The sequence below is a fragment of the Micromonospora sp. DT47 genome (assembly GCF_049844475.1).
GTDB lineage: Bacteria > Actinomycetota > Actinomycetes > Mycobacteriales > Micromonosporaceae > Micromonospora.
Window position 1 is genome coordinate 226,082 of the sequence record NZ_JBNCLC010000008.1, and the last position, 55,157, is coordinate 281,238.

Genomic DNA, 55,157 nt, shown 5'->3' on the forward strand with positions numbered 1-55,157 from the left:
GCGGGTCCGGCCGCTGCCCGCCCCCGCGCCGACCAGCCGCGGCGCCCAGCCGCCACCCGGCGGGCCGGCCTGGAACATCCGCATGATCGGCGCGGACCGGGTCTGGTCCGAGCTCGGGGTCACCGGCTCCGGGGTGGTGGTCGGCAGCTCGGACTCCGGGGTGGACGGTGCCCACCCGGCGCTCGCCGGCGGCTTCCGCGGCGGCGACGACTCCTGGTACGACCCGTGGGACGGCACCCGCGCCCCGACCGACCAGGGTGGACACGGCACCCACACGGTGGGCAGCGCGGTGGGCCGGGACGGCATCGGGGTGGCGCCCGGCGCCCGCTGGGTGGGCTGCGTCAACCTGGACCGCAACCTGGGCAGCCCGGCGCACTACCTGGACTGCCTGCAGTTCATGCTGGCCCCCTTCCCGGCCGGCGGGGACCCGTTCACGGACGGGCGGCCGGATCGGGCGCCGGACGTGCTGACCAACTCGTGGGGCTGCCCGCCGATCGAGGGCTGCGACCCGGCCGCGCTGCGACCAGCCACCGCCGCGCTGGACGCCGCCGGCATCCTGGTGGTCGCCGCCGCCGGCAACACCGGCCCGTACTGCGGCTCGATCGCCGACCCGCCGGGGCCGTACCCGGACGTGCTGACCGTCGGCGCGGTGGACCGCGGCAGGCTGGTCACCCGGTTCTCGAGCCGGGGTCCGGCTCCCGACGGGACCGCCAAGCCGGACCTGGTCGCCCCGGGCGCCGATGTGCTCTCCGCGATGCCCGGCGGCGGCTACGCCGTCCTGGACGGCACCTCGATGGCGACGCCGCAGGTGGCGGGCGTGGTGGCGCTGATGTGGTCGGCGAACCCGGCACTCGTCGGCGATCTGGAGCGCACCCGGCGGATCCTGCGGGAGACGGCGAAACCGGCCTCGACCAACTACCCCTCGTCCGCCCCGCAGGACACCTGCGGCGGGCACGGGAACGTCGACGGCGCCGGCATCGTCGACGCGTACGGGGCGGTGCGGGCGGCCCGGGGCTGATCGGGCCTTGCGCCGACCGGTGGTGGCTGATCTAGGGTCGGCGACCATGGAGGCCGACTTCACCCTCGCCGAACTGCCCGTCGACCGGGCCCCCGCCGCCGTCGCGCTCTGCCGGCGTGCGCTGGACCTGCCCGAGGACGCCGCCGAGGCGAACGCCCTCGTGGACACCCTCTGGACCAGGGCGGCGGCGGACCGGACGGTGGTCGCGTCCGGGGCGTACGCGGGCGACGAACTGGTCGGGGTGCTGATCGGCTCGCTCGCCGCCGGGGACCCGCGGCTCGGGCATGTGGACCTGATGGCGGTGGACCCGACCTGGCGGCGCCGCGGGGTCGGGCGGGCGCTGCTGGCCGACGCGGAGCGGCGGCTCGCCGGGCTCGGGGCGGCCGAGGTGCTGCTCGCCGGGAATCCGCCGTACTACGCCTGGCCCGGCATCGACGTCCGCTACACGCCGGCGGTCTGCGTCGCGCTGGCGCTCGGCTACCGGCAGGACCGTACCGCCTGGAACATGACCGCCGACCTGTCGTACGACGGATCGCCGGCGCTGCGCACGACGGAGCCGGCGGAGCGGCGGCTGGCCGGCCAGGGCGTGGTGGTACGCCGGGCCGAGCCGGCGGACCTGCCGGCGCTGGCCGCCTTCGCCCGGTCCACCTTCGGTGGCCTCTGGGACGCCGAGCTGGCCGGCTCGGTCGGCCGGGACGGCGCCGGTTGCCACCTGGCCGAGCGGGACGGCGAGCTGCTCGGCTTCGCCGCCTGGGGTTCGTCGCGGCCGAGCTGGTTCGGGCCGATGGGGACCGCCCCCGCGGCGGAGGGTTCCGGGATCGGCGGGGTGCTGCTGCGCCGCTGCCTGCGCGACCAGCGGGCGGCCGGGGTTGGCGCGGCGCAGATCGGCTGGGTGGGACCGGTGCCGTTCTACTCCGGCAGCGCCGGTGCGCGGATCGAGAGGGTTTTCTTCCTCTACCGGCGGACGCTCTGACGGCTGGCCGCCGGGAGACATCGACAACGGGGCGAAGGGGACATGGACCCGATTAACCCGGTTCGACCGCGTGACTGATCGACGCCCCCTACCGTTTCGGTAAGAGGAGGCGGCCATGACCACGGACGACGAGCAGACCGACGACGTTCAGCACGTCACCTGGACGCCGGCCGGCGACCGGCCCACCGCGGTGCCGTTCGACCGGCGGGACTACGGCGACGCCGAGCAGTTGGCGGAGATGACCGGGGTCGACGAACCGGAGGCCGACGAACCGGTGACGGTGGTCGACGAGCCGGTCCCCGTCCCCCCGCCGTACGACCGGGCCGAGAAGCGGCGCAACCAGCGCCCGCTGCCCCGATAGCGACGGAAAGGGGCGGACCGCTCGCGCGGCCCGCCCCTTCCGGTGTTGGAGCTGGACTCAGAAGTCCATGTCCCCGCCACCCGGACCACCCGGGGCGGCCGGGGCCTTCTCCGGCTTGTCCGCCACGACGACCTCGGTGGTGAGGAACAGCGCGGCGATCGACGCGGCGTTCTGCAGCGCCGAGCGGGTCACCTTGGCCGGGTCGATGATGCCCGCGGCCAGCAGGTCCACGTACTCGCCGTTGGCGGCGTTGAGGCCGTGACCCGCTTCGAGGTTGCGGACCTTCTCCACCACGACGCCGCCCTCGAGGCCGGCGTTGACGGCGATCTGCCGCAGCGGGGCGTCCAGCGCGACCTTGACGATGTTCGCACCGGTCGCCTCGTCGCCGACCAGGTCCAGCTTGTCGAACGCGGTCTTGCCGGCCTGCACCAGCGCGACGCCACCACCCGGGACGATGCCCTCCTCGACGGCGGCCTTCGCGTTGCGGACGGCGTCCTCGATGCGGTGCTTGCGCTCCTTCAGCTCGACCTCGGTGGCCGCGCCGACCTTGATCACCGCAACACCGCCGGCCAGCTTGGCCAGGCGCTCCTGCAGCTTCTCGCGGTCGTAGTCGGAGTCGCTCTTGTCGATCTCGGCCCGGATCTGGTTGACCCGGCCCTGGATCTGCTCGGCATCGCCGGCGCCGTCGACGATGGTGGTCTCGTCCTTGGTCACCACGACCTTGCGGGCGCGGCCCAGCATGTCGAGGTCGACGGCGTCCAGCTTGAGGCCGACCTCCTCGCTGATGACCTGGCCACCGGTGAGGATGGCGATGTCGGCCAGCATGGCCTTGCGACGGTCACCGAAGCCCGGCGCCTTGACGGCGACCGACTTGAAGGTGCCGCGGACCTTGTTGACCACCAGGGTGGCCAGGGCCTCGCCGTCGATGTCCTCGGCGATGATCAGCAGCGACTTGCCCGACTGCATGACCTTCTCAAGGATCGGGAGCAGGTCCTTGACCGACGAGATCTTGCTGTTGACGATCAGGAGGTAGGGGTCGTCGAAGACGGCCTCCATGCGCTCCGGGTCGGTCATGAAGTACGCGGAGACGTAGCCCTTGTCGAAGCGCATACCCTCGGTGAGCTCGAGCTCCAGGCCGAAGGTGTTGCTCTCCTCGACGGTGATGACGCCTTCCTTGCCGACCTTGTCCATCGCCTCGGCGATGATCTCGCCGACGGTGCTGTCACCGGCGGAGATGGAGGCGGTGGAGGCGATCTGCTCCTTGGTCTCGACGTCCTTGGCGAGCTTGGACAGCTCCTCCGAGACGCTGGCCACGGCGGCCTCGATGCCCCGCTTCAGGGCCATCGGGTTGGCGCCGGCGGCCACGTTGCGCAGGCCCTCACGGACCAGGGCCTGGGCCAGGACGGTCGCCGTCGTCGTGCCGTCACCGGCGACGTCGTCGGTCTTCTTGGCGACCTCCTTGACCAGCTCAGCGCCGATCTTCTCGTACGGGTCCTCGAGCTCGATCTCCTTGGCGATGCTCACACCATCGTTGGTGATGGTGGGGGCACCCCACTTCTTCTCGAGCACGACGTTGCGGCCCTTGGGGCCGAGGGTCACCTTCACGGCGTCGGCGAGCTGGTTCATGCCCCGCTCGAGGCCGCGGCGCGCCTCTTCGTCGAACGCGATCATCTTGGCCATACGGCGTTGTCCTCCTGGACACTCACGGGCCACCCGAGTGTGTGTCCCGGATGGGCCGCCTGGTGTACGCACCTTGGGACGTCGCCACCTGGCGACGACGACGTCCTTCGGCCGGGCCGGATAGCCCGCGACGACCGGCCATGTGGCCCCACCGGCGTCTCCAACGCCGGCGCGACCGTGGCCCCACCGTCCCGACCATTGGCACTCAGCGTATGCGAGTGCCAATGACCTGTTTAGCACTCTCCCCTGCCGAGTGCAAGCACGCCGGGGTCGGTCAGCCGAGTTCCGCCGCCAGTCGCGCGGCGTTCACCGGGGCCTCGTGGGCGCGCTGCTCGGCGTACGTCACCACCAGCCCCACCAACTGCGCCAGGTAGACCGGGACGACCACCAGCGCGCTCAGCACGATCACCAGGACCGCGCCCACGGCCGTGCCCGGCGACGCGAGCGGGTCGGTGCCGAACGGCAGCGTGCCGAATCCCTCCAGCATCCCGCCGATCACGCTGCCGACGATCACCGCCGCCGCCACCAGCGCCACCCGGCCGAGCACCAGGCCGAGCCGGTCGTGGAAGAAGCGGAAGGAGCGGCCGATCGGGTTCTGCCGTTCGAACAGGTAGACCGGGCCGGCCAGGGCGAGCGCGAAGGCGAGGTAGACGCCGGGCAGCAGGCAGAAGCAGAACCCGACCGTGACGATCGCGGTGATCAGCAGGCTCCAGCCCCAGAGCCCGAGGGCGCGACGCAGGCCGTAGCGGAGGGCTCCGCCCAGGTCGGCCGGCTCACCGGCGGCCTGCCGGGCGACCACCCAGGTGCCGGCCGCCCAGCCCAGGCTCTGCGCGAAGCCGAGGAGGAGGCTGGCGACCAGCACCGCGCTCCCGTACGCGGCGAACTCCGCCAGGTAGCCGTCGGGCAGCGAGCCGTCCGCGGGCAGCGTCTCCTCCGACGGCCCGAGCCCGAGGGAGAGCAGCGAGACCACCGCGGCGGGCACCGCCTGGGTGAGCAGCATCAGCGGCAGCAGGATCCGCCAGCCGCGGCGCAGCGCACCCAGGCAGCGCGAGGTCCAGCCGTTGACCCCGGCGTACGGCGGGTTGACCAGGGGATCGTCCGGGTCCAGACCGCCGCCGGCCGGCCAGCCGTAGGGCTGGTAGCCCGGCGGGAATCCGGCGTACGGGCCGGCGCCGGGCGGGAAGCCGCCGGTGGGCGGGAAGGCCCAACCCTGCGGCTGCCCGGCGGCCGGATCGTCCGGGTACGGCCGCCCGGGCCACGGCTGCCCCGGCATCGGCTGTCCGGGCCACGGCTGTCCGGGCATGGGCTGCCCGGGCACGGGCTGGCCGGGCCACGGCGCGGCCCAGTGGCCGGGCGACGGTTGGCCGGACCACGGCGCGTCGGGCGGGCCCTGGGTCGCCGGGCCACCGGGCTGCCCCGGTGCGGGCGGGACTGCCGGCGGGACCGGCTCGGACGGCGGCGCGAGCGGCGCGGTCGGCGCGGTCGGCGCGGTCGGCTCGGACGACGGCGCGGTCGGCTCGGACGACGGCGCGGTCGGGTCGGGCGACGGCGCGGTCGGGTCGGGTGGCGGTGCGGACGCCTCCGGCCCGGTCGGACCATCCGGCGACCCGGCCGGACCCCCGGCCTGCGGCTCGGGCGGACCGGACGGGGACTGGTCGGACATGAAGCCTCCTCAGCGACGACGCCTGGAACGGCTCATGATCTTCCCTGGTGCCGCCGGGCGGCGCTGCCCTTGGGGGTGCCCCGGTACGTCGGGAACGGGGCGCGGATCAGGCGATGACGCGGACCCGCTCGGCCTGCGGCCCCTTCTGGCCCTGGGCGATCTCGAACTCCACCCGCTGCCCGTCGTCCAGCGCCTTGTAGCCGTCCATCTCGATGGCGGAGAAGTGGACGAAGACGTCCTCGCCGCCGTCGACGGCGATGAAGCCGTAACCCTTTTCGGCGTTGAACCACTTCACGGTGCCCTGTGCCACGGTGCACTTCCTCACTCTGCGCGGCGTTCCACAACCCCGGTGGTCGGCGGGGCCCGGCACCGGGAGACCACCGTTCCGGCGATCGGCGACGGTCGCTGAATCGGTGACCGAAATCGCACGCTACACGAGGCGTGACGACGGCGCACGACCACAAATCGGCATATTCCGGCGCTCCGTGCGGCACCTCGGCCATCGTCCGTCGTCGTTGCGGTATGCATGCGGACATGACATCTGCCCCGGCCCCACCGGACGCCCGGACGGCCCCCGTCCGCCGGGTACGCCCGGCCGACGCCGCCCGGATGCGGGCGTTGCGGCTGGAGATGCTCGCGGACGCGCCGCTGGCCTTCCTGGAGACGGTCGCCCAGGCCGCCGCCCGCCCGCACGCGGACTACGCGGCCCGCATCGCCCAGGTCGCCGAGGGCTGCCGGACCGCCCAGTTCGTCGCCGACCCCGGCGGCCGGCTGGTCGGGCACGCCGGCGGCACGGCCGCCCCGGACGAGCCGGGGCTGACCGTGGTCTACGCCGTCTACGTGACCCCGTCCTGGCGCGGCAGCGGGCTGCTCGGCGCGCTGATCGACGGGGTGGCCGCCTGGTCGCACGAATGCGGCCGGCCGGAGCTGATGCTGGAGGTGGTGGTCGGCAACGACCGGGCCTGCCGCGCCTACCGCCGGCTGGGCTTCACCGACACCGGGGTACGGGTGCCGCACCCGACCGTCCCCGCGATGCGCGAACTCCAGATGCGCCGCACCGCCTGATTGATTTCACCACCGGATCGACCTGAGCCGCCCGGTCGCGGCGCACCCCGCCAGGGTTTCCGGGGCAGGCCGCCCCGCGGAGGGATCAAGCCTGACCGCCCGGAGCGGGGTGGTCTGCCCCGGAAACCCCAACAGCAACCTCAGACGTGCCTACGGCTCTGGACGATGCGGAACCGGTTCGCCACGTACGCGCCGTCGGTCAGCGCGGCGTTGGCGGCCGGGTTGGCGCCGCTGCCGTGGAAGTCCGAGAACGCGGCCGACTGGTTCACGAAGACCCCGCCGGTCAGGTTGCAGGACAGGTGCACACCGACCTCGACCGCGGCGGTCTCGGCCGCGTCCAGCACCGCCTCGTCGGCGGAGTAGACGGCGGCGGTCAGCGCGCCCTTCTCGCCGACCGTGGACCGCAGGATCTCCAGGCTGTGCGCGGTGGAGTCGGTCGCGATGGCGAACGAGATCGGCCCGAACCACTCCTTGCCGTAGGTGGCGGTGTCGTCCGCGGCCAGCTTCACGATGGTCGGCGTCCGCACCACCGCGCCGGGCAGCGACGGGTGCTCGACGGTACGCGACTCCAGCACCGCCTCGCCGACCTTGGTGACCTCGTCCAGGCGCTCCAGCACCCCGTCGTTGACGATCGCGCCGGTCAGCTCGACGCCGCGGGCCGGGTCGGCGGTGAGCTTGCCGATCGCGGTGGCGATCCCGCCGGCCACCTCGTCGAAGCTCTTGTGCCCCTGGTCGGTCTCGATGCCGTCCCGGGGGATTAGGATGTTCTGTGAGGTGGTGCACATCTGGCCGCTGTAGAGGGTCAGCGTGAAGCCGAGGTTGCGGCACATCCCGGCGAAGTCGTCGGTGGAGTCGACCACCACCGTGTTGATGCCGGCCTTCTCGGTGTAGACGGCGGCCTGCCGGGCGTTCGCCTCCAACCAGTCGCCGTACTCGGTCGAGCCGGTGAAGTCGACGATCTTGACGGCCGGGTGCAGGGCCAGGGTCGAGGCGACCTTCTCCCCCGACGCCTCGGGGGCGAGCAGCACCAGGTTGGGGTCGAAGCCGGCCTCGGCGAGCACCTCCCGGGCGTAACGCACGGTCACGGCGAGCGGCAGCACCGCACGCGGGTGCGGCTTCACGATCACCGGGTTGCCGGTGACCAGCGACGCGAAGAGTCCCGGGTACGAGTTCCAGGTCGGGAAGGTGTTGCAGCCGATCACCAGGGCCACGCCGCGCGGCACCACGTGGAACGTCTTGGTCATCCGCAGCGGGTCGCCCTTGCCGGCGGCCTTCTCCCAGCCGGCCGTCCCCGGGTGCCGGGTCATCTCCGCGTACGCGTAGGCGACCGCCTCCAGCGCGCGGTCCAGCGCGTGCGCGCCACCGGCCTGGAAGGCCATCACGAAGGCCTGGCCGCTGGTGAACTGCACCGCGTTGGCCAGCTCGAAGATGTGCTTGTGCAGCCGGTCGAGGATCTCCAGGCAGACCCCCACCCGGGCCTGCGGGCCGGCGTCACGCCAGGCCGGCAGCGCGACGGTCGCGGCGCCCACCAGCTGGTCGGCGGCGGCGTGCGGGTAGCGCACGTTCAGCTCCAGGCCGAACGGGCTGGTCTCGGTGGCGACCGTGTCGCCGTCGCCCGGCTGGTCGAGGGGGAAGTCGCCGTTCAGGTACGCCTCGAAGGCGGCCCTGCCGTCGGCGGCGGCGGTCTCGCCGTACACCCGGGGGCTGGGTGACTCGGGGTAGGCGGACCAGTACCCGCGCTCCGTGATCGCGGTCAGCGCACGGTTGAGGGTGTCGGCGTGCCTGTCGTACAGGGGATGCGGGGTCTCCGTCATGCCCGCCATCATGCCGCAGCCGCCGACCGGGCAGTAGGGGCCGCGGTCACCGGTGGCCCCGGCCCGCGGGCCGGGCCGGGACACATGGACGGGAACCCAGGGGGAATGCCCGGCCGGGAAGGGAAGGATCCCGTCGGGAGGTGGACCAGATGCCGTTCGTCCAGGTCATCGAGTACGAGTCGGACCAGCGTGACGAGCTGCGGGAGCTCAGCGAGCGGTGGGCGCGGGAGCGCCCGGACGACGGCCCGAGCCGGCTGGTCATGGCCGAGGACCGGGACCGGCCGGGCCATTTCGTCATGGTCGCCGAGTTCGACACCTACGAACAGGCGATGGCGCACAGCGGCCGGCCGGAGACGGGCGCGTACGCGGAGCGGATGCGGAAGCTGGCGAAGGGAGCGCCCCGTTACGTCAACCTGGAGGTCGCCCACCAGGAGACCTGACCCGGGGAGCGTCGGAGCCTCAGAGCGTCAGCTGCCACTCGGTCGAGGCGTCGACCGGCTGGAAGCCGAGCTGGTCGTTGATCCGGATCATGTGCGCGTTCGTCGCAGCGTTGTAGGTGTCGATCGCGCGCAGCCCCGGCTCGTGCGTCACGGCGTACCCCAGGTTTTCGATCTTGGCGAGCAGGCCGAGCCGGTGGCCCCGGTGGGCCGGGTCGACGATGGTGATCTGCTGCCACGCGTGCCAGTCGGCGCTCGGGCCGAGGCTCAGCATCGACCAGGCGACCAGCCGGCCGGACGCCTGGTGCAGTACCCCGAGGTGGTAGCGGCGGGTGCCCCGGACGTCGAGCGCCCGCTCGGTGGCCCGGATCCGCTCGGCGTCGACCTTCTCCTGCTCCCACTCCACGTCACCGATGGGCGAGTCGATCATCAGCCGGCCCTCCAGGTAGGCGACGTCGGCCACGTACTCCTCCGGGGTGGTCTGCCGCCAGCGGACCGTGCGGTAGCCGGCGGCCGCGCCCCGGGCGTCGGTCAGCAGGGCGTCCAGGGCGGTCCGGTCGAGCCGGGTGGTGTCGAGCCGGCGGCGTACCGCGGCCAGTGCGGGCTGGGCGCCGACCGCGGCGGCGAAGGCGTCCCCGGCGGCGTCCCGGGCCGGTCCACCGGGCAGGGCCGACACACTCGATCCCACCACCCGCTTACGCCCCTCGGCGCGCAGCAGCCGCAGGCCGTGCGCGTGCAGGGCCCGGCCGACGCCCCGCCGCCGGTACGCCGGGTGCACCGCCACGTCGGCGAGGGCGTTGTCGGTGTTGTCCAGCTGCGGCAGGTCGAGCTGGAGCCAGCCGGCCGGCACCCCGTCCAGCCGGGCCAGCGCCCAGCGCGTGGCCATGCCCGGCATCGGGTGCCGGATCAGCGCCTCGAAGCGGCGCCGGCAGTACGGCGGGAAGTCCGGCAGGTCCGCGTCGTTGGCCGCCGCGCCGATCCGGTACGCCTCGTCGATCGCGGCCTGGTCGGCGGCGTCGATCGGCGATATCGAGATGCCCATGCCGGCGAGCCTGCGCCCTGCACGACGAAGGGGCCAGCGGTTTTCCGCTGGCCCCTTCGGACGTTGGTCGGGAGGGTCGGCCGCACAACGCCTCCGGCGTTGGGTCGTAAGAACTTCAAAAGTCTCCGGCGGCACGCCCTCCCGCATGGAGCATCTTGCGTCGTCCGGTTCCTGCCGTCAAGTCTTTGTCGGCGGGTTTTCCACACTCACAGCGAAAAGCCAGTTACCCCACGAATCGGTCCGGTCCCCCGTCCGGGCGATCCACCCCTCTCCCACTCGGCCATCTGGCTAGGCGTCCGGCCACCGGTCCAAGATCCACGCCAGGTCGCCGGTGTGGCGGTGTCCGAGGCGCCCCGATACCGCCACACCGCCGGCACGGAGTCGACCCTGCCGCCCGGCGGCCCTGTCCGGGGTGGGGTGGGCGACCGTCAGGAGAGCAGGCCGGCGGCGCGGGCGGCGCGGAGGGAGGGCTTGATCCGGTGGGTGGGGCCGACCTGGCCGGCGACCGCGTCGATGGTCTTCAGGCCCTCGCCGGTGTTGAACACGACCGTCTCGGCGGCCGGATCCAGCCGGCCGGACGCGACCAGCTTGCGCAGCACCGCCACGGTCACCCCGCCGGCGGTCTCGGCGAAGACCCCGGTGGTACGCGCCAGCAGCCGGATGCCCTCGCGGATCTCGTCGTCGTCGACGTACTCCATCCAGCCGCCGGTGCGGCGCACCGCCTCCAGCGCGTAGAGGCCGGCGGCGGGGTCGCCGATGTTGAGCGACTTGGCGATGCCGGTCGGCTTGACCGGGGTGATGGTGTCGCGGTCGGCGTGCAGCGCGGTGGCGATCGGGTTGCAGCCGGCGGACTGCGCGCCGAAGACCTTCCACCCACCGGCCGGCGCCTCGACCAGCCCGATCTCGACCAGCTCGGAGAACGCCTTGTCGATCTTGGTGAGCAGCTCGCCGGACGCCATCGGGATGACCACCTGCGCGGGGATCCGCCAGCCGAGCTGCTCGGCCACCTCGTAGCCGAGGGTCTTGGAGCCCTCCGCGTAGTAGGGACGGACGTTGACGTTGACGAACGCGGTGTCCTCGAACTCGTCGGTCTCCACCAGCTCGCCGCAGAGCCGGTTCACGTCGTCGTACGAGCCGTCGATGGCGACCAGCTCGCCGCCGTAGACGGCTGTGGTGACCACCTTGCCCTGCTCCAGGTCGCCGGGGATGAAGACCACCGAGGGCGTCCCGGCCCGGGCCGCGTGCGCGGCCACCGAGTTGGCCAGGTTGCCGGTGGAGGCGCAGGCGAAGCGGGTGAAGCCGAGCGCCCGGGCGGCGGTCAGCGCCACCGAGACCACCCGGTCCTTGAACGAGTGGGTCGGGTTGGCGCTGTCGTCCTTGACCCAGAGCGGCGCGGTGATGCCCAGCTCGGCGGCGAGATGCGGGGCGGCGACCAGCGGGGTCAGCCCCGGGTCCAGGGTCACCCGGGTGGCCGGGTCCTGGCCGGCCGGGAGCAGCGCGGCGTACCGCCAGATGTTCTGCGGGCCGGCCTCGATCCGCTCGCGGGTCACCGCCGCGAGCGCGGCCGCGTCGTAGTCCACCTCGAGCGGGCCGAAACACTCGTAGCAGGCGTGCTGGGCGGCGAGCGGGTAGCGCGCGGAACAGGCGCGGCAGACCAGGGCGCGGGCGGGGCTGGCGGTGGTGTCGAGGCCGGCGGCGGGAAGCGTCGACGTCATGTCGAGGAGTCCTCTCATCTTTCCCCGCATCGCACCGTGCGGCGGGGACGGAATTGGCACCTGCCCCGTCGGTCGCTCTGCGGTGAGCGCACGGGGTGGTTGCCGGGGCGTCGTCGGGCCGTATCCCTCAGCCCCTCTGGATGAGGTATGCAGTTGTGCCGCCGAGTCTACGACCGCACCCACGCGTCGCCACCCGGGTTCCCATGGAGTGAACCCCGGGTCGGCGAGGCGGGAATCAGCGGGTGAGGACGGCGACCGGGTCGGAGACGACGAGCGGGCCGGCGGCGCGGGGGCGGGGGCGGGCATCCTTCGGTGGCACCTTGGCCGCTTCGGGGTCGCCAAGGATGGGCGGCTGTTCCGCAGCGAGCGCGGCAAGGTGATGACCGGGTCGATACTCCCCGACCGGGTCGACGTACTCCCCGGTCTGGAAGATAAGAGGCGGTAGCCACAGGACAACAAGGATCACGTGCCCGGTTTGTCCGTAATTCAGCATGGCGAGCAACGGCCCTTGATCACGTTGCGTTTCTTGCGAATTAGAAGGACGCTAGCCCCATGACAGCCGCCGCCCGTGTCATGGATGAGCAGACGATCCTGCCCGATGCCGCCAACAACGCGGAAGTCGTGGACCTGCTGAGGGTCCTACGCGACCGCGGTCAGCGTGCACCCGAGGCGCGAGCACGCCTGGTTAGCGCAGATGGCACCAGCTCCAAGCCGCTGCCCGACGGTCTCCACGACATCTTGGTAAAGGCGCTTGAAGCCTTGGCCAACGGTTACGCCGTCACCATCGCCCCCCAGCACACGACACTCACCACACAGCAGGCCGCAGACGTGCTTGGAGTGTCAAGGCCAACCCTCACCAAGCTTCTGGACGAGGGAAGGATTCCGCATGAGCGACCCAACAGCCACCGTCGAATCAAGCTTGCCGACCTGCTGAAGTACCAGCAGGAGCGGCGACAGGAGCGGCGGCAGTTGCTCCAACGCATGACGGCGGAAAGCCTTGAGATGGGGCTCTATGACGTTCCAGGTCCCGACCTTGAGGAAGACGACAACAGAACGTGAAGCCAACGCTTCCGTCGGCGATCCTTGGCACCTAGGCTCGCTTGGTGCCGTTCTCCGCCCTGCTCGACGCGAACGTCCTGGTTCCGAATGCGCTCCGCGACACTCTTTTGCGGGTCGCGGAGGCGGACTTCTACCGTCCGCTTTGGAGCCAGGATGTCCTCGCAGAGACGCGACGGACGATCTTGCGACTACGCCCGGACATCGACCCGGGCCGGCTCGACCTGATGTTCGTGAGCGTTGATGAACTACTCGAATGCCTCCACAAGACTGGGGCCCGTAGGTTCGTCGAACACATTCAGGGCCACCTGGCAGCGGCAAGGCATCATCAACGGTCCCCACAAGTGCCGACGCCTCGCCTAGCCAAGCCGTAGGCGCCCGTTGGGCAAGGTACGTCCGGCCCCTAACCGGCTCATCACTTTAGGCGGGTCAGGCGACTACCTCATCATCGACAGAGGGCTCATACATCTCTGACCGTTGGCGTCGCTCCGGCTTCACGAGCCTCGTCGGCGATAGCGCCTGCGGCTGACGAGTCGACGATGACCTTGAGCATCAACTGGACATAGCTCACTTTGCCCTCATCGACGACGTTGGCGAGGTCCCGCAGCAGCAGCCGAACAGCCTCGCGTCTGGCATCGTCAGTCAGGCTGCTCATCAGGCTGAACGTCAGTTCCTGCTCACCTGCCTCCGGGCCCGTGCTGTCGGTGCCCGTGGCAGTGCCGGACGTACCGCCGCTGGTCGCTCCCGCGCCGCTGCCCGCGGTGCCTCCAATGCCCGCGGTGCCTCCGCCTGGAGATCGCCCCGGCCGTGGGCCAGCCCGCTCAGCCCGTCGACCCGGACAGGTCGACCTGGGCAACACCGACCGGATCGGGGTCAGCGCCTGGAAGAAGGACCCCCGAGCGGCCCGGCACCGAGCACGCCCGCGTCGACCGGGTCGGCGGCGCTGCTATGACGTCACGTCCTTGCGCGTAAATCGCCAGAAGGCCAGCCCCCAGAAGAGCGTCGCGTAGCTCACCGCCGAGATCGCGCCCCGCACCACGTCGTCGGTCTGCACCGGCGTGGACAGCAGCCCGAGCCAGGCCGTGCTGTAGTGCGTCGGCAGGAAGTCGCGCAGCGCGCCGAGGGCGGTGATCTGGTCCAGGATGCTGGAGAGGATCCAGAGCAGCACCGCGCCGCCGACCGCGCCGAGCGCGGCGTCCGTGGTCACCGACAGCAGGAACGCCAGGCCGGCCACCGCCAGCAGTACGACCGCCAGGTAGCCGAGCACCGCCAGCAACCTCAGCAGGCCCTCCCCCGGCGCCAGTTCGGCGGCGACCTGGCTGCGCAACGGGTGCCAGCCGTACCGGAGGGTGCCAGCGAGCAGGGCGGTGCCGGCGAGCAGCAGCAGCGCCAGCGCCGAATAGGCCAGCGCGACCAGCAGCTTCACCGTCAGCAGCCGGGCGCGGGGCACCGGGATCGACAGCAGGTAACGCAGGCTCCCCCAGCTCGCCTCGCTGGCCACCGTGTCCCCGCAGAACAGCGCCACCACCACGACCAGCAGGAAGGACGCCGACACGAAGATCGAGAACAGGGTGAAGTTCAACCCGCCCGAGGTGGCCAGGTCGACCAGGCTGGCGAACTCGTTCCGCCCGTTCTCGTCGTCGCCGTCGGAGTTGAACTGGAACGCGACCAGGATGATCAGCGGCAGCAGCACCATGAAGCCGAGCGCCAACTGGGTGCGCCGCCGCGACGCCTGCCGCTGGAACTCGGCGGCGAACGGCATGGTCGCCGAGGGCCGGTAACCCGGCGCCGCGCCCACCGACGACGTGTCGACAGAAGAGCCAGCCATCAGCGGTCCCCGCTTCCCCGAGAGTTCTCGCCCACCAGGGCGAGGAACGCGTCCTCCAGGCGGCGCCGCGGCACCACCCGGTCCACCCCGATCCCGGCCCGGACCAGCTCGGCCACCACCTCGCTGCGCGCGGTGCCGTTGGTGTCCACCACCAGGTGACCGTCGTCGTCGGGCAACACCCGGACCCCGTCGAGGCCGTCCAGCACCGTCCGGGCGGCCGCCGGGTCGGTCACCTCGAAGAGCACGCTCGGCGACTCGCCGACGATCTCCTCGACCGGCCCGGACGCCACGATCCGGCCCTTGTTCACCACCACCGCGTGGGTGCAGGTCTGCTCCACCTCGGCCAGCAGGTGGCTGGAGACCAGCACCGCCCGGCCGTCGGTGGCGTACCGCTGGAGCACCCGGCGCATCTCGGCGATCTGCGGCGGGTCGAGCCCGTCGGTCGGCTCGTCCAGCACCAGCAGCTCCGGCAGGCCGAGCATCGCCTGCGCGATGGCGAGCCGCTGCCGCATGCCGTGGCTGTAGTTCTTCGTCCGCCGGTGCACCGACGCGCCCAGGCCGGCGATCTCCAGCGCCTCGTCGAAGTGCGCGTCCGCCCACGGCCGCCCGGTGGCCCGCCAGTACGCCTTGAGGTTGTCCAGGCCGGACAGATGCGGCAGGAAGCCCGGCCCCTCGACCAACGCGCCGATCCGGGAGAGCACCGGCGAGCCCGGCACCAGCCGGTGCCCGAACACGTAGATCTCCCCGGCGGTGGGCTGGGTGAGCCCCATCAGCACCCGCAGCGTGGTGGTCTTGCCGGCGCCGTTCGGGCCGAGCAGGCCGACCACTTGACCGGGGTGCACGTCGAAGTCCACGTTGGAGACCGCGACGAAGCCGTCCGCGTACTCCTTGCGCAGCTGGCGGACGGCCAGCGGGGTGCCCGCGTACCCCGGATGCACGGAGCTGTCCTGGCGGCGGTGCCGGCGCCGGACCACGGCGACGACCACGACGAGCCCGACCGCGATGGCCGCGAGCAGCCCGACCAGCACCCAGCGCCAGACCGTGGCGGTGGTGGGGATCGGCTCGGCGCCGACCGTCGGCAGGCTGACCGGACCGTCGCCCGCGGCCACCGTGTAGACGGCCGGCTCGGCCGGCGTGGTGTACGCCTGGTCGGAGGTGGCGACCACGACCCGCAGCCGGTGCCCGGCCTCGATCCGCCGGACGATCGCCGGCAGGGTGACCGTCACCGGCCGCGCCGCGCCGATCTCCCTGGTCAGGCCGGTGAGCCGGACCGGGGCGACCAGGCCGTCCGGGAGCGTCGCGGCGCCGTTCGGGTCGACGTCGTAGAGCTTGACGAAGAGCACCGCCTCGCCGGTCGGCGACGCGGCCCGGATGGAGAAGGTCGGCGCGCCGACCACGTCCACCGCGTCGGACAGCGGCGCCGACTCGAACCGGGCGTGCTGGCCCGGTACGTCGCCGGCCACCCCGTCGAGCAGCGAACCTAGCGCGCCGGCGAACGGCACCGAGGAGATCGCCGCCGGGTTGCCGTTCGGCGGGTTCGCGACCGGCTGCGCGGGCCCGGTCACCGCGACCTCGCGCCGGGAGTCACCGGCCACGCCCGGGTAGTCGGTGGTCCGGTATCCGGTGGCCACCAGGCCACGGTCCAGGGCGTCGAAACCGGCGATCCGGGAGAAGGTGAAGCCGTCGCCGGGCGCCTCGCCCTCGCCCTTGACGTAGTGGTCGAGCCACTGCGCGGTCAGGAACTTCACCCGGTCGGAGTCGCTGGTGGGCCCCGCGCCGCCGTCGTGGCCGCCGGTGAACCAGGCGACCCGCACCGGGGTCCCGGCGGCGGCGATCCCGCGCGCGTTGGCATCCGCCTCGGTCAGCGGGAAGAGGGTGTCCGCCTCGCCCTGCACCAGCAGGGTGGGGGCCTTGATCCGGTCGAGGACGCCGGCCGGAGAGGAGCGCTGCAGCAGGTCCACCGCCGCCTGGTCGGCCCGGCCGGTGGTGGCGATCCGCAGGTATGCGGCGCAGACGTCGGCGGCGAACCGGCCGCAGGACGGGTCGGCGGCGCCACCCGGGGCGCGCCCGGGACCGGTGCCGGGGCCCGAGCCGGGCTGCGGGCTGGGCGGGCCGGCCGACGCCGGGGCGCCCTCGGGCTGACCGGCGGTGGCGCCGGAGAGCCCGGCCGGGCCGGAGCCGGCGGTGCCGCCACCGCCGAAGAAGATGCCGGCCCAGCCCTTCTTGAACACGCCATCGGTGGCCGGGCGGCCGGTGCTCTCCGGGAGGAAGGCGCGGGACAGGTCGTTCCAGGTGATCATCGGGACGATCGCGTCGACCCGCGGGTCCTGCGCGGCCAGCAGCAGGGCCAGGCCGCCGCCGTACGAGCCGCCGACCACGCCGACCCGGGGGTCGCCAGCGGCGTCGGTACGGATCTCTGGGCGGGCGGCGAGCCGGTCCAGCAGCCGTTGCGCGTCCCGGATCTCGTAGTCGGGGTTGTCCAGATGGATCTCGCCCCCGCTGCGGCCGAAGCCGCGCGCCGTCCAGGTGAGCACGGCGTAGCCGCGGGCCACCAGGTCCTCGGCGTCGGCGCGGACCGAGTCCTTGGTACCGCCGAAGCCGTGTGCCAGCAGCACGGCGGGCACCTTGCGGTCGGCCGAGGCGTCCTCAGGCAGCCAGAGCGTGGTGTCCAGCTCCACCGGCTGGTCCCCGGCCGGCCCGGAGCGGACGGTGACCATGGCCGGCTCGGTCCGGTGGCCGGGCCGGTCCGGCCGGGCCGCCCAGACCGCGGCGGCGGCCACCAGCACGACGACCACCGACGCGACCACGACCCGGCGCCGGCTGGCCAGGACGCGCTTCACCCACGCGGCCGACAGCGGTGATCTCATGCGGGTCACGGTACGGCGCAGTTCCTGAGGGTTGGCTGAGATCCTCCGTACGTCCGTCCGGTTGGTCCGATCGGTGCACCGAACCGGTCGACCGCGCTCCGTCCAGACCAAAGCCGTCGGGATGACTTCGGATCACGTGAATTCCGACCCTCGTCCGAAATCACCTCCGATCCGATCATCACGTCGCACCGCGCGCCACGTTGCGTGGTTGCAGATCAACGGCACGTGACATCGCTCCGAGTGACGCGAAAATGACTGGCCAAACGCGACCTTGCCCGCACACCGGTCGGTTAGTTTCCGGTCCGGTGCACGGGACTCCATCGGCGACCCCCGACACCGACAATCCCCCGCCGTCGCCGGAGGAGACAAACCATGACAGTCCCCGCGCAGCGGGTCCGTCGACGGCCCTCCGCGCCGGGCCACGTGCTGCCCCTGCTGCTCGTCGCGGCACTGCTGGCACCGGTGGTGTTGCTCTTCACCCAGACCCACCGGCTCACCGACGAGGACCGGGACCTGGCGGTCCGCGAACGGCTCGGGGTGGAGTACCTGCGCGCCCTCGGCCCGGTGACCGAGGCACTGGTGGACGCCCAGTCCGCCGCCGTGGCCGGCCGCCCCGGCTCGCGCGAGACGCTGGACCGGGCGGTGGAGACCGCCGCCGGGGTGGACGCCCGGATCGGTGACGAGCTGCGCAGCCACGAGCGGTGGGCCGGGCTGCGCGCCAAGCTGGAGTCGCTGCCGGACCGGGCGCTGACCGACCCGGAGGCCGCGTTCGCCGCGTACGGGGAGGTCACCGACCTGCTGCTGGCCCTGCACCGCAAGGTACGGGAAAGCTCCGGGCTGATCCGTGACCCCGACCCCGACTCGTTCTTCCTTCAGGACGGCATCGGCAGGGACCTGCCGACCGCCATGGTGGCCGCCGGGCGGCTCGCCGACCTGACCTCGCTCGCCCCGCGCCGACCGGCCGCCGAGCGCCCCCGGACCGAGGCGCAACTGGCCGAGCTGCGGGTCTCCGCGCTCGGCGCGGCCACCGGCCTCGGCGCCGACCTGCTCGCGGCGGTGGACAGCACCGAGAGCACCGACCTCGGCACCAACGTGCTCACCCCGCTGGACACCTACCAGCGTTCCGTCGAGGCGCTGGCCGCGCTCTCCGCGCCGACCGGCCGCGCCGGGCAGACCGAGCCCGGGCAGGTCGCCGCCGCCCGGCTCAACGCCCAGGCCGCGGCCAAGCAGCTCCAGCCGGTCATCCTCGGCGAGCTCGACGTGCTGCTCAAGGAGCGGGTCGATTCCTACGACCGGGACCGCTGGTTGGCCATCGGCGCCGCCGCGGTCGCGGTGCTGCTGGTGCTGGTGCTGGCCGGGGTGCTGATCGCCGCCTTCCGGCGGGCGTACCGGCGGGCCGCCGAGGAGCGGCGCGCGCGGCGCGAGGACTCCGGCGCGCTGCCCGAGCCGAGCGGCTGGCAGCCGCCGGTCGAACGCGCCATCCCGGCCGACGACCGTCGGCTGCTCCAGCCCGTCGGGCCGGCCCAGGACGGATCCGAACGCTGGGGGCCGTTCGATGCTGCTCGGTAGGCTCCGGATCCGGGGCAAGCTGGCCCTGCTGGTGATCATCCCGCTGCTCAGCATGGTCGGGCTGGCCGTGCCGGTGGTGCTCGACCGGATCGCCGCCGCCCGGCAGGCCGGCGACATCGCCGACACCGTACGGCTCGCCAGCCGGATCGGCACCCTGGTCCAGGACCTCCAGCAGGAGCGCATCCTCTCGGTGGGCCTGCTGCTCGGCCGGGTGGAACGCAGCGAGCTGATCCAGAAGTCGGCCACCGTGGACGACCGGGTCGCCGACCTCCGCGCCGAGCTGGGCGGCGAGCTCCCGGCCCAGGTCTCCGCCGCGCTCGACGGGGTACGGAGGCTGGCCGACCTGCGCACCCTGGTGCTCGCCGGGGCGGCCACCCCGATCCAGATCATGGACGTCTACGGCCCGGTCGACATGGCGCTGATCGACTCGCTCCGGCTGAGCTTCCAGGTGGACACCGGCACCTCCGCCGGCCGGCAGGTGCTCGCGCTGGACGCCCTGCTGCGCACCGACGAGGGGCTGGGCGCCTGCGCCACCCTGATCGTGCTGGTCAAGGCGACCAAGGATCCGAAGGCGATCGCCGGCTACATCGCCTGCATGGCCGCCCTCCAGGTGGACAACCTGCGGTTCCGCAGCCTGATCACGGCCGAGCAGTACACCCTCGCGCAGCTCGACGACGCGGCGGTCGCCGCCCGGACCAGCCCGACGTTCCAGACCGACAGTGTCCGCGACCCGGTCGCCGCGATCGCCAACGTCCCACTGGACGCGCTCTTCCCGTCCGTCCGCTCGATGATCACCCTCGGCCAGTTCGTGGAGAAGAAGATCGTCGCGGACGTCATCGCCGAGACCCGGGACGACCAGCGGAAGGCGCTGACCGAGGCCTGGCTGGTGGGCGGGGGGGCCATCCTGATCCTGCTGACCGTGGTGCTGCTCAGCGTGGCGGTGGCCCGTACGGTGGCCCGGCCGCTGACCCGACTCACCCGCTCCGCCGACCGGGTCGCCCGGGTCGCCGAGGCCGAGCTGGTCCGGGTCGCCGACGACGAGACCGAGGCCGGCCCACCGGTACGCCTCGACCCGGTCGACGTCCGGGCCCGCGACGAGATCGGCGACCTGGCCCGGGCCTTCGAGCGGGTGCAGAGCACCGCGGCCCGGCTGGTCGAACGGCAGGTGGCCGGCCGGCGCAACGTGGCGCAGATGTTCGGCCACGTCGGCCGGCGTACCCAGAACCTGGTCGGCCGGCAGATCGCGCTGATCGACCGGCTGGAGCGGCAGGAGACCGACCCCGACCGACTGGAGCACCTGTACCGGCTCGACCACATCTCCAGCCGGCTGCGCCGCAACGCGGGCAGCCTGGTGGTCCTCTCCGGCTCGGCCGGCAGCGACGGGCACGTCGCCCCGGTGCCGCTGGCCGACGTGGTACGGCTGGCGCTCGGTGAGATCGAGGACTACACCCGGGTGGACGTGCAGGTCCCCCAGGGCGTGTCGGCGGCGCCCGCCACCGTCGGTGACCTGGTGCTGGCGCTGGCCGAGTTGATGGAGAACGCCACCGTCTTCTCCCCGCCGCACACCCGGGTGGTGGTGGCCGGCGAGCTGACCGCGACCGGCGCCCGACTGTCCGTGGTGGACCGGGGCATCGGCATGACCGAGGATCGGCTGGCCGACGAGAACGCCCGGCTGACCCGCCGGGAGCGGCTCGACCTCGCCCCGACGGAGGTGCTCGGGCTCTTCGTGGTCGGCCGGCTGGCCCGCCGGCACGGCTGGATCGTGGACCTGGCCCCGACCGCCGGGGGCGGGGTGACCGCCCGGCTGGAGGTGCCGCACGCGCTGCTGGTGGTCCGGCGGGCCGACCGGGCCGGCGCCACGGTGGCGTGGGCGACCGTACCGGCCCGGGACCGCCGCTCGGCGGCGGTCGAGGCGGCCCGGGCGGGGCGAGCGCTGACCGCGGTCCCCGCCGCGCCGCAGGGCGGGGCGCACCGGGACGACGCGCCGGCCGCCGGCTTCGACCCGGCGCTGCTGAGCCGGGCCACCCGGACCATGGAGTCCGGGGAGTCGTGGGACGCCTTCGGCGCGGGCACCGGGCAGGCGGCCGCGCCGGCCGGGGCCACCGCGTTCCTGGAGATCGACCCGCCGCCCCCGGACGCCGCCCCCGGCCGGGACGAGCTGACCACCCCGGCCGGGCTGCCGAGGCGGCGGCGCACCGACGAGCAGCCGGGCGACGCTGCCCCGCCGGTCGGGCCGGTCGCCGGCCCACCGCCGGTCGCCCCGGCGCCGCCCGTCCCCCTCGCCGGGTCGACCGTCGCACCGCCCGCCCCGGCGCCCGTGCTTCCGCTCGGGCCGGCACCGGTCGCCGCGCCGGCGACGTCGGTCGGGCCGGCACCGGTCGGTCCCCCCGGCCCGGCCGCCTGGCCGCCGGTCACCGCCGCCGCGCCGACCGGCGCGCCGGCGATCCGGCAGCGGGTGCCGGGCGCGAGCCTGCCGCAGCCCGACCCGCCGACCGGACCGGTGGACGCCACCGGCGCCGACCCGGAGGCCGCGCGGGCGCTGGTCGATCAGTTCCAGTCCGGGGTACGCCGCGCCGAGCAGAGCCGGCCCGGCGGCCGGACGGTCGACCTCGGCGCCACTCCGGACCGGCCGCGGTTGAGCCGGCGGGTCCCCGGCGCGAACCTGACCGTCGCCCCGCCGCGGCCAGTCACCACCAGCCAGCACCCCGGCGACCCGGCCCAGGTCCGCAACCTCATCACCGAATTCGAGGCGGGCGTCGCCCGTGCTCTGCGCGAAGTCAGTCCAGACCACCGCCACGACGAAGAGGGATCATCACGGTGACCAGCCCCTTCCTGCACGACAACGTCGACCACCCGACCCACGCCGGTCCCGAGCTCAGCCCGGAGGCCCGCACCTTCAACTGGCTGCTGGACTCGTTCACCTCCAGCACGGCCGGCGTCATGGAGGCGATCGCCGTCTCGTCGGACGGGCTGCTGATGGCCATGTCAGCGATCAAGGACCGGTCCAACGCGGAACGCCTCGCCGCCGTCGTCTCCGGCATGACCAGCCTGGCCGGCGGTGCGGCGAGCTGGTACGCCCTCGGCGGCCTGAACCGGGTGATCGTCGACATGGCCGACGGATACCTGCTGATCAGCGCGATCAGCAGCGGCTCGGTTCTCGGCGTGGTCGCCGACCGGTCGGCCAACCTCGGCACGGTGGCGTACGAGATGACCCTCTTCGCCGGCCGGGCCGGTGGTGCGCTGAGCCCGAGACTGATCGCCGAGCTGAAGAACGCCGTGCAGCAATGACTCCGGAGGTCGCCGGCGAGGAACCGGAGCCGGAACCCCTGGTCCGGATCCGCCCCTACCTGCGGACGCCGTCCGGCGACGGTCCGCCGGCGACGACCCCGGCACCGGCGGTCGACCTCGAACCGGAGGCCGGCCGGCCGGCCGGTCCGCGCCCGTTCGTGCTCACCGCCGGCCGGGTCGCGGGCGCGGACCCGGCGATCGGGCTGGAGACCCAGGTGACCGCCCGGCCGGGGGGTAGGGCGGCCGCCGCGCCGTCCCGGCTCGCCCCCGAGCTGCAGGCGATCGTCGCGCTCTGCGGCGAGCCGATCTCGGTCGCGGAGATCTCCGCCCGGATGCGGATGCACTTGGGCGTGACCCGGGTCCTGGTGGGTGACCTGCGGGCCGTCGGCGACCTCGACGTGCACGTCGGCGCCGTCGGGGACGCCCATGACCCCGACATCATCCTGCGAGTGATTGATGGACTCCGTGCGATCTCCTGAATGGCCGGTCGCCCCGCTCGGCGGGCTCACCGCGAACAGCGCCTCCGCCCGTTATGGCCACCCGGTGGGCGGGCCCGCCGCACCCCCGCCGTCGTACCGGCCGCCGACGGCGCAGGCCGCTCCGGTGCCGGAGGCCCGGCCCGCGCCGCCGATCCCGGTGAAGGTCCTCATCGCGGGTGGCTTCGGCGTCGGCAAGACCACCACGGTCGGCGCGATCTCCGAGATCGCCCCGCTGATCACCGAGGCCGAGATGACCAGCGCGGGCATCGGCGTGGACGACCCGGGGATACAAAGCACGAAGACCACCACCACGGTGGCGATGGACTTCGGCTGCGTCACCATCGACCGCAGGCTGAAGCTCTACCTGTTCGGCACGCCCGGGCAGTCCCGCTTCGGGTTCATGTGGGACGACCTGGCCCGGGGGGCGCTCGGCGCGCTGGTGGTGGTGAACAGCGCCCGGCTCGACGACTGCTACCCCGCGATCGACTTCTTCGAGCGGGCCGGCCTGCCGTTCGTGGTCGGGGTGAACGCCTTCGACGGCCGGCTGGCGCACGACCTCGGCGCGATCCGCTGGGGGCTGGCGATCGACGACCACGTTCCGCTGGTGCAGTTCGACGCCCGCGACCGGCTCTCGGTACGGGACGCCCTGCTGGTCGTCCTGGACCGGGCCCTGGACCGGGCCACCCGGGAGACGGGTGCGTGAGCGACCCGTTTTCATCGAAGAGGGGGGTGGTGGCGGAGCACCCCGGGCCGGCCGTCGTCGTACGGGTGGAGCACCAGGGCCGGACGTACCCGCTGCGGATCGACTGGGCCGACGCGGGCGCGACGGTCGTCCCGGACAACCCGACCACGCCCCCGGCGGCCGGGCTGGCGGAGATGATCCGGCGTGATCCCTCGCTGGAGGACGGCCGGTGACGGTGGCGCGGACGGTCGGGCGGGCCACCGTGCCGCCGCCAGCTAATGTCGGGCGATGGCCGAACCGGAGCTGACCCTGACCGCGAGCCTGCGGCCGGCCGCGCTGGACGCCCGACGGGGCATCGTACGGCTGCACCCGGAGGTGCTCACCGCGCTCGCGCTGCGCCCCGGCGACCCGGTCCGGCTCTCCGGTCGGCGGGTGACCGCCGGGATCGTCGCGACCGCCGGGCCGGGCGCGAGCACCGCCCTGCTCTACGCCGACGACCTGGTGCTGGGCAACCTCGGCCTGCGCGACGGCGGCCAGGTGACGGTCAGCCCGGCGCCGGTGACCGCGGCCCGCCGGGTGACGCTGCGCGGCCCGGTGCCGGTCGTCGCCGCGGTGTCACCGGAGATGCTCCGGCTCGCGCTGCTCGGCAAGGTGGTCACCACCGGCGACGACGTCTCCCTGCTGCCCCAGGACGTGCTCCCCGACGCCTCGGTGCGCAGCCTGGTCGAGGCGGCCCGGCGCCGGCTGGCCGACACCGTCGGGTACGCCTGGACGAGCACCCTGCTCACCGTCGTCGACGCCGATCCGGACGCGGGCGCGCTGGTCACCATGGACACCGTGGTCGGCTGGGAGCACGGGACGGCCACCCACGGCTCCCCCGGGCCGGTCCGGGGCCGGCTGAACGGGACCGCCGACCCGACGCGGGCCGGCAACGGCGGTGACCCGGCGCGCGGCGGGCCGGCCGGCGACCGGGGCGCGACCGGCGCGGGCCGGGGGCCCGGACCGCGCGCCGACGGGGACTCCGACGCCGTGCGGGCCGATCCGGCGGTGGCCGACGAGCCGCCGCACGTGGACGAGCTGCCCGGGCTGCGGGCCCAGGCCGAGGAGCTGACCGAGCTGCTCGACCTCGGCTTCCACCACCGGGAGGTGCTCGGCCGGCTGGGCACCACCGTCTCGCTCGGCGTACTGCTCAGCGGGCCGGCCGGCTCCGGCAAGTCGGCCCTGGTCCGGGCGGTCGCGGCCACGGTGCGGGCCCGGGTCCGCCCGCTCTGGGCGCCGGAGCTGGCCGCGCTGGCGAACGACGCGGCGGCCCGCCGTCTCCGGGAGGCCGCCGCCGACGTCCGGGCGGGCGGGCCGGCGGTGCTGCTGGTCACCGACGTGGAGGCGCTCGCGCCGGCCGAGGAGCAGGGGCCGTTGGCCACCGTGTTCCGCCAGGTGCTCGCCGAGACCGTCCGGTCCGGGGCGGCGGTGGTCTGCACCACCTCCCGCCCGGAGGCGGTCGACCCGGCGCTGCGCGCCCCGGACCTGCTCTCCCTGCGGATCACCGTCCCGCTGCCCGACCCGGCGCTGCGCCGGGAGCAGCTGACCGTGCTGACCCGGCAGGTGCCGCTGGCCGAGGACGTCCGGCTGGACGAGGTGGCCGGTCGTACCCCCGGCTTCGTCGCCGCTGACCTGGCCGCGCTGGTCCGCGAGGCCGGGGTGCGGGCGGCCCTGCGGCAGAAGTCGGCGGAGACGCCGACGGTGGCGATGGCCGACTTCAACGCGGCGTTGGAGGTGGTCCGGCCGACCACCATGGCCGCGTCCACGTTGGAGCTGGCCTCGGTCACCCTGGACGACGTCGGCGACCTGGTCGAGGTGAAGCAGACCCTCACCGAGTCGGTGCTCTGGCCGCTGACCTACCCGGACACCTTCGCCCGGCTCGGCGTGCAGCCGCCCCGGGGCGTGCTGCTCTACGGGCCGCCCGGCTGCGGCAAGACGTACCTGGTGACCGCGCTGGCCGGGTCCGGGCGGGCGAACGTGCTCTCGGTCAAGGGCGCGGAGCTGCTCTCCAAGTGGGTCGGGGAGAGCGAACGCGCGGTCCGCGAGCTGTTCCGCCGGGCCCGCGAGGCCGCACCCACGCTGGTCTTCCTCGACGAGGTGGACGCGCTGGCCCCGGTCCGCGGCCAGGCCACCGACGGGGGTACGACGGACCGAGTGGTCGCCGCGCTGCTCACCGAGCTGGACGGGGTGGAGGCGCTACGCAACGTCGTGGTGGTCGGGGCGACCAACCGGCCGGACCTGGTCGATCCGGCGCTGCTGCGGTCCGGCCGGCTGGAACGGCTGGTCTACGTGCCGCCGCCGGACGGCCCGGCCCGGGCGGAGATCCTGCGCGCCGCGTCCCGGACCGTGCCGCTCGCCGACGACGTGGACCTGGCGGCGCTCGGCGAGGAGCTGACCGGTTTCTCCGCCGCAGACTGCGCGGCGCTGGTCCGGGAGTCGGCGCTGGCCGCGATGCGCGAGTCGCTGACCGCGTCCACGATCACCGCCACCCACGTGGCCACCGCCCGCCGCCGGGTCCGCCCCTCCCTGGACCCGGCGCAGGTGGCCTGGCTCGCCGCCTACGCCGAGCAACACACCGGCTGACCACTGGCGGCCACCGTTGATCATGAAGTTGACGGCAGTAACGGAGATCGACATCGCCGCCAACTCCATGATCGACGCGGAAGGGCGGGGGCTCAGCCGATCAGTCGGTGGGCAGCAGTGGGCCGAGGGGGCCGAGGTCGAGGTTGAGGTCCTCGGGGGTCAGGCCGAAGTACTCGCGGAGCTGGGTCATCTGCTCCTCCAGCGCCATCAGCGTGGCGCCGACCCGTTCGACCTGCTCCTCGGTCAGGTCGCCGAGGTCGACCCGGCGCAGCGCCTGCCGTTCCATCAGCTGCCGCAGCAGCTCGATGACGGTGAGCACGAGGCTGGCCAGTCCCCGCTCGACGGAGTCCCGGTCGACCGCGAGGCGCCGGTCCAGCGGCTGCACCCGGGGCGCCTGCCAGGGCGTCGTGTCGCCGAGCGCGGCGGCCAGCTCGGCCGCCTCGTCCCGCTGCTCCGGGCGCGGCTGGTCGGGCCTGGTCATCCCGCCTCCTCCGGCAGGGCGCCCGGCAGCGCCGCACCGCCGGGCGGCGCCGCGTCGGGCGCCACCGCGGTGGATCCGCGCAGTTCGGGCGGGACCAGGGCGCCGACCGAGGCGACCACCGCGCGCAGCGAGATACGGACCAGGTCGATGTCGGCGATCGCCAGGGTGATGTCCCCGGTGATCACCACGCCGGCGCCGAGCACCCGGTCGAGCAGGTCGACCAGGGCCACCGGGCGGTAGGCCAACGGGTCGTCGGCGCTGCTCGGGGCGAGCGCGGTGGTCACCATGCCGGCTCCCGGACGGTGTGCGCGGGCTCCTCCGGACCGTCCGCCACGAAGGAGTACGCCGGCCAGGGGCCGGTCAGCTCCAGCCGGATCTCCGGGTGCCGGTCGGCCAGCTCCCATACCAGCGCGGCGAAGCCGTCGACGGCGCCGACGTCCACCAGGTACGCCCCGTTGAGCACCATCGCGGTCGGCGCGCCGGAGAGCCGGCGGTCCTGCGGGCTGTGCCGGCGGCCGGCCGCGGCGTACCCGGTGAGGGCCGCGTGCACGGCGGCCGCCGCCTCGGCGGCGATCCGCTGCCCCTCGTCCCGGGCGGTGAGCTGGGCCCGACGCCGCCGCAGGTACGCCGCACCCGCCCCGCTCGCGTCGGCGGGCGCCTCGGTGCGGGGCAGGGCGCCCGGCACCACGTACCCCTTGACGCCCCACTCGCCGCGGCCGGTGAGCCGGTCCAGCGCGCCGGTCAGCTCGGCCCGCCGCTCGGCGAGCATGGCGGCGACCCGGGTGTCGTCGTGGTGCACGGTGGCCAGCCGGGCCGGCACCACCGCACCGGACCGGCTGAGCGCGTCCACCACCGCGTGGTGCGCCCGCGCGGCCCGCTCCAACCAGGCCAGGTCCTCCAGGTTGCGGCGCAGCGCCTCCTCGCCGTACTCGGTCAGCGGTGCGGCGCTGACCACTGCGACCAGGCCGGCGGACCGGACGGCCCGGACCGGCCCGCCGTCCATGCCGGGGACCGCGGCCAGGGCGGCCGGGTCCGCGTCGCGGACCACACCGTGCAGCCAGGCGCCGACCGTGACCGCCGGATCAACTGTCGTGTTCATTTCACTCCTCCCGTCCGGCGGCCCGCCGGGCCACCCGGGGGCGGCGTTCCGCCTCGACCTGCTCCGGGTCACGCGGCCCCGGCTCCACCGGCGGGCGGGCCCTCGAGCTGAGCCACGGATCGTGCTCCCACCAGTCGATGCCGATCTGCCGGGCGGTGTCGACCGAGGCGATGACCAGCCGCAGCTTCAAGGTGAGCAGCTCGATGTCGAGCAGGCTGACCCGGATGTCGCCGGCGATCACGATGCCCCGGTCGAGCACCCGCTCGAGGATGTCGCCGAGGTTGGCCGGCTCGTGCCCGGCACCCATCACCTGGCCGGTGTTCTGGACGACCGGCTGTTGCCGGGCGGTGGTCATCTCAGTCCCCCTTCCCGCGCTGGTAGCGCCGCGCCCGCCGGTAACCGAGCAGGCCACCCTCCAGGTCGAGCTCGACCTCGTAGAGGCCGAGCAGGTCCGTCGAGGCGGGGATGCGGTGGTCCTCCACCACCTCCACCCCGACCAGCCAGCCGGTGTCGGTCGGCTGGATCGAGGTGATGCCGAGCGGATCCTTGCCGGTCAGGCCGACGATCTGGCGCAGCCCTTCGCGGGCCGCCTCGGCGGCCGACACCGGCTCGTAGTCCTCGTCGTCATACTGGTCGTCGTGCCGGTCCTCCGGCTCCTGCCGGCGCGCGCGGTCGCCGTCGCCCCGGATGCGTCCTGGTGCCATCCCGCTCACCACCCTCGCCGTCGTTCGGGGTCGTCCCGCCGGTCCACCCGCCGTGGTTGAGCGGCCGTCCGCCGCCGGGCGGCGGGCCGCCGGGCCGGCGTAGCGCCGGAACCGCTGCCAGCCGGGGCGCCGCCCGTGCCGGTCAGCCGGTCGAGGACCTGCTGCTGCCCCCGGTCCCGTTCCTGTGGGGTGATGTCGCCGGCGGCCGCGGCCTGGTCCAGCTCTTCCAGCTCGCGCCGGATGTTGGCCGGGTTGTACTGCCGCGCCTCCGCCTCCCGGGCGATCACCCTGACGACCGCGGTCAGGCCGCGCACCGGGGCGTACGGCAGGGTCAGCAGCGAAAAGAGGATGTCCATCCGTCACTCCGCCAGCTGGTGCGCGCTGACGAAGTCGTACGGGGCCATCGGGCCGAGCAGCCGCATCCGGATCAGGCCCCGACGCTGCTCGGCGAACTCCTCCAGCACCCGGACGAACTCCTCCTCGTCGTCCGCGGCGACCAGGAAGGCGACGTTCATCGCGTCCAGTTCGCTGCTCGGCTGGCGCGGCGCGTGCGCCACCGCGTACGGAGTGAGCGTGTCGATCAGCGCCCGGTTCTCCGCCTCCCGCCGCAGCTCCACCCCCTGGCTGATCATCTCGCCGAGCCGGATCCGCTGTTCCCGGCTCTCCACCTCCGGCCGACCGCGCACCTGGTCGGCGAGTGCGGCGGCGGAGCTGTTCTCGGCGAGGAAGTCGCTGATCATTTCCTCCTCGTCGAAGCGACCGTGCACGGTGTACTGCAGCCGGTCCTCGAACTCGTCGAGGGCGGCGGCGAACCGGTCGTGGTGGGCCTCCAGCACGTCCTCGACCGCGTCCGGCCCGGTCACCACCGTGCCGAACCGGACCGGCAGCACCGGCGCGACGGCCGCCGTCCCGTCCAGCAGCGTCTGGTACGCGCTCAGGTCGGCCGGGCGGCCCATCGGCTCCTCCAACCCGACCTCGCTGACCAGCGCGGCCAGGTCGCCGTGCCGGACCACGGTCACCTCGCCCGGCGGCTCGCCGACCCCTTCCGCGTCCGGGGTCGGCTCCACGTCGGACGGCACGATGCCGTAGATGAACAGCCCGACCTCGCCGGCGGGCTGAGCCTGCTCGTCCGTCATCTTCACCGCTCCTCGTCCCGGCGTCGGCGTGGCCGCTCCCGCTCGCGCTCCCGGTCGGAGCCGCGGTCGCTCAGCGAGTCCGCCACTGCGCCGCTGATCTCCTGGGCCGCCTTGCCGAGGCCGGAGATGGCCTTGCCCTTGGTCGCCGCCCCGGCCGCGTCCCCCACCAGGTCGGGCAGCCCCTTCTGGTCCTTCGGGACGATGCTCAGCCGGTCGACCGCCTCGGCGAACCGCAGGTACGTGTCGACGCTGGCGATCACGATCCGGGCGTTGATCTCCAACAGCTGGATGCCGACCACGGCGACCGACACCTGGGCGTCGATGACGACGCCCTTGTCGAGCACCGTCTCCACGACGTCGGCGAGGGTGCCCCCGGCACCGCCTCCGCCGCCGCGCTCCAGCGCGTTACCGGGCTGCCCGTCGGTCGCAGCGACCGTCATTCCCCACGCTCCTCACGTCGACGCCGGACCACAGGCCGGCGGGGTGCCTCCGGGGCACGGCGGGCGGCCGGGCGGGGACGCTGCGGCTCCTCGCGCGACTCTCGCTCCGGGCGCGGCTCCCGCTCCGCGCGGGGCTGCGGACGGCGGGCCCGCTCCGGCTGGCGCCGGCGCGGCGGAGGCTGCTCCTCCTCGGGCTCCTCCTCGTACCCCTCGTCGTAGTCCTCGCCCTCGTCGTACGCCTCGTACTCCTCTTCCTCCGGGGGACGGCGGCGCTCCGGCGGCCGACGGCGGCCGCGCTCGGCGGGCCGGCGCCGCTCCTCCTCCGGCCGCTCCTCCTCCGGCTGTTCTTCCCGCTCCTCCTCAGGCTCCTCCGCCCGGCCCTGCTCCTCGCGAGCCTCCTGCTCCTCGCGGAGCGCGGTCTCGTGGTCCTTGACCACCTGGGAGTCCTCGATCTCGCCGCGCCAGCCCTCGACGGAGTCCGGGTCCAGCACGGTGGTGGTCATCACGTGCCGGACGAAGTGCTTCAGCTCCAGCCGGACCCGGCGGCCCTGGGCGCGCCAGAGGTTGCCGGTGTGCTCGAAGAGGCCCTGCGGGTGGTACTCGAGGACGACCAGGATGCGGGTCAGGTCCGGGGTCAGCTCGTGGAAGCTGACCGTGCCGTCGACCGAGCCCTTCTCGCCCTTGGACCGCCAGTGGATGAGCTTGTCCGGGATCTGCCGGACGATGGTCGACTCCCAGCTCCGGTGCGACCAGAAGACCTGCGCCTTCCAGGTCATCTTCTCCTCGGACTCGTTGTCGGCCTGCTCGACCTTCTTCATGAAGCTCGGGAAGTCGCCGAACTGGGTCCACTGGTCGTACGCGACCCGGACCGGCACGCCGACCTCGAGCGTCTCGACGATGTTGGTGACCTTGAGCTTCTTCTTGCCCTTGCCACCCTTGCCGCCGCCACCGCCGAACGCCGACATCAACTTCTCCTTACCGCCGGCCAGGCCGGCATGGAACATGGCCTTCATCGGGGAGTGGCCCTCGGCGAGCTTCTGCGCGCCGGTGGCGGCCGCGATCAGGCCGGGTCCGCCACCGGACCTCGCGTACTCGCTGAGTCGGCCGGTGGCGCCGGTGAGCCGTTCGGTGACCACCGTGACGGCGCGTTCGCCGATCGCGGAGGCGAGGTCCCTCAGGTCGGCGCCGATCTGCTCCTTCGCCCGGTCGGCCAGGCCACCGGTGGGGTTCTGGACCATGGTCACCGCCTCCGTCGGGCCGGCGCCGGCCGCTTGTCACGGTCGTCGTCGCGGTGCTGCTCGTCGCCCGGGGCGGGCTGGTCGTCCAGCTCCTGCTCCTCGTCCGGGGCGGACGCCTCGTCGGAGCGGTCCCGCTCGTCGCCACCGGCGCCGGACCGGCGCCGCAGACTGTCCGCGCTGCCGCGGAGCTTGCCGCTCAGCGCGTCGATGCCGCTGCCGGCGGCCGCGGTCGCGGCGGCCTTGCCGGCGGAGGCGAGCGGACTGCCGAGCTTGCTGAGGTTGGCCAGCTGCGGGGAGGAGCTGAGCAGGTCACCGCCGCGCTTGAGCAGCTGGCTCGGGTCCCGGCTGGCCCGTCCGGCGGCGACCGCGGCGGCGAGGGTGAGGGCGGTACGCAGCTTCTTGCGCCGCCCGAGTATGTATCCGAGACCGACCGCGAGGCCGATCCGCATTCCACTCTTCATCAGTTCTCCTTCACTCCCCGGGTGGTCGGACGACCCGATCCACCGGAGGCCGGAAAACAACTACCGGGGAATGGCGCACGGCGGGCCTGCGATCGGGTGTCCCGTATTGGCGGACCCGGCCGGCAGTACCCGGGAGTCACCCGACAAAACATTTCCGCGCTATTCCCCAGCCACCTCACAGCGGCAATGGGGAGACCATTCTCAGCAGCCGACGAAGGCGGCAAAAGAGACAGGCGGGCAGCTATGAGCAGGACGAATGCGAGAGTGTGTCAGACGGCAAGGAATCGGCGCGATGCGACTCAGAATGCCGGCGGAGTGGCGTCAAGGCAGATCTCCGCGTGCACCTTATCGCCATCTTCGAGCAATTTGGCGCCGCATTTCTTCAACACCTGCACAGCGCCGGCATTGTCCCGCGTGGTGTCCGCGACGACGGCGCGCATGCCGGCCGCCGCGGCGGCGTTGAGCAACTCCCGCAGCGCGGCCGCGCCCAGCCCCTGACCCCGGGCCGACGCGCCGAGCCACATCCCGGTCTCCGCCACCCCGGGCTCGTCGCACCGGCTCATCCGGATCATGCCGACCACCTCGCCGCCGGAGAGGATGGCGTACATCCGGGTGCGGGTGGGACCGTCCAGGCCGGCGAAGCTGGCCCGGTGGAACTCCCGGAACGCCTCCCGCCGGGCGAGCGACCAACCGGCCGGCGCCTCGACCGGGGGCATCACGTCACCCGGCTCCGCCTCCGCGGCCGCTACAGAGAGCAACGACTCCAGGTTCCGCTCGTCCACCGGCTCCAGCCGTACCGCACCCGCCACGTGCCGCAGTCTGCCGGCCCCACCGGCCCTAGTCCACCCCTTTGGGCGTCGACTGGCGGTCTGGTCGGACGTCTCGACCGGTCGTCCCATAGGAGTGTTCCACGTCACGCTCCGCTGTCGGCCGCCGGTTCAGGGACGCGACGGGAACTCGCAGAGCACCACCGAGGCGTCGTCGGCGCGCTTGTGCCGGCGCAGCCGGTCCGGGTGGTCGCGTTCGGCGGCGCGGACCCGGTCGATCAGCGCGCCCGGCCCCTCGACGGCAACCAGGTCGAGCAGGCCGCCCCAGTCGAGGAGCCCGAACTGCTCGACGGCGCAGGAGGCGCCGTCGGAGAGCAGCGCCGCCCGGCGGACGCCGTCGGGCCCGCGCAGCGGCCGGGTGCCGGTCACCGCGTGGTACGCGGCGTCCGGGTCGGCCGCAGCCACCCAGTAGCCGTGGGTCCGGTTCATCCGCTCGCGCTGCAGCCGCACCGCCTGCCGGAACCGGGTGACCGGGTGGACCTCCCCCGCCGGCACGCTCGCCGCGATCCGCCGCAGGTCGGCCATCGCCATGTCCAGCCGGTCGTCCGACACCACCTCGACCCGTCCACCCAGGTCGAGCACCAGCGGGCTGTCGCAGAGCACCAGGTAGTCGACCTCGTCGGCGCCCTCGCGCAGCAGGCAGACCGTGGCGGACGGGGTGCCCGGATGATCCAGGTCGCAGCTGTCCCCGTGATCGGCGCGGACGCCGAGCAGCGCCGCCGCGAGGCTGCTCACCAGCGTCGCCGCCGGTCGCGCGGCGACCGCCAGACCGATCCGCGCGGCGAGGTGCCGGACGAACCAGGCCGGCCCGTGCACGCAACCGGTGTCGAACCCCTCGGGCACGGTCGCCCCGTCCAGCACCCCGACCAGCGGGCCGAACCGGAAGACCATGTCCTCGTTCTCCGGCCGCCCCGGCGCGGGCGCCGACGCCGACCGGACCCGCATCGTCCAGGCCTCACCGACGGTCCGCACCGTGTGTCCCACCGGGTGCCGCGCCTCCGGTCCCGTCATCCGCCCCACTCCCCTCTGCCCTCTGCGCACCGACCGGTCCGCCGGTCGGCTACCCGGCCGGGCCCGTGCCATTCCCGATCGCGCACCCGACCCCACTCCGCGATCGGGTGAACTCACCGGTACGCGACGGTGACCGACGGTAGTGTCAGGAGCCTCGGCTTCCCGTCACCCGACCGGCGCCCCGAGGCGGCCGGCTGCGGACGTACGAGAAGTGATCAGCGGCGCCGGTTGCGGGTCCGGGACGACCGCAGCCGGCGGAGCCGGCCGACCAGCAACGGCTCGGCGGCCAGCGCGGCGGGCCGGTCCAGCAGCGCGTTGAGCAGCTGGTAGTAGCGGGTTGCGGAGAGCCCGAAGGTGTCCCGGATGGCCTGTTCCTTGGCCCCGGCGTGCTTCCACCACTGCTGTTCGAAGGCGAGGATCCGCAGCTCCCGCTCGGTCAGCCCGTCCGCCCCGGAGGTGGCCGGCTCCGCGACCGGTCCGGCGGTCTCCGCCTCGGCCGCGACGGTCCCCGGCGCGGGCGCCGCCGGCGACGCGGCGGGCGGCGCGCTCTCCACCTCGGGCGCTGGCCGGGGCGGCGGGACGGTACGCCCGCCCGTCTCCGACCGGCCGGTGACCGCCGGTGACGGCTCGGACCGGTCGGCGGCGGCCGGGGCGGCGTCGGCGGGCGGCATGGCGCTCCTCAGCAGGACGGATGACCGGCGGGGCGGGGGCCGGCCGGGGGGACACCCAGCCTAACCAGCGGCGGCGAGGACCGCAGCGCGCGACGAGCGGGCCCGTGCGCCCGGTCACCGGGTCGGCACGGGCCCGCTCGCCCACCGGGGCCGTCCGAACCGGACGGCCCGGGGTTCAGGAGATGTCCCGTCGCCGCATCATCCAGAACGCGGCGGCCAGCACCAGCGCGGTGCCGAGCCCGAAGACCAGCGCCGAGTCCTGCCAGGTGATCAGCATCTCCTTCGGGTTACACTGGCCCTGGACGAACTCGCAGGACTTGTGGTCGAGGAGCGTCCACTGCTTCTGGAACCAGGCCAGCGCGTAGGTGGAGAGCACCCAGCGGTCACCGAACCGCACGCCGGCCATGGCGACCGCGATCCGGATGCCGATCTCGCTGACCACCCCGAGGCCGACGGCCACGCCGAGCGCCATCGCGGTGTGCCGGCCGAGGGAGGCCAGCGCGAACGCCACCGCGCCCACCGCGAGCACCAGCGCGAGGGCCCGGGCACCGCCGATCGCCGAGGACGCCCAGACCCCGTCGGTCACCTTCGCGGTGGTGCCCCGGTACGTGCCGATCAGCCAGAAGGCCAGCGTCCAGAGCGCCCCGAGCAGCACGGTCACCCCGAGCAGCGTGGTCAGCACGGCGGCCAGCTTGGTGCCGAGCACGGCCAGCCGTTTCGGCCGCCAGAGCAGCAGGTTCATCATTCCGCCGGTGCTCCATTCGGCGCCGACGAAGGAGGCGCCGACCAGGAACGCGAAGAGCGCGACCGCGCCGGCGAAGACGGCGATGAAGGTGCCGAACTCGTTCCGGAAGTCGAACTGGTACGGCAGCCGCCAGGCCGGGTCGAACATCTCCGGCTGCGGCTGCCACGACCGGGCGCAGTCCGGGCCGTACTTTTGCTCGACCTCCTCCCCGCGGGCCTTGGCCGCGTCGCACTCGGCGACGGACTTCTCCCAGTCCCGGACGGACTGCCGGAAGTCGGCGTCGGAGGCGGCCCGCGCCTCGGCGACCACCGCCGGGGAGAGCTGGTGGCTGGAGAAGGCGAAGGCGGTGGCGATGGCGCCCAGCCCGAGCACGAGCAGGACCAGCAGCACCCGGGTCAGCCGGCGCTTGAACAGCCGGCGCAGCTCGGTGACGTACAGGCTCATGCGCCCCAACCTCCCGCGGTGCCGCCGGTCGACCCCGGCTCACCGACCTTCGTGGACTGGTCGACCTGGCGGTGCTGACCGGGTACCGGCGCGGTCGCGGTCAGCTCGAGGAAGACGCTCTCCAGGTCGACCGCGACCGGGGTCAGCTCGCTGACGTACAGGTGCTGTTCGGCGAGGAGCCGGCTGACCGAGGCGGGCTTGTCGACGCCGGTGAGCATCAGGTGGTCGGGATGCCGGGTGACCGGTACGCCGGCCCGGCCGAGCAGGTCGGCGGCGGCGGCCAGGTCCTCCGCCGCCTCCAGCCGGAGGCGGACCGCGCCGTGCGAGTGCGCCGCGAGCACCTGGTCGACCGGGCCGAAGGCGACCCGGCGGCCCAGCGAGATGATGGTGACGGAGTCGCAGATCAGCTGGATCTCGCCGAGGATGTGGCTGGAGAGCACCACGGTCATCCCGGACTCGGCGAGGGCGCGCATCAGGGTGCGCATCTCCCGGATGCCGCCCGGGTCCAGGCCGTTGGCCGGCTCGTCCAGGATCAGCAGCTTCGGGTTCTTGAGCAGGGCCGAGGCGACCGCCAGCCGCTGCTTCATGCCGAGCGAGTACGTCCTGACCCGCTCGCCGGCCCGGTCGCGCAGGCCGACCAGCTCCAGCACCTCGTCGACCCGGGTGGCCGGGACCCGCCCCGCCCCGGCAAGCAGGGACAGGGTGTCCCGCGCGGAGAAGTGCGGGAAGAACTGGGGACTCTCCACGATGGCCCCGATCTGCCCGGCCACGCTGGGCAGCGCCTTCGGGACCTCGTGCCCGAGGATGGCCATCCGGCCGCCGTTGGGCCGGATCAGGCCGAGCAGGGTGCGCAGCGTGGTGGTCTTGCCCGAGCCGTTCGGGCCGAGGAAGCCGTGCACCTGCCCGGCCTCCACCCGCATGTCGAAGCCGTCCAGCGCGTTGCGGGTCCCCCGCCGGCGGCTCGTGTACGTCTTACGTAGACCTTCGATCTCCAGGACAGCCGACAAGCTGCGCCTCCCCCGATGGTGGCATGATGACGACGGTCACCATACTCGGTATACACCGGCGGACAATACCTGGTGTGCATCGGCGTTTCGGCTGATTTCAGGCCGACACGGAGGGTGACGCGCCGCCGGTCAGGCACAGATGACGTTGACCCCGGCGGCCCGGAACGCCTCGACCACCTCGGGCGACGCCCCGGAGTCGGTCACCAGGGTCTCCACCCGGTCCACCGAGCAGATCCGGGCGAAGGCGTGACCGCCCAGCTTGGACGAGTCCGCGATGATCACCACGCGCTTGGCCCGGGCCACCATCAGGTTGTTCATCGCCGCCTCGCCCTCGTGGTGGGCGGCCGCGCCGAGCTGCGGGTCGACCGCGTCCACGCCGAGCAGCGCGACGTCCAGGGTGACCTCGCGCAGCAGCGCCCCACCCAGCGGGCCGACCAGTTCGAACGACTTGGGCCGCACCACACCGCCGGCGACCACCACCTTCATCCGGGACCGGACCAGCAGTTCGTTGGCGATGTTCAGGGCGTTGGTGACCACGGTCAACTGGGCGCCCTCGGCGTTGGTGTTGAGGTCCGGCCGGACGGCGAGCGCCCGGGCCACCTCGGTGCTGGTGGTGCCGCCATTCAGGCCGACCACGGTGCCGGGCGAGACCAGCGCCGCGGCGGCCGCGCCGATCCGCTGCTTCTCGGCCGAGTGCTTGGCGGTCTTGTAGCGCAGCGGCAGGTCGTACGAGACGCCGTTGGCGACCGCGCCACCCCGGGTACGCGTGATCATCTGCTGCTGGGCGAGCTGGTCGAAGTCACGGCGGATGGTGGCCTGCGAGACGTTCAGCCGCTCGGCCGCCTCCTCGACGCTGACCCGCCCGCTGTCGGTCAGCATCTCGAGCAGAGCGTTCCATCTGGCGTACCGGTCCACCGGGGGGGCCTCCGTTGACTCTGCACGAACGGTGATTGATTGCGTGCACAGTAGTGCGCGAAACTACGAGGGCGCAAAACCACGGCCTGCGCGATCCGGGAGTTGGTTGCCACGGCCACCCGGGCTCGCGCAGAATGACGCGCGAAAGACGGTCGTTACGAGCCGTATTGCGCACCGCCTCCCTGTGCGAGGAGTTCTCATGGCGTACGTCGACGCGGAGATCGCGAGCCAGCCCGACTGCTGGCGGGAGGCGGTCGGACTCGCCCGCTCCGTCGCCGCGGACCTCCCCCGCCCCGGCGAGCGGGTCGCCGTCGTCGGATGCGGCACATCGTGGTTCATGGCGATGGCGTACGCCGGGCTGCGCGAGCGCGCCGGCCAGGGCGAGACCGACGCCTTCCAGGCCAGCGAGTTCCCCACCGGTCGCCGTTACGACCGGGTGATCGCGATCACCCGCTCCGGCACCACCACCGAGGTGGTCGACCTGCTCGCCGCCCTGCGCGGCCAGCTGCCCACCACCGTGCTGGTCGGCGACCCGGCCTCCCCCGCCGTCGAACTGGCCGACGCGGCGGTGACCATGCCCTTCGCCGACGAACGGTCGGTGGTGCAGACCCGCTTCGCCACCACCTCGCTGGCGCTGCTCCGCGCCCACCTCGGCGACAACGTCGAGGCCCTCGCGGCCGACGCGGAGGTGAGCGTCCGGGCCCCGCTGCCGATCGACCCGGCCCGGATCGAGCAGGTCACCTTCCTCGGCCGGGGCTGGACGGTCGGGCTGGCCCAGGAGGCCGCGCTCAAGTGCCGCGAGGCGGCAACCTTCTGGGCCGAGGCGTACCCGGCGATGGACTACCGGCACGGCCCGATCTCGATCGCCGCCCCGGGCCGGCTGGTCTGGGCGTTCGGCGCGCTCCCCGAGGGGCTGCCGGAGGACGTGGCGGCCACCGGCGCCGCCTTCGTGCACAGCCGCCACCACGGCTGCCACACGGTGCTGGGCAGCTGGGCGGCGGGGCGTACCCCGGTCGACCCGATGGCCGACCTGATCCTCGCCCAGCGCTTCGCGGTCGCGCTCGCCACCAGCCGGGGCCTCGACCCGGACGCGCCCCGGCACCTGACCCGCTCCGTGGTCCTCACATGACGGACGGCTCCACCGTCGGTGACGACCGGGTGGTCGTGGGGCTCGACGTGGGCGGCACCGGGATGAAGTGCGCGCTGGTCCGCCCGGACGGCGCCGTCGTGCACGCCGAGCGGCACCCCACCGACGCCGGACGCGGACCCGCCGCCGTGGTCGACACCATCCTGGACGTCGCCGAGGGCCTGGCCGGCAAGGCGCGCGCCGACGGGCTCCTGCCGGTCGCCTGCGGCATCGCCGTGCCCGGCGTCGTGGACGAGGCCGCCGGGGTGGCGGTCTGGTCGGCGAACGTCGGCTTCCGGGACGTACCGCTGCGTGACCTGGCGGTGGCGCGGCTCGGACTGCCCACCGCGCTCGGCCACGACGTGCGCGTCGGTGGCCTGGCCGAGGCCCGGCTCGGCGCGGGCCGCGGCACCGGCCACGTGCTCTTCGTCGCGATCGGCACCGGCATCGCGGGCGCGCACGTGGTCGGCGGATCGGCCGCCGCCGGCGCGCACGGCGCCGCCGGGGAGATCGGCCACATCCTGGTACGTCCCGACGGCCCGCGCTGCGGCTGCGGGCGCGCCGGCTGCCTGGAGGCGGTGGCGTCGGCCGCCGCGATCGGCCGCCGGTACGCGGAGCTAGGCCCCGCGGCAACGGGCCTCACCGCCGGAGTGACCGCGGCGGACGTGGCCACGCGGGCCGCCGGCGGTGAGGAGTTGGCCGGCCGGGTGTGGCGGGAGGCCGTCGAGGCGCTCGCCGACGGGCTCGCCACCGGCCAGGCGCTCTTCGACGTGGAGACCATCGTGATCGGCGGTGGCCTGGCCCGGGCCGGCGCGCAGCTGCTCGACCCGCTGCGGGTGGCGCTGCGCGAGCGGATGACCTTCCACCGGGAGCCGCGCCTGGTCGCGGCGGCCCTGGGCGACGAGGCGGGTTGCCTCGGCGCCGCCCTGCTCGCCCTCGACAGTCTGGAGAAGTGATGGCCCTGCGGGTGAACGGCAAGGTGGTGACCCCGACCGGTGTGGTCCGGCAGGGGTGCGTGGAGATCGACGGCGACCGGATCAGGGCGGTGGCCGAGTACCCGTCGGTCCGCGACGGGCACTGGGTCGTGCCCGGCTTCGTGGACATGCACACCCACGGCGGGGGCGGGCACACCTTCACTACCGGTGACGCCGACTCCGCCCGCGGGGCCGCCGCGTTCCACCTGCGACACGGCACCACCACCCTGCTGGCCAGCCTGGTCAGCTCCCCGTTCGACCTGATGCGGGACGCCACCTCCGCGTTCGCCCCGCTGGTGCGCGACGGCGTGCTGGCCGGCGTCCACTTCGAGGGGCCGTACCTCTCGGCGGCGCGCTGCGGCGCGCAGAACCCGGAGTTCCTCCGCGACCCGTCCACCGACGAGCTGACCGAACTGATCGAGCTCGGCGCGGGAGCGGTGCGGATGATGACCCTGGCCCCGGAGCGGGCCGGCGCGCTGGACGCGATCAAGCTGCTCACCTCGCACGGCGTGGTCGCCGCCGTGGGCCACACCGACGCCACGTACGACCAGACCCGCGCCGCGGTGGCGGCCGGCGCGAGCGTCGCCACCCACCTGTTCAACGGCATGCGCCCGGTGCACCACCGCGAGCCCGGCCCGGTGGTGGCCCTGCTGGACGCCCCGAACGTGGTCTGCGAACTGGTCGCCGACGGGGTGCACCTGCACGACGGCACGCTCACCTTCGCCACCTCGGTGGCCGGCCCGGAGCGGGCCGCGCTGATCACCGACGCGATGGCCGCCGCCGGGATGGCCGACGGCGAGTACGAGCTGGGCGGCCAGGCGGTCACGGTGGCCGGCGGGGTGGCCCGGCTGGCCTCCGACGGCGCGATCGCCGGCAGCACCCTCACCATGGACGCCGCACTGCGGCACGCGGTGGCCGCCGGCATCCCGATCGCCGACGCGGTCCGGATGGTGGCCACCACCCCGGCCCGGGCGATCGGCCTGGGCGACCGGGTGGGCGCCCTCCAGGTCGGCCTCCGCGCCGACCTGGTGGTGCTCGACGATGAGCTGAATGTGGTCCGGGTGATGCGCGCCGGTTCCTGGCTGGACTGACCCCTCCGGGCCTCCGGAGACCGCGGGCGCAGTCAGCCGGCGGCGGGGACCTCGACGCCGAGCACGGCCTGCTCGTCGGGGCGGTGCACCAGCACGTCGGCCAGGTAGGACTGCACCGCCGGACCCATCCCGACGTCCCGGCCGGCCTGCTCGGAGAGCAGCCACTTGTGCTCGATGATCTGCGCGAAGAGCTCCTGCGGCTCGAGCTTGCGGCGCAGGTGCGCGGGCACCGCCCGGACCACCGGCTCGAAGACCTCGGTCAGCCAGCGGTGCGCCGCCTGCTGCTCGTCGGTCAGGTCGCTCTCCACCCGGTACGCGTCCAGGTCGTTGAGCAACCGGCGGGCCTGGTTCTCCTCGGCGTCCAGGCCGGTCAGCCGGAGCAGCCGCCGGGTGTGGTAGCCGGCGTCGACCACCTTGGGACGGACCAGGTAACGCCCGTTGTCGACCGTCGACAGGGCCACCTCGGCGACGTCGAAGCCCAGCTCGTTGAGGCGACGGATCCGCCCCTCGATGTCGTGCCGGGCCTCCCGCTCGACCTGCTGCTCGTAGGTGATCTCGTGCCAGAGCCGCTCGTAGCGCTGCACGACCTCCTCGCAGACCACCTCCGGGTCGATCGACTCGTGCAGCAGCCCGGCGGCCTGGAGGTCCAGCGCCTCGCCGAAGATGTTGACCCGGGCGATCTCCAGGTCCTCGCCCCGCTGGCCGTTGGAGAGCGAGCTGTGCAGGGCCCCGGTCTCGGCGTCGACCAGGTAGGCGGCGAACGCCCCGGCGTCCCGGCGGAACAGCGTGTTCGACAGCGAGCAGTCGCCCCAGAAGAAGCCGGTCAGGTGCATCCGCACCAGCAGCGCGGCCAGCGCGTCGAGCAGCCGGTTCATCGTCTCCGGGCGGAGCGTGTTGGAGAATAGCGCCCGGTAGGGCAGCGAGAACTGCAGGTGCCGGGTGATCAGCACCGGGTCCAGCGGCTCGCCGTCGTCGGTCTGCCGGTCGGCCACGATCGCGATCGCCTCCACCGACGGGAAGCCGATCCGCTCCAACGCCCGGAGCAGGTCGTACTCCCGCTCGGCGACTCGCTCGCCGGTCTCCTTGACCGCGTACACGAAGTCGCCGAGCCGGACGAACCGGACGATGTGCCGGGAGATGCCCTGCGGCAGCGCCACCAGGTGGCGCGCGGGCCACTCCTCCAGCGGGGTCGACCAGGGAAGGTCGAGCAGCGCCGGGTCGACGAGGGCCGAGGTGATCCGCACGCGGACAAGTGTGACGGGTGCCCCCGCGAAGCGCTTCCCTTCGTGGTTCGGCACACAGCCGGCCGCGGCCCGCGCCGGTCGGCCGCCGTTCGCGGCCGGTAGCGTGACCGCGTGCGGGAAACCACGACGGTACGCAGCGGAGTGACGAGGAGACGGCTACGTCCGGCCGGCTGGTGGTTCGACGCGTCACTGCTGCTCGCCCTGGTCGCGCTGACCGTGGCCCTCGCCACCGACCACCTGTTCGGCGTGGACCGGGCGGTGGCCGACTGGTCCGCCGACCACCGGCCCACGGTGGCGTACTGGGTGGCCCGGGTGCTGAACCTCCTCGGCCAGGGCACCCCGCTGACGCTCATCGCCGCCGGGCTGGGCGTGCTGGTCGCGGTCCGGCTCCGCTCGGTGCGCCCGGTGCTGCCCCCGGTGGTCGCGTTCGCGCTCACCTACCTGACCATCGGCCCGCTCAAGGTCTGGACCGCCCGGCCGGCCCCCAGCGCGAGCCTCAGGGAGCCCTTCCTGCCGCCCGCGCAGACCCTGCCGCTGTTCCAGCACGAGCTGCCGGTGAGCTACGCGCAGTCGTACCCGTCGGGGCACGTGGCCAACGCGATCGTCTGGTACGGGGTGCTGGCGCTGCTGCTCGCCCCGCTGCTGCGCAGCGTCGGCCGGCGGGTCCCGCCCGGGCTGGTCACCGTGGTCCGGGTGGTGCCGCCGCTGGTGGTCCTGTCCACCACCACCTACCTGGGCTGGCACTGGCTGACGGACTCGGTGGCCGGGCTGCTGCTCGGCCTGCTGCTGGACCGGCTGCTGCACCGGGTGCCGTGGGACGACCTGCCGCTGCCCGGGCGGTTGCGGGAGTGGGACCGTCCGTTCACCTCGTACCCCTAGGGTCCGGGCCGTGGATCAACTCGCGCGACGGTTGGGCGTACCCGATGCGCTGGTCATCGGACTCGGATCGATGCTCGGTGCGGGCGTCTTCGTGGTCTTCGCCCCGGCCGCGGCGGCGGCCGGCGGCGCCGGCCTGCTGGCGGCGCTGGCCCTGGCCGGCTTCATCGCCTTCTGCAACGCGACCAGCTCGGCCCGGCTGGCCGCCCGCTATCCCGAGTCCGGCGGCACCTACGTCTACGGGCGGAAACGGCTCGGCCCGTTCGCTGGATTCCTGGCCGGCTGGGGGTTCGTGGTCGGCAAGACGGCGAGCTGCGCGGCGATGGCGCTGACCATCGGCGCGTACCTCTGGCCCGGGCAGGCCCGGCCGGTCGCGGTGGCCGCCGTGCTCGCGGTGACCGCGGTGAACCTGGGCGGCATCGCCAGGACCGCCGCCGCGACGAGGGTGCTGGTGGTCGCGGTGCTGGCCGTGCTGGCCCTGGTGGCGGTGACCGGCGTGGCGGCCGGCGACGTCCAGCTCGATCGGCTCGGCGCGGGCGGCGGCTCCGCCCGGGGCGTGCTGACCGCCGCCGGCCTGCTCTTCTTCGCCTTCGCCGGATACGCCCGGATCGCCACCCTCGGCGAGGAGGTCCGCGATCCGGAGCGGACCATCCCCCGCGCGGTGCCGCTCGCCCTCGGTGTGGTGCTCGCCGTCTACCTGGTCCTGGCGGTGGTCGCGGTCGGCGTGCTCGGGGCCGACCGGCTGGCCGCCTCCGCCGCGCCCCTGGCCGACGTGGTGACCGCGGCCGGGCTGCCCGGCCTGGCCTGGGTGGTCCGGGCCGGTGCGACGGTCGCGGTGACCGGGGTGCTGCTCTCCCTGCTCGCCGGGGTCGGCCGGACGCTGCTGGCGATGGCCCGCCGGCGGGACGTGCCCGGCGCGCTCGCCGCCGTGCACCCGGTCCGCCAGGTGCCGCACCGGGCCGAGCTGGCGGTGGCCGCGGTGGTGGTCGTGGTGGTCGCGCTCGGCGACGTGCGCGGGGCGATCGGCTTCTCCAGCTGCACCGTGCTGGTCTACTACGCGATCACCAACGCCGCCGCGCTGACGCTGGGCCGGGACCCGGCGCGGAAGCTGCCGGTGCAACTGCTCGCCGCGCTGGGGCTGGTCGGCTGCCTGCTGCTCGCGGTCAACCTGCCGCTGGCCAGCGTGCTCGCTGGCTTCGGCGTGCTCGCCCTCGGCGCCGCCTGGTACGCCCTCCGCCACCAGGGCTAGAAAGGACCCGTGCGCGGCAGGTGGCGGCTTCCGGACCACGGGAAAACGCCACTGGCCGAGGTCATTCCTCCGGTGACCGCGGCACCGGCGCGCCCGCCGGACCGGGGGAAGTCACCGGCGGCGGAGGTGGCGTGCTCTCGCGCAGCAACGCGCTCAGTCCCGCCCGCCGGGCCACCACCGTCAACCGGTCCCCCGCCGAGATCATCATCCGCGGGTCGGCCTTCCAGTCCGTCTTCTGGCCGGACGGGGTGTGCGCGAGCAGACGCACCTCGCCCGGGCGGGCCACCGCGGCGATCGGGCGGCCGTCCAGCGGGGCGCCGGCCACCACCGGCACCTCCACCACCAGCAGCGCGTGCCGGTCCACCGGGATGGTGGCGATCACCGCGCGGTCCAGCAGCGCGACCGCGAACGACGGCGCGGCCAGGTACGACACGCTGCGCGAGATGCCGATCCCGAACGCCTTCTGGATCCGTTCGGCGAAATCGCCGTCGAAGAGCCGCAGCACCACCCGCACGTCGGCGCTGAGCACCCGGGCGTTCAGCGCCGCCCGCAGGTTGACCCCGTCGTCGGTGGAGACCACCACCAGGGCCTGGCAGTGCTCCACCGAGGCGGACCGGAGCGTCTCCTCCCGGGCCGCGTCGCCGACGATCAGCGGGACGCCCAGCCGGCGGGCCAGCGCCGCGCCCCGGGCCTCCGGGTTCCGGTCGATCACCACCACCTCGACGCCGAAGTCGCGCAGCTGGGCCATCACCCGGGTGCCGATGTTGCCCAGCCCGACCACCACCACGTGCCCGGCGCGGACCGGCTGGATCCGCCCGGCGTGCAGGGCCAGCCGGGCGTTGACGATGCCGTCCACGACCACGGCGGTGATCAGCGGGATCAGCGCCAACCCGGCCAGGTTCAGCACCACCTGCATGATCTGGGCGGCGGCCGGCTTGGTGACGTCCGGATCCTGGCCGCTGAGGGTGGTGACCAGCGTGAGGTAGAGCGCCTCGGCCCAGCTGACGCCCGCCGCCCGGCCGTTCAGCCAGCCGAGCACCGCGATCACCCCGAGCAGCAGGAGCACCGCGATCCCGATCTTGCGGGTGGCGAAGCTGCGGACCGCCCGGAGCAGCACCGCCAGCGGCTGCCGCCGGCGTCGGGCCCGGACCAGCCGGCGGGCGGCCAGCTCGGTCCCGGCCGGCTGGCCGGTCGCCTCGGCGAGCACCACATCGGCCGACTGCTCGTCGGCGGGCAGCACCCGGACCAGGTCCGGGTCCGTGGTGACGGCCAGCCCGCACACCACGTCCGCCGGGCGTACGTCGTCCCGGCGGGCCACGTAGAGGGTGCGGCCACTGTGCCGGAAGTGGGTGGGGGCGACCTCGCTGAGCGCTGCGGCGACGAACGCCGGTGCGGCCATCGAGGCGTCCGAGAGCACCGCCGAGTCGGGGAAGAGCTGGCGTACGCCGTTGGCGAGGCTGGTGTTGAACATCCGTACCACGAGGCGCAGCCGGGGCTCGACCTCCTGCGCACAGAGCGCCGCCTGCATGTTGCCCACGTCGTCCTGGTGCAGCAGGGCCAGCCCGTCCGCGCCGGCCAGCCCGGCCCGGCGGAAGGTGGCCTCGTCGAGGCGGTCGGCCTTCACCACCTGGACGCCGTCCAGGTCACGGCCGTCCGGCCCGTCGGAGCGGCGCCGCTCCGGCACGACCAGGGTGATGCGTACCTGCCCTTGCGGCAGCTCGGTGGCGAGCAGCGCCTTGACGACCCAGTAGGCCAGCGGGTCGTTGCCGCAGACGACGTAGTGCGGGCGGGTGTCGCCGTTCATCCGCAACCGCCAGCCGGTCGCGCGCCGGGCGCGATCGCGCAGGGGTTCGGCCATGACCGGATCGTAGTCAGCCGGTCGCACCGGGCGCAGCCCCGTGATCACGAACGCATGTCGCCGTTGCCGGCGGGTAGTGCAGCGGCATGCAGACGTTCCTCCCGTACCCGGACTTCCTGGCGAGTGCCCGGACACTCGACCAGAAACGGCTGGGCAAGCAGCGGGTGGAGACCATCCAGGTGCTGCGCGGGCTGACCCGGCCCGACTACGGCTGGCGCAACCACCCGGCGGTGAAGATGTGGGCCGGCTACGAGGAGGCCCTCACCCGGTACGGGCTGGACATGTGCGCGGTCTGGTGCGAGCCGGGCCGGGCCGACACCTGCGCAGCCACCATGGCGACCGACCTCGCCGCCGCGTGCGGCATCACCACGATCCATACCCAGCCCGAGCTGGCCGCCGCCGGCGAGCTGCCGCCCTGGCTGGGCCGGGACGACCTGCATCTGAGCCACCGCTCCTCGCTGCTGCGCAAGGACCCGGAGCACTACCGGCCGCGGTTCGGCGACGTCCCGCCCGACCTGGAGTACGTCTGGCCCGCCTCCGACCGCGAGCGGCGCTGCCTGCTGCCGTCCGACGGCTGAGCGGGCAGACTGGAGGCTCGGCCGGCCCGGGAAGGTGCACATGGCGCTGTCGCGAGTGGTGGGTCGGCTCATCGGCGTACGCGAGCACGAGGTGGACCCGCGCGGCGGTGGCGCCCTCCGCGTGCCGCGCCCGGTCGCGGCGGTGGTGGTCGGCGGCGGGATCGCCGGCATGTCGGCGGCGGTGGTGCTCGCCGAGCGCGGGGCGGACGTGACCGTGCTGGAGGCCGCGCCGACCCTCGGCGGCCGGCTCGGCGCCTGGCCGGAGGCGCTCGCCGACGGCACGCAGCTGAACGAGCACGGTTTCCACGCGTTCTTCCGGCAGTACTACAACTGGCGGTCGATCCTGCGCCGGGTCGACCCGCGCCTGGGGTTCCTCAAGCCGATCCACGGCTATCCGATCCTGTCCGAGCAGTGGCCGTCCGAGGAGTTCGGCAGGCTGCCGCCGGCCCCGCCGATGAACCTGCTCGCCCTGCTGCTGCGCAGCCCCAGCCTGCGCCTGGCCGACCTGCGGCGGATGGACCGGGACGCGGCCCTGCCGCTGCTCAGCTACGACCCGGTACGCACCTACGCCGAGTTCGACACCACCACCGCCGACGAGCTGCTCGCCTCGCTCCGGCTGCCGGACCGGGCCAGGGCGATGCTCTTCGAGGTCTTCTCGCACTCGTTCTTCAACCACGAGGCGGAGATGTCGGCCGCCGAGATGATCGCCCAGTTCCACTTCTACCTGCTCGGCAACCCGGAGGGGCTGGCCTTCGACTGCCCGGACGAGGACTACGCGACGGCGATCTGGCAGCCACTGACCCGGCACGTGCAGAAGCATGGCGGCCGGGTGGTCACCGGCGCCGCCGCGACCCGGCTGGACCGCGGCCCGGACGGCTGGCGGGTCACCGTCGCCGACGGTACGTCGTACACCGCCGGGCACGTCGTGCTCGCCGTGAACCCGCCCGCGCTCGCCGCGCTGGTCGCGGCCTCCCCCGGCCTGACCGCGGCGGCGCCCCGGCTGGTGGCGCGGATGCCCGCGTTCGGCCAGGCCGGCCCGCCGTACGCGGTGGCGCGCTACTGGATGGACGGGGACGTGCGCGCGGACCGGGCGGTGTTCAGCGGGGTGTCCCGGCAGCCCACCCTGGACTCGGTCACCCTCTACCACCGGCTGGAGAACGAGTCCCGCCGCTGGGCCGAGCGGACCGGCGGCTCGGTGGTCGAGCTGCACGCGTACGCCTGCGACCCGGGCGTGCCCGCCGAGGAGCTGGCCGAGCGGATGCGGGTCGAGCTGACCGCGCTCTGGCCGGAGGCGGCCGACCTGCGGGTCCGCGAGCTGCGGGCCCGGGTGGAGGCGCAGGCCCCCGCGTTCGCCCCGGGCAGCCACGCCGGCCGCCCAGGGGTGCGCACCGACGCCGACGGGCTCTACCTGGCCGGCGACGGGATCCGGACCGACTTCCCGAGCGCGCTGATGGAACGATCGGCGGCGACCGGCATCATCGCGGCCAACCACATCCTGCGGGCCGCGGGCGCGGCGGCGGAGCCGGTCCGCTCGGTCCGGCCCCGCGGGCTGCTGGCCCGGCACTGAGCGGCCCGGCCACCGGGCCCCCGGCTGCCCGTCTCCCGCTGAACCAGCCCGGCAGGGCATCGAAATGCGTTGCCCGCCCCCACGGCCCCGCCCTACCGTGATCCGCGCAAGGTCAACCAGCCCGCCGGGAGCCAGCCATGTCGTTGTCGCACGTCACGTGCGCGTCGTCGACGCTGCCGGTCGGCCGTTGCCGAGCCGAAGGTCCCCGGGACGGGTGGCCCGACTGACGCGTGCCCGCACGCGATCCAGCCGCCCGTCCCACGCCGGACCGGGCGGCTTTTCGCTGTCCGGCCCGGTCCGCCGCCGATCGTGAAGGGAGAGCCCGGTGGACGCCGTCCTCGTCATCAACGCCGACCTCGGCCCGCTGCACCGGGTCACCGTCCAGCACGCGATCCGGATGCTGTGCCGCCGGGTCGCCGAGATCCACGAGGCCGAGCCGGACCAGGTGATCGGGATCTTCCCGGTCCCCCGGGTGGTCCGCCTCGTCCGGTACGTGGTCACCCGCTGGCGGTTCAGCGCCGGACCCGCCTGGTCTCGGGCTGGGGTGCTGCGCCGCGACGCCCGGTGCTGCGCCTACTGCGGCGGCCCGGCCAGCACGATCGACCACATCCTGCCCCGCTCGCGCGGTGGCCGGAACACCTGGAAGAACACCACCGCCGCCTGCTACGCCTGCAACCAGCGCAAGGGCGACCGGACCCCGGCCGAGGCGGGCATGCCGCTGCGCCGCGAACCGGCGACGCCGGGCTGGGCGGCGCTCGCCGGGCGGTGACCGACCGGCCGGCGGGCACAGGGGGCCGCGTCGGGGGTACGCCTCCGGCGCGGCGCCCGCCGGCCCCTGTCTCCGGCGCCGATGCCAACGGGCAACGGGTGGCACCACCCCGGAGATGCCGCCGGCCGGAAACATGCCGACCGGTAGGGGCGCGTATTCGACTGTGGCGGGTTCTTCGGGCGCGGTGGGTCAGGGTAACGGTGTGTGGTCGCCTGGGGCGTACTGACTCCAGGTGCCGCCGGCGTTGGCGACCTGCCGGGTGGCGGTGGTCTGGTGGAAGCCAAGGGCGTCGGCGATGACGGGGGCGGGGGCTTGCAGGACGAGTTGGCGCAGCGCGGCGATGCGGGCTTCCTTGATCGGGAAGCCGAGCTTTCTGAGCCGTTTGTGCAGCGTCTGATAGGCGACGGGCTGCCCGGCGAGTCGACCGGGGAACAGCAGGGCCGGTGGTGGCCCGGCGGCGGCGACGAGTTGCCGCAGGAGCGCGGCGAAGGGTTCGGGAACGGGGGCGGGCGGGTCGCCGAGGTGGATGAGTAGCTCGCCGTCGTGTTCGGTGACGTCGGTGGTGGTGAGGTGCTGGATGCGGCTGAGTGGTTGGGCGTAGAGCAGGAGCAGGCAGGCAGCGGTGCGAGGGCCGGCGTCGGAGTGATCGTCGACGGCGAACCGGCGCAGCAGGGCCAGGCGCCGTTGCTGCGTGATGACGGTGCCGGGCTTGAAGGTTAGCCGGGTCGCGACCAGGCGCCGGGGTAGGTGGCCGTGCTCGATGGCCCAGGTGAGGAAGCCGTGGACGCTGTGCCGTTGGTGAACGCGGGCATTTGTGTACCAGGTGTCGAGCTGGGCTTGGGTGAGGTCGGCCGGGTCGATGCTGTGCTCATGCAGCCAGGTCAGGAACCTCTGGGCTTGGGTGAACTGCTGGGTGGCGTATGGCTTGGCGGTGGCCCGCAGTGGTCGGGTTGCTGCGGTGGCGCGCAGGCGGGGCAGCTGGTGCCAGAGCGCGAATCGGCGCAGCAGCCGTTCGTGGGGGTGGTCGACCAGTTCGGCGAGCCGGCGGCGTAGCCATTCCTCCGTGTCGACCAAGTGCTTGTCAACCGGCGGGAGGAGGCCGCAGACGATGAGTTCGTGGCGCATGTATCGGGCGGCGACCGGGTGGCTGTGGCTGCTGAGCGCGTCGTGGGTGAGGGGCAGCCGGCCGGTGGCCAGCGCGGTGAGCAGCTCGCGGACATGGGTCCTGCGCAGCCAGCGCAGCACCTTCTCGGGTTGCTTGACGGTTAACGCCCCAGCCAGCGGCGCGAGTGCGGGACTGATGGCCCCGGTGCCGTCGTCGAGGACCTGCTCGATGCGCAACGCAGCTCGGCAGCTCACGCAGGTCGGGCGCCTGCCCGGCCGTTTGGGTAGGGCGGTGCCGCAGCGTCGGCAGGACCACCCTGGGGTCGGTTCGATCACGGTTCGGCGCGCAGGGTAGCCCGTTTGGGCCGGACCGCGGCGAGGTCGACCACGCCGTCGGCGGCGCCGGCCGCCTTGCGGGACGGGACGACATCTTCGGCCCGCGTCGCGATGAGCTGCGCAGGGCTGGCGTCGAGGATGTCGCAGAGCGCGGCGAGCACCGGCAGGGATAGCCGCTCCGGGGTCTGGGTGACCAGCCGCCAGACCTGCACGGCGGACAACTGGATGCCGCGATCGGCCAGCAGTGGCACCAGGTCGGAGGCGTTGAACAGCCCGTTGGCAGCCATGACTTCCCTCAGCCGCCACTGGTAGGCCACCTGTCGCTTGGGCGTCATCGCGTCGTCCTCTCCGGCCGGGTCGCGGCCGTCATCGTCGCATCAAGGGCTCGCCGCAGGGTGCGGGTGCGAAAGTCCGAGGACACGCAGGTGTAGATCGACGTCGTGGAGGCGTGCTCGTGGCCGACCTGCTGCTGCACGAACAGCGGGTCCCAGCCGGCCTCAATGAGGTGAGTGACGTAGGAGCGACGCAGCGAGTGGAAGTCCAACCCGGGGCCAAACCCCAGCGCCTTGCGGTAGTCGGTGAGCCGCTTGTTGATCGTGCCCAGGGTGATCCGACTGCCGCGCTCCGATGGCCACAACGCCGGCGAACCTGCTTCGGGCATCAGCGGCCGGACCTCGGCGATCCACTGCTGGAGGATTTCCGTGGTCCAGCCCCAAACGGTCAAGACGCTGCGTGGTTTCGGCGGTGAGCCCTTGCGGGCCTTGCCGAAGCGCACCCGGCAGACTCCGAAGTCGCCGAACTCGCGTGCGTGTGGGTTGGCGCCGAAGTCGATCAGGTCGAGCATGGCCACCTCCCGGCGGCGCAGCCCGTAGCCGTAGGCGACCTTAAACAGGGCGGCGTCGCGGAACGCGGCCAGCCAGCCCTTGCGGCCGGCGTTGCGTACCCACACCACCTGGTCGTCGGCGTAGTCGAACAGGGCTTGCAGTTCGTCGAGGGTGAACGCCCGCCGCGAAGGGTCGCCCTCGGCGTCCTGGGCGTGCACCGCAGTGTTCCACTCGTGCACGACCTGGACCGGGTGCATGCCGAAGCGCCGCTCGCACTCGGCGGCCCACTCGTAGGCAGGGTCGGTCAGGTAGTCGCAGAACGCCGCGATCGAGGTCGAGTCGTTCCGGATCGTCGAGCGGCGTAGGCCCCGCACCGACCGCAGGTCAGCCAGCCACTCGTCGAGCAGTTGTGGGCGCCACGCCCACGGATAGGCGTCCGCATGCCCCGTGAAGGCCCGCACCGTGGCAAGCCGCTTGTCGATCGTGGAGAACGACAGGTTCCGGGCGAGCTGCTGCGCTCGCCACCCGTCGCACATCGCCCCGAACACCTGCTCCTCCGGACGCAGCAGCGACACCCCGTCGACCAGCAGCAGCCCCGCCGAGCCCGGCGCTCCGCTCCCGCGACCCATGCAGGACCACCCTCCGTGTCTTTCATCAAACGAAGGGATCCTTCATCAGATGAAAGCTGAGGGCAAGCCCTGGGCGACCTGCTATTTGGCTAAGCCTGGCTGCGGGTCGAGGGTCGCCGGGAGCCGCAGCATCGGCCAGCGCTGGTCCGGACGGAAGTCGGTGTAGGTGCCGTCGAAGGGAAAATCGCCTGCCGCAATCAGCTTGATGAGCCGCTCTCCCTCGGCGCGGACGGCGTCGGCCGTAGCCCTGTCGAAGTAGAGGGGGTTTCCGATGCGCCCGTCGAACTCGTCGACGTCCTTCCACTCCCACTGCCGGTCTGGGGTCACGACGATGTCGAGGATGAGGTCGTTGGTGTCCACGCCGTTGGGCTGCCGATGACAGGGCGTTTCGAGGTTGACGTACCAGCCGGTGAAGGCGCCATCGCGGAAGAACCACCACACCGAGTAGGCGGCCTGCGGCGGCATGAGGACCAGAATGTCGTACGTCTGCCAGGTCAGGACCGTCAGCTTCGGGTCGCGCATCCGATCGACGGTGACCTCGTGTTGAGTCTTGCCGTCCGCATCGACAAGCCGGGCGAAGTCACTGCCGGCTGGATGCCAGAGCAGCAGCCCATCCTCGTTGTCGGCGATGACGCGCATCGGCTGCACCCACGTGCACCAACGTCCACGCAGATAGCGACGATTGATGATCTTTCCCGGCTCAAATAGCATCGCAGCAGGGTAGCCCGCCTTGATCAGATGCCGCTGACCTGAAGGACCGTTAGTCGCCGGCACAGGCCGAAGCGCGCGGCCACTCCCGGTGCTCCACCTCGCTCGACCGCTGTCCCGTCCGGCTTGAAGTGGCACCTGGTGGCGAGTGTTGAGCTGCGGTCGTTCCAGGTGCGCCCGGACAAGATCGAGGCTAGTTGTCCGGATCTAAGTGGCACTTTCGGCGATGGGCTCGGCTGCCGTTGCTCGACCTGATCCCGGCTGGATCAGAGGCGAATACGTAGGTAGGCCCGGTCATCGAAGCTCACCTGTCCGGGCAAGATCGCCTTGGTGCCGGCAAGCTCCGCCACGCACCAGGGGTCCTTCGCCAGGAGCAAGGCAAGCTCTGACTCGGACGCGGCCAGTGTCTCACCGATGACCGGATAGCCGTCGCTGGCAATCATCAGTTCGTCGATGCCATCGGGCACCGGATGCACTACCACCAACGACGGAGGAACGGGCCGCCCATCGATTGCGGCATATCCATATGGCCCGATGCTGTTGCGCATGGCACCCTGCCGCCTGGTCAGAGCTCGCGCCGCGAGTCGCCCTGGGTCCGCCTCCACCACCCGATCCATGCTGATTGTCCCGGCAGCGGCCTCCGCAGCGAGAACCGCAGCCCGGAACGACGCAGCGACGCGGTCGACAAGTTTGCGTGGCTGCCCGACCGACGCGGGGAGTCCGCTATAGGAGAATCCGACGTCACCGATCTGCCAGATCTCCCGGCGCGCTCGCGAATAGACGGTGACCGCCGCGCTCGGCCGCTCGGCTGCTGTCAGCCCAGAGTCGAGGCGGGCCGCCAGTTCCGAGGTCATGGCCACAACCGCCCGATGCGGGTCAACGCCGTGCGGCAGTTGCTGCACGGCGTCCCGACAAGCCGCCATAGCCCACCATCCACCCGCCGCGCTCCCGTAGCGCCGGCCACTCACATCCGTAGCGCCGTCAATGACAGCCGCATGCTCGGCGGTCACGACGATTGAGTCTTCGCATACTTGCGGATCTCCGGACTTGCCCAGCACGAACTGCTCCACGATCTCCACAGATCTGATACTCGCCTACGACACTGGACCGCCTCGAGCGGGACGGTGCCAACTCGGTCCGGACGGTGCCACCTTGCGGCGGACGGGACAACCACCGTGGCGAGGACTGCATCGGATGAAACCCGCCACGGTTAGAGTGCGATATGACTGAGGGGCATGAATATGCCTCTCCGTCATATCGCTCAATCGGCAGTTGGCCATGGGGCAGTCCGCGTCCGCCGGCAGGACGACCAGCCCCAGCCGGTCGACGGCGACCGGTCGAACCGCGGTCAGTGCCGGCCGGACGGCGTCCAGCCGAAGTTCGGCGCCCGGCGCTCGTGGTGGGCCGCGACGCCCTCGCGCGCCTCGCCGCTGTCCCGCACCTTCCGGTGCCACCAGGCGATCCGCGCGGCGTTCGCCCGGTCGTCGATGATCTCCTTGGCCGCCGCGACGCTCAGCTGGGACCGCTGCGCGATGGCGGTGGTGACCGCGTCCACCCGCGCTCTCAGGTCGTCGACCACCTCGTCGACCAGTCCCACCCGCAGGGCGCGCTCGGCGTCGATCAGCTCGGCGGTGAAGAGCAGGAACTTGGCCGTCGACGGGCCCACCAGCCGGGTCAGCCGCCGGGTGGTGGGGGCCGGGTAGACCAGCCCGAGCCGGGCCGGCGGTACGCCGAACCGGGCGTCGCGGGCGGCGATCCGCAGGTCGCAGGCGACCGCGAGCTGGCAGCCGCCACCGACGCAGGGGCCCTGGACGGCCGCGACGGTCGGCTTGGCGAAGGCGGCCAGCCGTTCCTCGGCGGCGACCGCGATGCTGGCGTCGCCGGCGTCCAGCAGCTCGTCGAGGTCGCCCAGGTCGGCGCCGGCGCAGAAGGTGCCGCCCGCGCCGGTCAGCACCAGCGCGCGCACCGCCGGGTCGTCCTCCAGCCCGTCCAGCAGCACCGGCAGCCGCCGCCACATGGGCGGGGTCATCGCGTTGCGCCGTCCCGGGTTGTGGATCGTCACCGTCGCCACCGCGCCGGTGACCTCGACGGTCAGCTCCGCGTCCGACACCGCCACCACCCCTCTCCCGACGACCGGCGCGCGCCGGGGCCCGTCCCGGCGACCATAACGGCGCGGGCCCGACGACCACCCGCGAGGGGTGGCCGCCGGGCCCGCCGACGGCGAGGTCAGGTCAGGTCAGGAGACGTTGACCGCGGTGTCGTCGACCACGAAGGACGTCTGGAGCGAGGAGTCCTCGGTGCCGGTGAACTTCAGTGTGACGGTCTGGCCGGCGTACGAGGCCAGCGAGAACGACCTCTGCTGGTACCCGGTGGCCTTGTTCAGGTTCGAGTAGGTCGCCAGGGTCTCCAGCACCGTCCCGGAGGAGTTGAGCACCTGCACCCGGAGGGTGTCGTACGCGGTGCCGGTGGTGGTCTCCGACGTGTCGATGTGCAGCCAGAAGGTGAAGTTGTACGAGGTGCAGCCGGCAGGCAGGCTCACCGCCTGGGAGAGCGTGTCGGTGTGGGTGCTGCCGTAGCCGTCCAGCCAGGCGTTGCGGGTGCCGCTACGGGCGGGCTGGCCGGTGAACGAGCCGATGACCCCCGAGGTCGAGGCCCACGGGCTGGTGCCGGACTCGAAGCCGGGGTTGCCGAGCTTCTGGCCGGCGCCGGTGCAGCCACCGCCGCTGCCGTTGACGGTCAGCGTGTAGGTCGCCGTCCGGGTCACCGAGGTTCCGGTGCCGGTGACGGTCACCGAGTAGGTGCCGGCCGGGGTGCTCGTCGAGGTGGCGATGGTGAGGGTGGACGAACCGCCCGCGGTCACCGAGGTCGGGTTGAACGATGCGGTCG

At 73.4% G+C, this 55,157-nt stretch carries 56 protein-coding genes and 1 riboswitch (2 of these 57 running past the window's edge); of the genes, 21 read left to right on the forward strand and 35 right to left on the reverse strand.

Annotated features, from left to right (window positions below; translation table 11 throughout):
- The 3 genes from ACLQ2U_RS15400 to ACLQ2U_RS15410 all read left to right on the forward strand — a co-directional run.
- On the forward strand, positions 1–1,018 hold the final stretch of the coding sequence (locus ACLQ2U_RS15400; protein WP_425751306.1) for a S8 family serine peptidase. It extends 1,523 nt beyond the left edge of the window; only the last 1,018 of its 2,541 coding nucleotides appear in the window; the start codon falls outside the window, past its left edge; it ends in the stop codon at positions 1,016–1,018.
- A 46-nt stretch (positions 1,019–1,064) separates the two neighbouring features.
- Positions 1,065–1,991: a GNAT family N-acetyltransferase gene (locus ACLQ2U_RS15405; RefSeq protein WP_425751307.1), complete on the forward strand. Its 927-nt coding sequence runs from the start codon at positions 1,065–1,067 to the stop codon at positions 1,989–1,991.
- 115 nt (positions 1,992–2,106) lie between these two features.
- Positions 2,107–2,352, forward strand: coding sequence for a hypothetical protein (locus ACLQ2U_RS15410; protein ID WP_425751308.1), 246 nt, complete (start codon positions 2,107–2,109; stop codon positions 2,350–2,352).
- Positions 2,353–2,409: 57 nt separating this feature from the next.
- Here ACLQ2U_RS15410 and groL read toward each other — a convergent pair whose 3' ends face one another.
- The 3 genes from groL to ACLQ2U_RS15425 form a co-directional block, all read right to left on the reverse strand.
- Complete coding sequence (gene groL / locus ACLQ2U_RS15415) at positions 2,410–4,032, reverse strand: chaperonin GroEL (protein ID WP_425751309.1); 1,623 nt, start codon at positions 4,030–4,032, stop codon at positions 2,410–2,412.
- Positions 4,033–4,306: 274 nt separating this feature from the next.
- Positions 4,307–5,695 (reverse strand): hypothetical protein, encoded by a 1,389-nt coding sequence (locus ACLQ2U_RS15420; RefSeq protein WP_425751310.1) that lies wholly within the window; start codon positions 5,693–5,695, stop codon positions 4,307–4,309.
- 106 nt (positions 5,696–5,801) lie between these two features.
- Positions 5,802–6,005, reverse strand: coding sequence for a cold-shock protein (locus tag ACLQ2U_RS15425; protein WP_425751311.1), 204 nt, complete (start codon positions 6,003–6,005; stop codon positions 5,802–5,804).
- Between the two features lie 224 nt (positions 6,006–6,229).
- On the opposite strand from ACLQ2U_RS15425, the gene ACLQ2U_RS15430 reads away from it, so the two are divergent.
- Positions 6,230–6,760, forward strand: coding sequence for a GNAT family N-acetyltransferase (locus tag ACLQ2U_RS15430; protein ID WP_425751312.1), 531 nt, complete (start codon positions 6,230–6,232; stop codon positions 6,758–6,760).
- 140 nt (positions 6,761–6,900) lie between these two features.
- Here ACLQ2U_RS15430 and paaN read toward each other — a convergent pair whose 3' ends face one another.
- Entirely contained in the window at positions 6,901–8,574 is a 1,674-nt protein-coding gene (paaN, locus tag ACLQ2U_RS15435) for a phenylacetic acid degradation protein PaaN (protein ID WP_425751313.1), read from the reverse strand.
- Between the two features lie 149 nt (positions 8,575–8,723).
- Here paaN and ACLQ2U_RS15440 point away from each other — a divergent pair, with 149 nt between their 5' ends.
- Positions 8,724–9,014 carry a hypothetical protein gene (locus tag ACLQ2U_RS15440; RefSeq protein WP_425751314.1) on the forward strand — a complete coding sequence of 97 codons (291 nt, stop codon included), beginning with the start codon at positions 8,724–8,726 and terminating at the stop codon, positions 9,012–9,014.
- Between the two features lie 19 nt (positions 9,015–9,033).
- Here ACLQ2U_RS15440 and ACLQ2U_RS15445 read toward each other — a convergent pair whose 3' ends face one another.
- The 3 genes from ACLQ2U_RS15445 to ACLQ2U_RS15455 form a co-directional block, all read right to left on the reverse strand.
- On the reverse strand, positions 9,034–10,200 hold the full coding sequence (locus ACLQ2U_RS15445; RefSeq protein ID WP_425751315.1) for a GNAT family N-acetyltransferase: 1,167 nt from the start codon (positions 10,198–10,200) through the stop codon (positions 9,034–9,036).
- A 281-nt stretch (positions 10,201–10,481) separates the two neighbouring features.
- Positions 10,482–11,768: a threonine synthase gene (gene thrC / locus ACLQ2U_RS15450; RefSeq protein ID WP_425751316.1), complete on the reverse strand. Its 1,287-nt coding sequence runs from the start codon at positions 11,766–11,768 to the stop codon at positions 10,482–10,484.
- Between the two features lie 11 nt (positions 11,769–11,779).
- A riboswitch (SAM riboswitch) is annotated at positions 11,780–11,915 on the reverse strand.
- Positions 11,916–12,003: 88 nt separating this feature from the next.
- On the reverse strand, positions 12,004–12,270 hold the full coding sequence (locus ACLQ2U_RS15455; RefSeq protein WP_425751317.1) for a hypothetical protein: 267 nt from the start codon (positions 12,268–12,270) through the stop codon (positions 12,004–12,006).
- A 50-nt stretch (positions 12,271–12,320) separates the two neighbouring features.
- Here ACLQ2U_RS15455 and ACLQ2U_RS15460 point away from each other — a divergent pair, with 50 nt between their 5' ends.
- Complete coding sequence (locus tag ACLQ2U_RS15460) at positions 12,321–12,827, forward strand: excisionase family DNA-binding protein (protein WP_425751318.1); 507 nt, start codon at positions 12,321–12,323, stop codon at positions 12,825–12,827.
- 457 nt (positions 12,828–13,284) lie between these two features.
- Here the strand turns inward: ACLQ2U_RS15460 and ACLQ2U_RS15465 are convergent, their stop codons facing one another.
- From ACLQ2U_RS15465 to ACLQ2U_RS15475, 3 genes are all read right to left on the reverse strand, one after another.
- Positions 13,285–13,479 (reverse strand): hypothetical protein, encoded by a 195-nt coding sequence (locus ACLQ2U_RS15465; RefSeq protein ID WP_425751319.1) that lies wholly within the window; start codon positions 13,477–13,479, stop codon positions 13,285–13,287.
- A 291-nt stretch (positions 13,480–13,770) separates the two neighbouring features.
- Positions 13,771–14,652 carry an ABC transporter permease gene (locus tag ACLQ2U_RS15470; RefSeq protein ID WP_425751320.1) on the reverse strand — a complete coding sequence of 294 codons (882 nt, stop codon included), beginning with the start codon at positions 14,650–14,652 and terminating at the stop codon, positions 13,771–13,773.
- A complete protein-coding gene (locus tag ACLQ2U_RS15475; protein ID WP_425751321.1) occupies positions 14,652–17,519 on the reverse strand; it encodes an alpha/beta fold hydrolase in 2,868 nt (955 codons plus the stop codon). The genes ACLQ2U_RS15470 and ACLQ2U_RS15475 overlap by 1 nt, the downstream gene beginning before the upstream one ends.
- A gap of 372 nt (positions 17,520–17,891) precedes the next feature.
- Here ACLQ2U_RS15475 and ACLQ2U_RS15480 point away from each other — a divergent pair, with 372 nt between their 5' ends.
- The 7 genes from ACLQ2U_RS15480 to ACLQ2U_RS15510 are packed head-to-tail and all read left to right on the forward strand — an operon-like array spanning position 17,892 to position 26,159.
- Complete coding sequence (locus tag ACLQ2U_RS15480; RefSeq protein WP_425751322.1) at positions 17,892–19,088, forward strand: hypothetical protein; 1,197 nt, start codon at positions 17,892–17,894, stop codon at positions 19,086–19,088.
- A complete protein-coding gene (locus ACLQ2U_RS15485) occupies positions 19,075–21,909 on the forward strand; it encodes a sensor histidine kinase (protein ID WP_425751323.1) in 2,835 nt (944 codons plus the stop codon). Before ACLQ2U_RS15480 ends, ACLQ2U_RS15485 begins: the two co-directional genes overlap by 14 nt.
- A complete protein-coding gene (locus ACLQ2U_RS15490; protein ID WP_425751324.1) occupies positions 21,906–22,376 on the forward strand; it encodes a roadblock/LC7 domain-containing protein in 471 nt (156 codons plus the stop codon). Before ACLQ2U_RS15485 ends, ACLQ2U_RS15490 begins: the two co-directional genes overlap by 4 nt.
- Complete coding sequence (locus ACLQ2U_RS15495) at positions 22,373–22,855, forward strand: DUF742 domain-containing protein (RefSeq protein ID WP_425751325.1); 483 nt, start codon at positions 22,373–22,375, stop codon at positions 22,853–22,855. The genes ACLQ2U_RS15490 and ACLQ2U_RS15495 overlap by 4 nt, the downstream gene beginning before the upstream one ends.
- Positions 22,833–23,558 carry a GTP-binding protein gene (locus tag ACLQ2U_RS15500; protein WP_425751326.1) on the forward strand — a complete coding sequence of 242 codons (726 nt, stop codon included), beginning with the start codon at positions 22,833–22,835 and terminating at the stop codon, positions 23,556–23,558. Before ACLQ2U_RS15495 ends, ACLQ2U_RS15500 begins: the two co-directional genes overlap by 23 nt.
- Positions 23,555–23,770: a hypothetical protein gene (locus tag ACLQ2U_RS15505; RefSeq protein WP_425751327.1), complete on the forward strand. Its 216-nt coding sequence runs from the start codon at positions 23,555–23,557 to the stop codon at positions 23,768–23,770. The genes ACLQ2U_RS15500 and ACLQ2U_RS15505 overlap by 4 nt, the downstream gene beginning before the upstream one ends.
- Before the next feature lie 55 nt (positions 23,771–23,825).
- Positions 23,826–26,159 (forward strand): AAA family ATPase, encoded by a 2,334-nt coding sequence (locus ACLQ2U_RS15510; protein WP_425751328.1) that lies wholly within the window; start codon positions 23,826–23,828, stop codon positions 26,157–26,159.
- A gap of 100 nt (positions 26,160–26,259) precedes the next feature.
- On the opposite strand, the gene ACLQ2U_RS15515 is transcribed toward ACLQ2U_RS15510, so the two are convergent.
- From ACLQ2U_RS15515 to ACLQ2U_RS15590, 16 genes are all read right to left on the reverse strand, one after another.
- Positions 26,260–26,640: a gas vesicle protein K gene (locus ACLQ2U_RS15515; RefSeq protein ID WP_425751329.1), complete on the reverse strand. Its 381-nt coding sequence runs from the start codon at positions 26,638–26,640 to the stop codon at positions 26,260–26,262.
- A complete protein-coding gene (locus ACLQ2U_RS15520) occupies positions 26,637–26,927 on the reverse strand; it encodes a gas vesicle protein (protein WP_425751330.1) in 291 nt (96 codons plus the stop codon). Before ACLQ2U_RS15520 ends, ACLQ2U_RS15515 begins: the two co-directional genes overlap by 4 nt.
- Positions 26,921–27,739, reverse strand: coding sequence for a GvpL/GvpF family gas vesicle protein (locus ACLQ2U_RS15525; protein ID WP_425751331.1), 819 nt, complete (start codon positions 27,737–27,739; stop codon positions 26,921–26,923). The genes ACLQ2U_RS15520 and ACLQ2U_RS15525 overlap by 7 nt, the downstream gene beginning before the upstream one ends.
- A 1-nt stretch (position 27,740) precedes the next feature.
- On the reverse strand, positions 27,741–28,094 hold the full coding sequence (gene gvpJ / locus ACLQ2U_RS15530; protein WP_425751332.1) for a gas vesicle protein GvpJ: 354 nt from the start codon (positions 28,092–28,094) through the stop codon (positions 27,741–27,743).
- Position 28,095: 1 nt separating this feature from the next.
- A complete protein-coding gene (locus ACLQ2U_RS15535) occupies positions 28,096–28,443 on the reverse strand; it encodes a gas vesicle protein (protein ID WP_425751333.1) in 348 nt (115 codons plus the stop codon).
- A 5-nt stretch (positions 28,444–28,448) separates the two neighbouring features.
- Complete coding sequence (locus tag ACLQ2U_RS15540; RefSeq protein WP_425751334.1) at positions 28,449–28,799, reverse strand: gas vesicle protein GvpG; 351 nt, start codon at positions 28,797–28,799, stop codon at positions 28,449–28,451.
- A gap of 3 nt (positions 28,800–28,802) precedes the next feature.
- A complete protein-coding gene (locus ACLQ2U_RS15545; RefSeq protein ID WP_425751335.1) occupies positions 28,803–29,579 on the reverse strand; it encodes a GvpL/GvpF family gas vesicle protein in 777 nt (258 codons plus the stop codon).
- Positions 29,580–29,581: 2 nt separating this feature from the next.
- Entirely contained in the window at positions 29,582–30,019 is a 438-nt protein-coding gene (gene gvpJ / locus ACLQ2U_RS15550) for a gas vesicle protein GvpJ (RefSeq protein WP_425751336.1), read from the reverse strand.
- Complete coding sequence (locus ACLQ2U_RS15555; protein ID WP_425751393.1) at positions 30,016–31,257, reverse strand: SRPBCC family protein; 1,242 nt, start codon at positions 31,255–31,257, stop codon at positions 30,016–30,018. Before ACLQ2U_RS15555 ends, gvpJ (ACLQ2U_RS15550) begins: the two co-directional genes overlap by 4 nt.
- 2 nt (positions 31,258–31,259) lie before the next feature.
- Positions 31,260–31,718 carry a hypothetical protein gene (locus ACLQ2U_RS15560; protein WP_425751337.1) on the reverse strand — a complete coding sequence of 153 codons (459 nt, stop codon included), beginning with the start codon at positions 31,716–31,718 and terminating at the stop codon, positions 31,260–31,262.
- 299 nt (positions 31,719–32,017) lie between these two features.
- Complete coding sequence (locus tag ACLQ2U_RS15565; protein WP_425751338.1) at positions 32,018–32,527, reverse strand: GNAT family N-acetyltransferase; 510 nt, start codon at positions 32,525–32,527, stop codon at positions 32,018–32,020.
- 129 nt (positions 32,528–32,656) lie between these two features.
- Complete coding sequence (locus ACLQ2U_RS15570) at positions 32,657–33,556, reverse strand: hypothetical protein (RefSeq protein WP_425751339.1); 900 nt, start codon at positions 33,554–33,556, stop codon at positions 32,657–32,659.
- Positions 33,557–33,771: 215 nt separating this feature from the next.
- The gene (locus ACLQ2U_RS15575) at positions 33,772–34,227 is read right to left on the reverse strand and encodes a DUF3263 domain-containing protein (RefSeq protein ID WP_425751340.1); all 456 of its coding nucleotides are present in this window, start codon (positions 34,225–34,227) and stop codon (positions 33,772–33,774) included.
- A gap of 175 nt (positions 34,228–34,402) precedes the next feature.
- The gene (locus tag ACLQ2U_RS15580; protein WP_425751341.1) at positions 34,403–35,416 is read right to left on the reverse strand and encodes an ABC transporter permease subunit; all 1,014 of its coding nucleotides are present in this window, start codon (positions 35,414–35,416) and stop codon (positions 34,403–34,405) included.
- Positions 35,413–36,423 (reverse strand): ATP-binding cassette domain-containing protein, encoded by a 1,011-nt coding sequence (locus ACLQ2U_RS15585; RefSeq protein WP_425751342.1) that lies wholly within the window; start codon positions 36,421–36,423, stop codon positions 35,413–35,415. Before ACLQ2U_RS15585 ends, ACLQ2U_RS15580 begins: the two co-directional genes overlap by 4 nt.
- 129 nt (positions 36,424–36,552) lie before the next feature.
- On the reverse strand, positions 36,553–37,338 hold the full coding sequence (locus tag ACLQ2U_RS15590) for a DeoR/GlpR family DNA-binding transcription regulator (protein WP_425751343.1): 786 nt from the start codon (positions 37,336–37,338) through the stop codon (positions 36,553–36,555).
- Between the two features lie 199 nt (positions 37,339–37,537).
- Here ACLQ2U_RS15590 and ACLQ2U_RS15595 point away from each other — a divergent pair, with 199 nt between their 5' ends.
- From ACLQ2U_RS15595 to nagA, 3 genes are read left to right on the forward strand one after another with little or no spacing between them, the layout of a single operon-like run.
- Complete coding sequence (locus tag ACLQ2U_RS15595) at positions 37,538–38,467, forward strand: SIS domain-containing protein (protein ID WP_425751344.1); 930 nt, start codon at positions 37,538–37,540, stop codon at positions 38,465–38,467.
- Positions 38,464–39,420, forward strand: a complete 957-nt coding sequence (locus ACLQ2U_RS15600; protein WP_425751345.1) for an ROK family protein — start codon at positions 38,464–38,466, stop codon at positions 39,418–39,420. Before ACLQ2U_RS15595 ends, ACLQ2U_RS15600 begins: the two co-directional genes overlap by 4 nt.
- Entirely contained in the window at positions 39,420–40,529 is a 1,110-nt protein-coding gene (nagA, locus tag ACLQ2U_RS15605) for an N-acetylglucosamine-6-phosphate deacetylase (RefSeq protein ID WP_425751346.1), read from the forward strand. Before ACLQ2U_RS15600 ends, nagA begins: the two co-directional genes overlap by 1 nt.
- A 32-nt stretch (positions 40,530–40,561) precedes the next feature.
- Here nagA and ACLQ2U_RS15610 read toward each other — a convergent pair whose 3' ends face one another.
- The gene (locus ACLQ2U_RS15610; RefSeq protein WP_425751347.1) at positions 40,562–41,773 is read right to left on the reverse strand and encodes a DUF4032 domain-containing protein; all 1,212 of its coding nucleotides are present in this window, start codon (positions 41,771–41,773) and stop codon (positions 40,562–40,564) included.
- 111 nt (positions 41,774–41,884) lie between these two features.
- Between ACLQ2U_RS15610 and ACLQ2U_RS15615 the strand changes: the two genes are divergently transcribed.
- Together ACLQ2U_RS15615 and ACLQ2U_RS15620 are read left to right on the forward strand one after the other, a co-directional pair.
- Positions 41,885–42,652 carry a phosphatase PAP2 family protein gene (locus tag ACLQ2U_RS15615; protein ID WP_425751348.1) on the forward strand — a complete coding sequence of 256 codons (768 nt, stop codon included), beginning with the start codon at positions 41,885–41,887 and terminating at the stop codon, positions 42,650–42,652.
- A gap of 10 nt (positions 42,653–42,662) precedes the next feature.
- Entirely contained in the window at positions 42,663–43,898 is a 1,236-nt protein-coding gene (locus tag ACLQ2U_RS15620) for an APC family permease (protein ID WP_425751349.1), read from the forward strand.
- 61 nt (positions 43,899–43,959) lie between these two features.
- Here ACLQ2U_RS15620 and ACLQ2U_RS15625 read toward each other — a convergent pair whose 3' ends face one another.
- Entirely contained in the window at positions 43,960–45,756 is a 1,797-nt protein-coding gene (locus ACLQ2U_RS15625) for an NAD-binding protein (protein ID WP_425751350.1), read from the reverse strand.
- A gap of 86 nt (positions 45,757–45,842) precedes the next feature.
- Between ACLQ2U_RS15625 and ACLQ2U_RS15630 the strand changes: the two genes are divergently transcribed.
- The 3 genes from ACLQ2U_RS15630 to ACLQ2U_RS15640 all read left to right on the forward strand — a co-directional run bounded on the left by ACLQ2U_RS15630 (position 45,843) and on the right by ACLQ2U_RS15640 (position 48,670).
- Positions 45,843–46,334 carry an MSMEG_6728 family protein gene (locus ACLQ2U_RS15630; RefSeq protein WP_425751351.1) on the forward strand — a complete coding sequence of 164 codons (492 nt, stop codon included), beginning with the start codon at positions 45,843–45,845 and terminating at the stop codon, positions 46,332–46,334.
- A 40-nt stretch (positions 46,335–46,374) separates the two neighbouring features.
- On the forward strand, positions 46,375–47,901 hold the full coding sequence (locus ACLQ2U_RS15635; RefSeq protein WP_425751352.1) for an FAD-dependent oxidoreductase: 1,527 nt from the start codon (positions 46,375–46,377) through the stop codon (positions 47,899–47,901).
- A gap of 325 nt (positions 47,902–48,226) precedes the next feature.
- On the forward strand, positions 48,227–48,670 hold the full coding sequence (locus tag ACLQ2U_RS15640; RefSeq protein WP_425751353.1) for an HNH endonuclease: 444 nt from the start codon (positions 48,227–48,229) through the stop codon (positions 48,668–48,670).
- 189 nt (positions 48,671–48,859) lie between these two features.
- On the opposite strand, the gene ACLQ2U_RS15645 is transcribed toward ACLQ2U_RS15640, so the two are convergent.
- The 7 genes from ACLQ2U_RS15645 to ACLQ2U_RS15675 form a co-directional block, all read right to left on the reverse strand.
- Entirely contained in the window at positions 48,860–50,011 is a 1,152-nt protein-coding gene (locus ACLQ2U_RS15645; RefSeq protein WP_425751354.1) for a hypothetical protein, read from the reverse strand.
- Between the two features lie 95 nt (positions 50,012–50,106).
- Positions 50,107–50,445 (reverse strand): helix-turn-helix domain-containing protein, encoded by a 339-nt coding sequence (locus ACLQ2U_RS15650; protein ID WP_425751355.1) that lies wholly within the window; start codon positions 50,443–50,445, stop codon positions 50,107–50,109.
- Positions 50,442–51,563 (reverse strand): tyrosine-type recombinase/integrase, encoded by a 1,122-nt coding sequence (locus ACLQ2U_RS15655; RefSeq protein WP_425751356.1) that lies wholly within the window; start codon positions 51,561–51,563, stop codon positions 50,442–50,444. Before ACLQ2U_RS15655 ends, ACLQ2U_RS15650 begins: the two co-directional genes overlap by 4 nt.
- A gap of 81 nt (positions 51,564–51,644) precedes the next feature.
- Positions 51,645–52,274 (reverse strand): DUF402 domain-containing protein, encoded by a 630-nt coding sequence (locus tag ACLQ2U_RS15660; RefSeq protein WP_425751357.1) that lies wholly within the window; start codon positions 52,272–52,274, stop codon positions 51,645–51,647.
- A 263-nt stretch (positions 52,275–52,537) separates the two neighbouring features.
- Positions 52,538–53,350 (reverse strand): hypothetical protein, encoded by an 813-nt coding sequence (locus tag ACLQ2U_RS15665; RefSeq protein ID WP_425751358.1) that lies wholly within the window; start codon positions 53,348–53,350, stop codon positions 52,538–52,540.
- 269 nt (positions 53,351–53,619) lie between these two features.
- Positions 53,620–54,387 (reverse strand): enoyl-CoA hydratase/isomerase family protein, encoded by a 768-nt coding sequence (locus ACLQ2U_RS15670; protein WP_425751359.1) that lies wholly within the window; start codon positions 54,385–54,387, stop codon positions 53,620–53,622.
- A gap of 120 nt (positions 54,388–54,507) precedes the next feature.
- Positions 54,508–55,157: the 3' end of a M4 family metallopeptidase gene (locus ACLQ2U_RS15675; RefSeq protein ID WP_425751360.1), read on the reverse strand. The gene runs 1,744 nt beyond the window's last position; only the last 650 of its 2,394 coding nucleotides appear in the window; its start codon lies beyond the right edge, outside the window; the stop codon is at positions 54,508–54,510.

Bases quoted from the DNA above. Each gene is read 5' to 3' on its own strand.
- ACLQ2U_RS15580 (WP_425751341.1), bottom strand. From the start codon at position 35,416: ATGAGCCTGTACGTCACCGAGCTGCGCCGGCTGTTCAAGCGCCGGCTG.
- ACLQ2U_RS15540 (WP_425751334.1), bottom strand. From the start codon at position 28,799: ATGGACATCCTCTTTTCGCTGCTGACCCTGCCGTACGCCCCGGTGCGC.
- ACLQ2U_RS15445 (WP_425751315.1), bottom strand. From the start codon at position 10,200: ATGCGGGAGGGCGTGCCGCCGGAGACTTTTGAAGTTCTTACGACCCAA.
- ACLQ2U_RS15495 (WP_425751325.1), top strand. From the start codon at position 22,373: ATGACTCCGGAGGTCGCCGGCGAGGAACCGGAGCCGGAACCCCTGGTC.
- ACLQ2U_RS15430 (WP_425751312.1), top strand. From the start codon at position 6,230: ATGACATCTGCCCCGGCCCCACCGGACGCCCGGACGGCCCCCGTCCGC.
- ACLQ2U_RS15535 (WP_425751333.1), bottom strand. From the start codon at position 28,443: ATGGCACCAGGACGCATCCGGGGCGACGGCGACCGCGCGCGCCGGCAG.
- ACLQ2U_RS15440 (WP_425751314.1), top strand. From the start codon at position 8,724: ATGCCGTTCGTCCAGGTCATCGAGTACGAGTCGGACCAGCGTGACGAG.
- ACLQ2U_RS15410 (WP_425751308.1), top strand. From the start codon at position 2,107: ATGACCACGGACGACGAGCAGACCGACGACGTTCAGCACGTCACCTGG.
- ACLQ2U_RS15570 (WP_425751339.1), bottom strand. From the start codon at position 33,556: ATGACGGGACCGGAGGCGCGGCACCCGGTGGGACACACGGTGCGGACC.
- gvpJ (WP_425751336.1), bottom strand. From the start codon at position 30,019: ATGACGGTCGCTGCGACCGACGGGCAGCCCGGTAACGCGCTGGAGCGC.
- ACLQ2U_RS15525 (WP_425751331.1), bottom strand. From the start codon at position 27,739: ATGAACACGACAGTTGATCCGGCGGTCACGGTCGGCGCCTGGCTGCAC.
- paaN (WP_425751313.1), bottom strand. From the start codon at position 8,574: ATGACGGAGACCCCGCATCCCCTGTACGACAGGCACGCCGACACCCTC.
- ACLQ2U_RS15560 (WP_425751337.1), bottom strand. From the start codon at position 31,718: ATGAAGAGTGGAATGCGGATCGGCCTCGCGGTCGGTCTCGGATACATA.
- ACLQ2U_RS15600 (WP_425751345.1), top strand. From the start codon at position 38,464: ATGACGGACGGCTCCACCGTCGGTGACGACCGGGTGGTCGTGGGGCTC.
- thrC (WP_425751316.1), bottom strand. From the start codon at position 11,768: ATGACGTCGACGCTTCCCGCCGCCGGCCTCGACACCACCGCCAGCCCC.
- ACLQ2U_RS15475 (WP_425751321.1), bottom strand. From the start codon at position 17,519: ATGAGATCACCGCTGTCGGCCGCGTGGGTGAAGCGCGTCCTGGCCAGC.
- ACLQ2U_RS15480 (WP_425751322.1), top strand. From the start codon at position 17,892: ATGACAGTCCCCGCGCAGCGGGTCCGTCGACGGCCCTCCGCGCCGGGC.
- ACLQ2U_RS15545 (WP_425751335.1), bottom strand. From the start codon at position 29,579: ATGACGGACGAGCAGGCTCAGCCCGCCGGCGAGGTCGGGCTGTTCATC.
- ACLQ2U_RS15460 (WP_425751318.1), top strand. From the start codon at position 12,321: ATGACAGCCGCCGCCCGTGTCATGGATGAGCAGACGATCCTGCCCGAT.
- ACLQ2U_RS15485 (WP_425751323.1), top strand. From the start codon at position 19,075: ATGCTGCTCGGTAGGCTCCGGATCCGGGGCAAGCTGGCCCTGCTGGTG.
- ACLQ2U_RS15555 (WP_425751393.1), bottom strand. From the start codon at position 31,257: ATGGTCCAGAACCCCACCGGTGGCCTGGCCGACCGGGCGAAGGAGCAG.
- gvpJ (WP_425751332.1), bottom strand. From the start codon at position 28,094: ATGACCACCGCCCGGCAACAGCCGGTCGTCCAGAACACCGGCCAGGTG.
- ACLQ2U_RS15650 (WP_425751355.1), bottom strand. From the start codon at position 50,445: ATGACGCCCAAGCGACAGGTGGCCTACCAGTGGCGGCTGAGGGAAGTC.
- ACLQ2U_RS15465 (WP_425751319.1), bottom strand. From the start codon at position 13,479: ATGAGCAGCCTGACTGACGATGCCAGACGCGAGGCTGTTCGGCTGCTG.
- groL (WP_425751309.1), bottom strand. From the start codon at position 4,032: ATGGCCAAGATGATCGCGTTCGACGAAGAGGCGCGCCGCGGCCTCGAG.
- ACLQ2U_RS15500 (WP_425751326.1), top strand. From the start codon at position 22,833: ATGGACTCCGTGCGATCTCCTGAATGGCCGGTCGCCCCGCTCGGCGGG.
- ACLQ2U_RS15595 (WP_425751344.1), top strand. From the start codon at position 37,538: ATGGCGTACGTCGACGCGGAGATCGCGAGCCAGCCCGACTGCTGGCGG.
- ACLQ2U_RS15660 (WP_425751357.1), bottom strand. From the start codon at position 52,274: ATGCTATTTGAGCCGGGAAAGATCATCAATCGTCGCTATCTGCGTGGA.
- ACLQ2U_RS15655 (WP_425751356.1), bottom strand. From the start codon at position 51,563: ATGGGTCGCGGGAGCGGAGCGCCGGGCTCGGCGGGGCTGCTGCTGGTC.
- ACLQ2U_RS15520 (WP_425751330.1), bottom strand. From the start codon at position 26,927: ATGGTGACCACCGCGCTCGCCCCGAGCAGCGCCGACGACCCGTTGGCC.
- ACLQ2U_RS15575 (WP_425751340.1), bottom strand. From the start codon at position 34,227: ATGCCGCCCGCCGACGCCGCCCCGGCCGCCGCCGACCGGTCCGAGCCG.
- ACLQ2U_RS15470 (WP_425751320.1), bottom strand. From the start codon at position 14,652: ATGGCTGGCTCTTCTGTCGACACGTCGTCGGTGGGCGCGGCGCCGGGT.
- ACLQ2U_RS15515 (WP_425751329.1), bottom strand. From the start codon at position 26,640: ATGACCAGGCCCGACCAGCCGCGCCCGGAGCAGCGGGACGAGGCGGCC.
- ACLQ2U_RS15630 (WP_425751351.1), top strand. From the start codon at position 45,843: ATGCAGACGTTCCTCCCGTACCCGGACTTCCTGGCGAGTGCCCGGACA.
- ACLQ2U_RS15405 (WP_425751307.1), top strand. From the start codon at position 1,065: ATGGAGGCCGACTTCACCCTCGCCGAACTGCCCGTCGACCGGGCCCCC.
- nagA (WP_425751346.1), top strand. From the start codon at position 39,420: ATGGCCCTGCGGGTGAACGGCAAGGTGGTGACCCCGACCGGTGTGGTC.
- ACLQ2U_RS15625 (WP_425751350.1), bottom strand. From the start codon at position 45,756: ATGGCCGAACCCCTGCGCGATCGCGCCCGGCGCGCGACCGGCTGGCGG.
- ACLQ2U_RS15420 (WP_425751310.1), bottom strand. From the start codon at position 5,695: ATGTCCGACCAGTCCCCGTCCGGTCCGCCCGAGCCGCAGGCCGGGGGT.
- ACLQ2U_RS15510 (WP_425751328.1), top strand. From the start codon at position 23,826: ATGGCCGAACCGGAGCTGACCCTGACCGCGAGCCTGCGGCCGGCCGCG.
- ACLQ2U_RS15635 (WP_425751352.1), top strand. From the start codon at position 46,375: ATGGCGCTGTCGCGAGTGGTGGGTCGGCTCATCGGCGTACGCGAGCAC.